Below are 55,352 nucleotides of genomic sequence, written 5' to 3'. Positions count from 1 at the left end.
CGGTTCGAAGTAGAGCCGGTCCGAGGTGTCGTAGTCGGTCGACACGGTTTCGGGGTTGCAGTTGACCATGATCGCCTCGTACCCCGCCTCGCGCAGGGCCATCGCGGCGTGAACGCAGGAGTAGTCGAACTCGATGCCCTGCCCGATGCGGTTCGGGCCGGAGCCGAGGATGAGGACGGCCTCCTTGGTGCGCGGGGCCACCTCGGTCTCGGCGTCGTAGGAGCTGTAGTGGTAGGGCGTCCGGGCGGCGAACTCGGCAGCGCACGTGTCGACGGTCTTGAAGACGGGCCGGATGCCGAGCGCCCACCGGACGCCCCGCACCACGTCGTCCGTCGTGTGGCGCAGGGACGCGATCTGGGCGTCCGAGAGTCCGGTCCGCTTGGCGCGGCGCAGCAGGTCGGGGGTGAGGGCGTCGGCGTCCCGCACCGCGGCAGCGACCTCCGCGATGAGCAGCAGCTGGTCGCAGAACCACGGGTCGATGCCGGTGGCCTCGTGCAGCTGTTCCACGCTGGCGCCCGCCCGGATCGCCTTCATCAGGGCGGCGAGCCGGCCGTCGTGGGGGCGGGCGGCGGCCTCCAGCAACGCGTTCAGCGGCTCGGCGACGGGGGTCGCGAAGTCGAACGGCGCTCGCGGGTCCTCCAGCGAGCGGAGCGCCTTGTTGAGCGCCTCGGTGAAGTTGCGGCCGATGGCCATCGCCTCGCCGACCGACTTCATGTGGGTGGTCAGCGTGTCCTCGGCGCCGGGGAACTTCTCGAACGCGAACCGCGGCACCTTGACGACGACGTAGTCGAGCGCCGGTTCGAAGGACGCCGGCGTCTCGGCCGTGATGTCGTTCGGGATCTCGTCGAGGGTGTAGCCGACCGCCACCTTCGCGGCGATCTTCGCGATGGGGAAGCCCGTCGCCTTGGACGCCAGCGCCGAACTCCGGCTGACCCGCGGGTTCATCTCGATGACGACCATGCGGCCGTCGTCGGGGTTGATCGCGAACTGGATGTTGCAGCCGCCCGTGTCGACGCCGACGGCGCGGATGACGGCGATGGCCACGTCGCGCATCGCCTGGTACTCGCGGTCGGTGAGGGTCATCGCCGGGGCGACGGTGATGGAGTCCCCCGTGTGGACGCCCATCGGGTCGAAGTTCTCGATGGAGCAGATGATGACGACGTTGTCGGCCTTGTCGCGCATCACCTCCAGCTCGTACTCCTTCCAGCCGAGGATCGACTCCTCGGCCAGCACCTCGGTCACCGGGGAGGCCGCCAGCCCGATGGCCGCCATCTCGCGGAGTTCGGCCTCGTCGTGGGCGAACCCGGAGCCGACGCCGCCCATGGTGAAACTCGGCCGCAGGACGAGCGGGTAGCCCAGCTCGGCCGCTGCCCCCAGCACGTCGTCGAGTGTGTGGCAGATGACCGACCGGGCCGACTCGGGCTTCGCTCCGGGGATGTCGAGGCCGTTGACGATCTCCTTGAACTTCTCCCGGTCCTCGCCGGACTGGATCGCCTCGAAGCTCGCCCCGATCATCTCGACGCCGTACTTCGCCAGCACGCCCGATTCGTGCAGCGCGACGGCCATGTTGAGGGCGGTCTGGCCGCCGAGGGTGGCGAGGATGGCGTCCGGCCGCTCGATCTCGATGACCTTGGTGACCATCTCCGGGGTGATCGGCTCGATGTAGGTGGCGTCGGCGAACTCCGGGTCGGTCATGATCGTCGCCGGGTTGGAGTTCACGAGGACGACCCGGAACCCCTCCTCGCGCAGCACCCGGCACGCCTGAGTGCCCGAGTAGTCGAACTCGCACGCCTGCCCGATGACGATGGGGCCGGAACCGATGACGAGGATCGAGTGGATGTCGGTCCGAGCGGGCATCAGGCGTTCTCCTCGGTGCGGTGCGCTTCCATCACGTCCACGAAGCGATCGAACAGGTAGTTGGCATCGTGCGGCCCGGCGGCTGCCTCCGGGTGGTACTGGACGCTGAAGCCGAGGACACGACCGTCGGCGTCGGTGAGCTCCAGGCCCTCCACCACGTTGTCGTTGAGGCACACGTGGCTCACCCGGGCCTCGCCCCACCGGGTCGGCGTGGGCCGGTGGAGGGGGGCGTCCACCGCGAACCCGTGGTTCTGGGCGGTGATCTCGACCTTGCGGGTGCGCAGGTCCATGACGGGCTGGTTGATGCCGCGGTGCCCGTACTTGAGCTTGTAGGTTCCGAAACCCAGCGCGCGCCCGAACAGCTGGTTGCCGAAGCAGATGCCGAAGAACGGCAGGCCGGCGTCCAGCACGTCGGTGAGGAGGGCCACGGCGGCGTGCGCGGCGGCGGGATCGCCCGGGCCGTTGGAGAAGAACACCCCGTCGGCCCCGAGCGCGGCGATGTCGGCCAGGGTCGTGTCGGCGGGCAGCACGTGCACCTCGATGCCCCGGCGGCTCATCTGTTCGGGCGTCATCCCCTTGATGCCGAGGTCCAGGGCCGCCACGGTGAACCTCTTGGTGCCCTGCGCGGGCACGACCACGGGTTCCGCGGTGGTCACGTCGGCCACGAGGTTGGCGCCCGCCATGGGCGGCTGTTCGAGGACGCGCGCGAGCAGGCGGTTGGCGTCCAGCTCGGTCGTGGAGATGCCGACGCGCATCGCCCCGCGCTCGCGCAGATGCCGCGTGAGGGCGCGGGTGTCCAGTTCGGCGATGCCGACGACACCCTGCTCGGCGAGGACTTCGTCGAGGCTGCGGTTGCTGCGCCAGTTCGACCGGACGCGCGACACGTCGCGCACCACGTACCCCGCCACCCACACCTGGCGCGACTCGTCGTCCTCGTCGTTCCAGCCGGTGTTGCCGATGTGGGGCGCGGTGGCCACGACGACCTGGCGGCGGTAGCTCGGGTCCGTGAGGGTCTCCTGGTAGCCGGACATGCCGGTCGAGAACACGGCCTCGCCGAACGTCTCGCCGGTCGCGCCGAAGGAAACCCCCCGGAACGCCCTGCCGTCCTCAAGCACGAGGAGGGCCGGGATGTCGGTGCGCGTCGCCATGGGGCTGATCCTTCCGTATGCGGTCAGTCGGGGACGGACTCTTCCGCGGGCTGGTCGCCCGCTTGGGTCCGGACGCCGCCGGCGTGGGCCGCCCGGTCGAGCAGTGCGTTGAGGAAGCCGGGCGACTTCTCGGTGGAGAGTTCGCCGGCAAGATCGACGGCCACACTCACGGTCACCGGCACGGGCACGTCGCCGGCGCGCAGTTCATGGATCGCCAGCCGGGCGATGGCCCGGTCCACGGCCGGCATGCGCTCGAGCGACCACCGCTCGCCGAGGGCGTCCCGGAGGGCGGCGTCCACGGCATCGATGTCTTCGGCGACCGCAGTGACGAGCGCGATCGTGAAGGGCCGCACGGGCGGTTCGCCGAGCGCGATGCGGTCGGCGAGGATGTCACGCGGATCGACGCCGCGCGCCTCGGCCTCGTAGAGGATGTCGATCGCGCGGCGCCGGGCTTTCGTGCGGGTGGAGTTGGCGCGCGAGTCGGTCACCCGTTGACCCGGCCGAGGTAGCTGCCGTCGCGGGTGTCGACCTTCACGCGGGTCCCCTGCTCGATGAACAGCGGCACCTGGATCTGCTTGCCGGTCTCGAGGGTCGCCGGCTTGGTGCCCGCCGAGCTGCGGTCGCCCTGGAGCCCCGGTTCGGTGTAGGTGATCTCGAGTTCGACGGACGCCGGCAGGTCGATGTAGAGCGGGTTGCCCTCGTGGAGCGCGACCGTCGCCATCTGGTTCTCGAGCATGTAGTCCTTGGCGTCGCCGACGGTCTCGTCCGAGATCTGGACCTGGTCGTACGTGTCGGTGTCCATGAACACGAACGCGTGGCCATCGTGGTACAGGTACTGCATCTCGCGACGGTCGACGCTGGCGCTCTCGACCTTCGTGTCGGAGTTGAACGTGCGGTCGACGACCTTGCCGGACAGCACGTGCTTCAGCTTGCTCCGCACCACCGTGTTCCCCTTTCCGGGCTTGTGGTGCTGGAACCAGATGACCTGCCACAGTTGCCCGTCCAGGTCGAGGACGGTGCCGTTCTTCAGGTCGTTGGTGGAGATCGTGGCCATGCGGCGTCCCTTTCGCATTTCTCGCCGGTTTCGACCGACCATGCTACCGGCGCCCTCACCGGTCGCACGAATCGCCCGGTTCGCCCGCCGGGAGACCCCCTACACCGACGCGGTGACCGGGGGTTCCGCGCTCCAGGGGAAGGCGATCCACAGATCGGTGCTCTTCCACACGTAGTCCGGCTCCATGATCGTCGTCGGCTTGGCGTAGAGCACCGCGCTGCGCGCCTCCGCGCCCACCTCGCGCAGCAGGTCGAGCACCAGTTCGAGCGTACGCCCCGAATCGACCACGTCGTCCACGACGAGCAGGCGGCGGCCCCGGATGTTCTCGGTGTCGAGCATCGGCGCCAGCAGGACCGGATCCGGCAGGGTCTCGTGCACGTCGGTGTAGAACTCGACGTTGATCGCGTCGGACAACTTGACGCCCAGGGCGTACGAGAGCGCCCCGCCGGGCAGCAGCCCGCCGCGCGCGACGGCGATGATGACCTCGGGGCAGAAGCCCGAATCGGCGACCTGCTGCGCGAGCTCACGGCAGGCGCTGCCGAACCGCTCCCATGTCAGCACCTCCTTCTCGGGCAGGTCCGTGGAATCCGCGTGGTAGGCCGTCGTCATGGCCGAAGGGTAGCCGACTACTCCAGCACGGTTCGGGGCGGAACCTCACCCAGATGGCGGCCACGGACGTCGGCGATCAGCGCCGCCCGCGCCGCCGCGTGCGGCACGCTGATCGCGTCCATCGCGTCCGCGAGGTCGTCCTGGCCGACCGACCGCAGGCCGCGGATGGCGCCCGCGATGTCGGCCGGCGTCCGGTTCTGGTTGAGCTTCGCCTTCGCCTCGAGCCGGGTGATCGGCAACTCGAGCCCGACGATGGCCCGCAGCATCCGCTCGGTCGTCACCTCGTCGACCTGCCGGGAGTCGTAGCCGAAGCGGTCCGACATCTCCCAGACCGCCTCGCGCAGCCACCCGGGGTCCTCGTGGACCACCAGGCGGCCGTAGGCGTGCACGGTGACGTAGTTCCACGTGGGGACGCCGGGGGACTCCGCGTTCGAGGCGTACCAGTCGGCGTGGATGTAGCCGTCCGGGCCGGACAGGATGGCCAGCGCCTCGCCCAGGCCCACGTCGCGCCAGACGGGGTTCACGCGGGTCACGTGAAAGATGAGCGACCCATGCTCCCCGCCGGCGTCGGGGCGGTAGGTCAGAGGCAGCAGGGTCGCGACCGGTCCGGCGGCGTGAGCGGTGACGAGTTGCGCGGTCTCCGCGGTTGCCAGCAGCGCGCGCACGTGCGCGTCGTCCAGCTCGAAATGCTTCGGGGTGTACATCAGCCCGCCAACTCCGCATAGGTCGCCTCGAGGACGCCCTCGTCGGGCCCGACCTCGACGAAGGGCGCAGCGACGGCGTCCAGCAGGACGAAGCGGAGCGCGGAGCCGCGCGTCTTCTTGTCCAGGTTCATGGACGCCCGCAGCTCGCCGAACGCGCCCGGCTCGTAGGTGAGCGGCAGGCCGACCGAGCCGAGGATCGCCGTGTGCCGCTCGACGAACGCGGCGTCGGCGTGCCCCAGATTGCGGCTGAGCAGCGCCGCGTACCGGACGCCGACGCTCACGGCATAGCCGTGGCGCCACGTGTACTTCTCGCGGCGTTCGATGGCGTGGGCGAGGGTGTGGCCGTAGTTGAGCAGTTCGCGGCCGACGCGGCTGCCGACGCTCGTCGCCTCGCGCAGGTCTCCGCTGACGACCCCGGCCTTCACGACGATGGATCGTTCGACGGCCTCGGCGAGGGCGTCGCTCGCCGGGTCGAGCAGGGCGGCGGGGTCCGCCTCGAACAGCTCGAGAGTGCGTTCGTCGGCGATGAAACCGTGCTTGATCATCTCGGCGAGACCGCCGCGCAGGTCGTCGAGAGGCAGCGTGGTCAGGAAGTCGAGGTCGCAGTAGACGGCAGCGGGCTCCCAGAAGGCGCCCACGAGGTTCTTGCCCTGGGGCAGGTTGATGCCGGTCTTGCCGCCGACGGCGGCGTCGACCATGGCCAGCAGGGTCGTCGGCACCGACACGTAGGTGACGCCGCGCAGCCACGTGCCCGCCACGAAGCCGGCGAGGTCCGTCGTGGCACCGCCACCGAGGCCGACCACCGCGTCGCTCCGCGTGAAGCCCTCCTCAGCGAGCGTGCGCCAGGCAGCGTCCAGCACCTTGGTGCGCTTGGCCTTCTCGCCGCCCGGCACCTCCAGGAGGGTGACGTCGGCGTCCAGGCTGGCGCCCAGCGCCGCGGCCTGCTTGCGCAACACGCGCGGGTGCACGATCGCGACCCGCGCGCAACCGTCGACCGCACTGGCCAGGCCGAACGCGACACCGCGCCCGATGGTGACCTCGTAGGGACGCTCGGCGGTCACTCCGACGACGCTCATGCGGCCACCTCCAGCGCGGCGACGATGGCGTCCACGATCGCATCCGGTTCGCGCCCCGAGGTGTCCACCACGTGCGTGGCGAGGCGACGGTAGACCGGGGTGCGCTCGTTCAGGAGCTTGATCAGCCGGCCACGGAAACCGGTGCCGGCGAGCAGCGGCCGCGCCTCGTCGACACCGATGCGCTGCAGCGCATGGCGGGCGTCCACCTGGAGCCAGACGACCGTCACCGGCTCGAGCGCCGCCGCGATCTCCGGGGTGAGGGGGGCTCCCCCACCCAGGCTGACCACGCCCGGGACGGCGAGCGCCTCGAGCGTCACCTCCTTCTCGATGGCCCGGAAGGCGGGCTCGCCGTCGGTCGCGAAGATCTCGCGGATGAGCCGCCGCTCGCGTGCCTCGATGGCCGCATCCACATCGACCAGATCGAGTCCGAGTCGCAGGGCCAACAGGGCCCCGACCGTGCTCTTGCCCGACCCCGGCGCCCCGATCACCGCGATCGTTGCGGGCAGCGACGTCACGCGAGACCCCGCTCGGCCAGGCGGTCGAGATAGGCCGCATGGTTGCGCTTGGTCTCGGCCAGCGAGTCGCCACCGAACTTCTCCAGGCACAGCTCGGCCAGCACGAGCGCCACCATCGCCTCGGCGACCACCCCAGCCGCCGGCACCGCGCACACGTCGGAGCGCTGGTGGTGCGCCTGCGCGGCTGCACCGGTCGCCACGTCGACGGTGCGCAGGGCACGCGGCACCGTCGCGATGGGCTTCATCGCCGCCCGGACGCGCAGCACCTCGCCCGTGCTCATGCCGCCCTCGGTGCCGCCGGAGCGATGCGAGAGCCGGCGGATGTGGCCGTCGGTGGCGGCCATCTCGTCGTGGGCCGAGCTGCCCCGCGTGCGCGCCAGCGCGAAGCCGTCGCCCACCTCGACACCCTTGATGGCCTGGATGCCCATGAGCGCGCCGGCGAGGCGGGCGTCCAGACGCCGGTCGCCCTGCGCATGCGATCCGATCCCTGCAGGGACGCCGTGAGCGACCACCTCCACGACGCCGCCGATGGTGTCGCCCTCGGCTTTGGCGGCCTCGATCTCGGCCAGCATGCGGGCCGAACTGGCGGCGTCGAAGCAGCGCACGGGATCGGCGTCGATGACGTCGCGGTCGGCGAACGTGGGCAGGTGCTCCCCCGTCGAGGCGACCGGCCCGATCTCCACCACGTGGCTCACGATCGTGATGCCATAGGCCTGCTCCAGGAACTCCGACGCCACCCGGCCCAGCGCCACGCGGGCGGCGGTTTCGCGGGCCGACGCCCGCTCGAGGATCGGCCGCGCCTCGTCCCAGTCGTACTTCTGCATGCCTGCCAGATCGGCGTGGCCCGGCCGCGGCCGGGTGAGGGCGGCGTTGCGCGCCTGTGCGGCCAACAGGTCGGCGTCCACCGGATCGGACGCCATGACCGTCTCCCACTTGGGCCACTCGGTGTTGCCGATCATGATCGCGACCGGCGACCCGAGCGTCTCCCCGTGCCGGACGCCGGCCAGCAGCGTCACCTCATCCGCCTCGAACTTCATGCGCGCGCCACGGCCGACGCCCAGCCGGCGACGCGCGAGCGCCCCGGCTATGTCGTCGGTGGTCACGCGAACGTGGGCCGGGATGCCCTCGATGGTCGCGACGAGCGCGCGGCCGTGGGACTCGCCGGCAGTGAGGTAACGCAGCATGTGGCCCAGTTTCGCACTGATTCAGGAACAGCCAGGACGCCGCCGGTGCCGGCGGACGCCCCTCAGCACTTGTTCTCGGTGTCCTGGGAGGAGTCGGCGCACCAGGCGAGCAACTTGTTCAGCGAGGCCTGGTGCTCCTCGTAGGTCACGTTGAACTCGGTCTCGCCCGTGTTGAGGTTGACGGGCACGAAGTACATCCACGGCCCCTCGGCCGGGTTCAGGGCGGCCTCCATCGCCGCCCTCGAGGGCGACGTGATCGGCCCGGGCGGGAGGCCCTCGTGCTTGTAGGTGTTGTACGGGTTGTCGATCTCCCGCTCCTGGTCGTTCGTCCACACCCGGCCGGTGATGCCGTTGGCGTAGGCGACCGTGGCGTCCGACTGCAGTTTGCGCATCGTCGGATCGGTCGAGGCGAGGCGGTTGTAGAACACCCGGGCCACCTTGTAACGGTCGTCCTGGATGCTCGACTCGCGTTCGACGATGCTCGCCATGATGAGCGCGGCGTAGGCGTCGCCCGCCGGGGACGCCTCCGCCTTCGTCACGAAATCGAGGTCGGTCGCGACGGTCGAGAAGTGCGTCGTCGCGAGACGAATGACGGCCAGGGCGTCCGGCTCGTCGGGCAGCTCATAGGTGTCGGGGAATAGGAAGCCCTCGGGCCGGCCCTGCGCCCAGTCGGGCAGGCCCAGTTCGCCGGCGCGGTTGGTGAGCACGTCGTTGAACTGGTCGGCCGGGATGCCGGTGATCTCGCTCATGAGGGCCACCTGCTCGCTGAGGCGCTGCCCCTCCCGGAACTGGATCATGTTGCGCACCAGGTAGCTCGCGTCGATCAGGCGGGCGAACGCATCCTGCGCCGAGATCTGGGTGCGCATCTTGTACGTGCCGGCCTGGACCTGCGCGGCGTCGTCCGGGCGGGCCTGTGCCACGCCGACGAACGTGTCGGTGCTCTTGATCACGTCCGCCTGCACGAGGAGGTCGCCGATCCCGCGCATGGTGGAACCGCGCGGGATCTTGACCTCGACGTCCTCCAGTCCGGGACCCACGTAGTCGTCCTGGGTGCGGAAGGCCTGCCAGGCATCCCACGCCTTGCTGCCGCCGTACCACACGCCTCCGAAGATGACGGCGAGCGCCACGGCGACCGCCGCCCAGCCGCGGGCGTAGTGGAGGACCTCCTTGCGGTTCCACTCCCCGGTCTCGGGGTCGCGCAGCTTCCCCGGCTCGGTGTAGCGGCGTCCCTGCGTCATGCGTCGGTCCTTCCGTCGATCGACTCGCCAGCCCGTCGTCCCGACGCCCGTTCGGCGTCCAGGGCTGTGTTCAAGATTGCCACGGCGGCCGCTTGATCGATGACAGCGCGCTGCTGGCGCGCCGTCCGGCCCGCGGCCCGCAGGTCCCGGGCCGCCGACACGGTGCTGAGCCGCTCGTCGATCAGGCGCACGTCGAGCTCTGGGAACTGCTCGGCCAGCCAGCGTGCCCGGTCACGGGCGAGCGCGGCGTTCTGACCCTCCGTACCCTTCAGGTGCCGTGGCAGCCCGAGGACGAACCCGGTCGGCTGGTACTCGGCCACCAGCGCACGCAGCCGGGCCAGCACGGCGGGCTCGTCGCGCGCGTTCAACGTCTCGACCGGGTAGGCCAGCGTGCCGCCGGCGTCGCACGCGGCGACCCCGATGCGCGCGGCGCCCCAGTCGAGGGCCAACCGGACGCCGAAGGCGTCCGTCATGTGCCCGCCAGGGTGGCGCGCACGGCCGCCAGCGCACGGGCCGCACCGGCGGCGTCCGTGCCACCGCCGGAGGCGATGTCGTCCTTGCCGCCGCCACGACCGCCGAGCTCAGCCGCCGCGACCCCCACGAGGGCTCCCGCCTTCGCGCCGAGGGCGCGCGCGGCCGGCGTCGTGACGACCGTGACGACCGGCTTGGCGTCGCCGCCGACGAGGGCGATGACGGCCGGCTGGGCCCCCAGCCGGTCGCGCAGTTCCAGCCCGAGCGTGCGCAGGTCGCCGCCCGCCACGCCGCGCAGCTCCTCGGCGACCAGCTTGTACGGCCCGGCGTCCGAGGCGGACGCCGCCAGCTCGGCGACACCGGACAGCAGTTCCTTGGCGCGCAGGTCGGCGATCGTCTTCTCCGCCGCCTTGAGCTGCGCCAGCAGCTTGTCCACGCGTTCGGCCAGCTGATCGGGCTGGGTCTTCAGCGTGTCGGACAGGGTGGCGACCAGAGCGCGTTCGGCCGCGAAGGCCGCGAAGGCGTCCTCGCTGACCAGGGCCTCGACGCGCCGGATGCCCGAACCCACCGAACCCTCGCCGACGAGGTTGACGAGACCGATCTGGGCCGTGCGCCCCACGTGGGTGCCGCCGCACAGTTCGCGCGACCACGCACCCGCCAGCTCGACCATGCGGACGACCTCGCCATACTTCTCGCCGAACATCGCCTGCGCGCCGAGCGCCTTGGCCTCCGCCAGCGGCAACTCACGGTCGGTCACCTCGAAGTCGTCCCTGATCGCCGTGTTGACGATGCCCTCCAGCTCGCTGCGCGCACCGGCAGACAACCCCTTGGCCGCGTTGAAGTCGAAGCGCAGGTAGCCGGGCTTGTTGTACGAGCCTGCCTGGTGCGTGCCCTGGCCGAGCAGCTGCCGGAGGGCGGCGTTGACGATGTGCGTCGCCGTGTGCGCCTGACAGGCCGCGAAGCGGGCCGCCCCGTCCACCGCGGCGAACACCTCGTGACCGGCCGCCAACTCGCCCTCGGTGACCAGCGCCGTGTGCACGACGAGCCCGGGCACCGGGCGTTGCACGTCCACCACATCGAGCGCGACCCCGGGCGCCGTCAGGGTGCCCGTGTCCGCGTCCTGGCCGCCCGCCTCCGCGTAGAACGGTGTCTCGGCGAGGACGACCTCGACCGTGTCGCCGGGGCGGGCCACCTGGACGAGCGCGCCGTCCTTCACCAAGCCGCGCACCACCGAAGACACGCTCAGCTCGGTGTAGCCGAGGAACGGGGTCTCCCCCGCCGCCCGCAGTGCGCGGTAGGCCTCGGTGTTCGCCGCGCCACCCTTCTTGGCCCGCGCGTCGGCCTTGGCCCGAGCCTTCTGCTCGCCCATGAGGCGGCGGAACTCGTCCGCGTCCACCGCGAGCCCGGCCTCGGCCGCCATCTCCAGGGTGAGGTCGATCGGGAAGCCGTACGTGTCGTGGAGCTGGAAGGCCTTCTCGCCGGCCAAGGTCGTGCGGCTCGCCGCCTTCGCGTCCGCGACGGCAGCGTCGAAGATCTGCGTGCCCGCGGCCAGCGTGCGCCGGAAGGTGTCCTCCTCCGCGTAGGCCGACGCCGAGGTGCGCTCCCACTGCGTGGTGACCTCGGGGTAGCTCTCCGCCATGAGCTCCTTGCTCACCGGCAGCAGGGCCGGCAGGACGCGGTCGTGCACCCCCAGGAGCCGCATGGCCCGGATGCTGCGGCGCAGCAGGCGCCGCAGCACGTAGCCGCGCGCCTCGTTGCCGGGCGTCACACCGTCGGTCATGAGCATCAGCGCGCTGCGCACGTGATCCCCGACGACGCGGAGGCGCACGTCGGCGTCCGGATCGTCGCCGTAACGCAGGCCGGCCAGCTCGGCAGCTTTCTCGATGACCGGGTAGATCTCGTCGATCTCGTACATGTTCGCCTTGCCCTGCAGCAGGTAGGCGATGCGCTCCAGGCCGGCACCGGTGTCGATGTTCTGGCTGGGCAGCGGGTTGGCGATGTCGAAGTCGTCTTTGGCGCGCACGGCCGAGAGATCCTCGGTCTGGAACACGAGGTTCCAGATCTCGAGGAAGCGGTCCTCGTCGGCCACCGGACCGCCGTCCACGCCGAACTCGGGGCCCCGGTCGATGTAGATCTCCGAGCAGGGGCCGCCCGGGCCGGGGACGCCCATGTTCCAGTAGTTGTCCTTCAGGCTGCGGCCCTGGATCCGTTCGTCAGGGATGCCGACGGCCCGCCACAGGCGGCGCGCCTCGACGTCTCCTTCGGGGTAGTCAGGATGGAAACCGGGGCCGAGCACGGTGACCCAGACCTTGTCGGGGTCGAAGCCGAAGCACCCCTCGTCCTGCGAACCCGTCACCAGTTCCCAGGCGAACCGGATCGCGCCCTCCTTGAAATAGTCGCCGAAGGAGAAGTTGCCGAGCATCTGGAAGAAGGTGCCGTGACGCGTGGTCTTGCCGACGTCCTCGATGTCGAGGGTTCGGACGCACTTCTGGCAGGACACCGCACGCGGCGCCGGGGCCGGCTCGTCGCCCACGAAGTAGGGCTTGAACGGCACCATGCCGGCGTTCACGAACAGCAGCGTCGGGTCGTGGTGCACGAGCGATGCCGACGGGATGAGCAGGTGCTCCTGGCGGACGAAGTAGTCCAGGAAGCGGCGCCGGATCTCCGCGGTCTTCATTCGAGCTGTCCTCTTTCGGTGTTGGTCAACAGACCCATCAGTTCGCTGTGTTTGGCTGCCCGGGCACGGGAGTAGGTGTCGGCGAAGTCGGCGATCCAGACCTTGGTCCTGGTGGTCGTCTCGTCGACGCGGCGTTCGATCTGCTCGGCCATGCCCTCGGGAGTCAACCGGCGATAATACTCGCGGCCCTTGACCATGACGAACGTGGACGCCGCCGCCCCGGCCAGGAACCAGAACCCGCGGCCGATCATCCTCACTTGTCGCGCTCCCTCTTCGCGGAGATCGCCGTGCGCAGCGCATGGGCCGACGAGGCGACGCCGACGAGGGGGCGTCCGACCGCGGCAGTGACGACCTTGCTGAGCGTCGCGGTGTTCTCGACGACCGTCGAGGCGTGCGCGCTCACCTTGGCCACGTCGGCGGTGACCTTCTCGACCTCGGCCGTCACGTCGCCGATCTTCGCGATCTCGGCGTTGGTGACGCTCACCGTGTCCTTGAGTTCGGTCAGGATCGGGGTCGTGTTCGCCCCCACGTCACGGACGGCCGTCGACAGCTCGTCGAGCACCTTGCCGAGCTTGAACAGCGGGATCGCGCACATGCCCACGAGGAACACGAACGCGATCGCGGCGATCAGGCCCGCGATCTCTCCGACAGTCATGCCCGGCAGCCTAGTCCACCTGACTCAGGAGTCGTCGCGGCCGAGCAACCCGCGGATCGTGGCCAGCCGATCGGCGATGAGCGCCTCGTTGCCGTGGTCGGTGGGCTCGTAGTAGCGGGCGTCGGCCAGATCGTCGGGCAGGTAGGCCTGCTCGGCGACCCCGTGCGGGTAGGAGTGCGCATAACGGTAGCCCTCACCGTGGCCGTGCTGGGTGGCCCCTGAGTAGTGGGCGTCGCGCAGGTGGAGCGGCACCGGCCCGCCCTTGCCGGACACCACGTCGGCCTGCGCGGCGTCGATGGCCCTGATCACCGCGTTCGACTTCGGCGCCGTCGCGCAGGCGATGACCGCTTGGGCGAGGTTGAGCCGCCCCTCCGGCATGCCGATGAGCTGCACGGCCTGCGCGGCCGCCACGCACGTCTGCAGTACCGACGGCGCTGCCATGCCGATGTCCTCGCTGGCCAAGATGATGAGCCGGCGCGCGATGAACCGCGGGTCCTCGCCGCCGGCGAGCATCCGGGCGAGGTAGTGCAGGCCGGCGTCCACATCGGAGCCCCGGATCGACTTGATGAACGCGCTGATCACGTCGTAGTGCTGGTCTCCGTCGCGGTCGTAGCGCAGCGCGGCCCTGTCGACGGCCGACTCCACCGCCGCGGCGTCGACGGTGTCCTTTCCCAGGGCGGACGCCGCCGCTGCGGCCTCCTCGAGGTAGGTCAGGCTGCGGCGCGCGTCCCCTCCGGCCAGCCGGACGAGCGTGGTGCGCGCGTCGGGGTCCAGCGTGTAGGGCCGCCCGTCCGGGGTGCGGAGGCCGCGCTCGTCGGTGAGCGCCCGGTCGAGCAGACCGGAGATGTCGGCGTCCGTCAGGGGCTGCAACGTGAGGAGGAGCGAGCGGCTGAGCAGCGGGCTGATGACGGAGAACGACGGGTTCTCGGTGGTGGCGGCGATGAGGGTGACGAGGCGGTTCTCGACGGCCGGCAGCCGGACGTCCTGCTGGGCCTTGTTGAAGCGGTGCACCTCGTCGACGAACAGCACGGTGCCGCGGCCGCGCGCGAGCTCGCGGCGTGCGACCTCGAGTTCGGCGCGCACCTCCTTGACGCCCGCGGTGACGCCGGACAGTTCGACGAAGCGCCGGTTGGTGGCGCGCGAGACGACCGACGCGATGGTCGTCTTGCCGACGCCCGGCGGACCCCACAGGAAGACGCTCATGGGCTGGCCGTCGGCGAGCCGCCGCAGCGGCGACCCCGGCGCGAGGAGATGCTGCTGCCCCACGATCTCGTCGAGGGTGCGCGGGCGCAACCGGACCGCGAGCGGCAGGTGGTCGTGCGCGGCGCCGGACAAGGACCCGCCGGTCCGGTGGGGCGCCTCGGGCGCCACCGGATCGGGGTTGCCGAACAGATCCGTCACCCGCACGACGCTACACCGGACCCCCGGTCAGACCTCGGTGAGCAGCTGAGGGGTGTCGAACGTGAACTGGACGACGCGGACCGCGTCGTTGGAAACGAGCACCCGGGAGGTGGTGGATTGCGTCACGACCGGCAGCGCCTGGGCCAGGCCGCGGTGGGCGAACGACTCGGTGACAGCACTGAGCTGGACCATGCGGCAGCGCCAGGCGGTCAGTTCCGGGGGTCGATGACGAGCACCCCGTCGGACGCCGCCTCCCCCATACCCGCCAAGGCTGCGCCCGCCTCGTCCAGCGACAGGGACGCGCGCGGCGCCAGCAGGGCGCCGAGGTCGAGCCGGCCGTGCCCCACCCAGCCGAGCAGTTCGGCGTAGTCGGACGCCGCCATGCCGTGGCTGCCGAGCACATCGAGCTCGTGGCTGATGACGACCCCCAGGGGGACGGGCGGGGCGGGGTCGGCCAGGAGACCGATCTGGACGTGCCGGCCGCGGGGCCGCAGGGAGGCCAGGGCCGCGGCGACGGCGTCCGGAGTGCCGACCGCGTCGACGCTGACGTGGACACCGCCGTCGGTGAGGGCCTGGATCCGGCCGGCGTCCTCGAGCAGGCGGACCTGCTCGGCGCCCAACGCCCGCGCGCGGGACAGAGAGGCTCGAGAGACGTCCACGGCGATGACGCGGGCACCGGCGGCGACCCCGATCATGACGGCGGCCAACCCGACGCCGCCGCAGCCGAACACCGCCAGCCACTCGTCCTTGCGGATCCGGCCGCGGTGGACGACCCCGCGGAACGCGGTCGCGACGCGGCACCCCAGCGCGGCCGCCTCGCGCATGCCCACGGCGTCCGGCAGGCGCACCAGGTTGGTGGCAGCGGCGCGCACGACGACCTTCTCGGCGAACGAACCGCGATCGGTGAAGCCCGGCTGGCGCTGGTGCGGACAGACCTGGCCGTTACCCTCCGCACACGTCGGACACGCCCCGCAGGCCTGCACGAACGGGGCCGTCACCCGGTCGCCGACCGCGAAGCCGGTCACCCCGTCGCCCAGTTCGGCGATCCGCCCCGCGAACTCGTGCCCGGGGACGTGCGGGAAGCCGACGATGTCGGCGTCGTGGCCCATCCAACCGTGCCAGTCGCTCCGGCACAGCCCCGTCGCCTCGACGGCCACCACGACCCCACCCGGCGGCGCGCTCGGCTCGGGCACCTGGGAGACCACCATCGGCCCACGGAAGGAGTCGTACGTCAGCGCGCGCATACCTCCATTCTCCCCCGCCAGCCCGCCCCCGTGTTGCGGTCGGGGCTCACGAAGAGGGCGCTGGAGCGCTCCATCCGTGAGCCCCAACCGCAACACGGGGCGTCCGGGGTGGGGTCAGTCGCCTCGTGCCGCGAGCACGACGGTGTCGGAGCCCTCCACGAGGTAGGCGTCCACCCACCAGGTGTCGGTCGAGAACCGGGCGTCGATCTGCTCGGAGGTGCGCAGCGTCCCCGGCGGCACGAGCTCCGCCACGCCCGCGACGAGGTCGGGCGTGCCGGTCTCGGACGCCAGCGGCGCGAGTTCGGCGGCAACCTCCGGGGTCACGACGACGATCGCGTCGATCCAGTACGTGCTCGGCCCCGGGAGTCGGCTGTCGCCGAGCGTCCCCGACATCCACTGGGCCGACACCGGCTGCCCCAGCACGGGGAACCGCGAGGTCAGCGGCTCGAGGTCGGTGCGTAGGGCGCCGTCGCCCTGCTTCTGTGCGTTGCTGCTCGCGGTGCTCGTGGGGTCGACGGCCAACGGTCCGAGGCAGGCGCTCAGGCTGGTGAGCGCCGCGGCGGCGGTCAAGGCCGCAAGGACGCGGCGGGTGCGGTTCATGGGGGCTGCTCCACGGTCTCGGTGACGACCTGGCCGCGCAGCGGCTGCCCGACAGGCCAGGTGATGGTCCTGGTCATCGTTTCATGGCGCCCCAGGGAGGCCCCTCCCCTTGTTGCGGTTGGGGCTCACGAAAAGGGCGCTGGAGCGCTCCATCCGTGAGCCCCAACCGGAACACGGGCGGATCGGACTTGCTTACCGACTATCTTCGATATATCGTTATCGCAACTCCTACAGAAAGGACTTCCCCATGGAGTACGCAATGAACCGGCCCTGGTGGGTCGCTATGAACGAAGAGTCGGGCCGCGACGAGGCCCGCGACAACCGCCGCGGCGAGCGGCGAGGCCGGGGCGAGCGCCCCCGGCGCATGGGCCCCGGCCCCGAGGCCCCCTTCCCCGGTTTCGGACCCGGCCCGATCGGTCCCGGTGGCCCGTTGGGTCCTGAGGGACCGCACGGCTTCGGGCACCACGGTCCCGGACCGCACGGTCCCGGTGGACGCCGCGGGCGCGGCCGGGGCGGGCGTGCCCGCCGCGGCGACGTGCGCCAGGCGATCCTGGCACTGCTCGCCGAGGAGCCGATGAACGGCTACCAGATCATCACGACCCTCGCCGACCGGACCCAGGGCCTGTGGAAGCCGAGCCCGGGCGCGGTGTATCCCGCACTCGCCCAACTCGTCGACGAGGGCCTCATCTCCGAGACACAACTCGACGGACAGCGCGCCTTCCACTTGACCGAGGCCGGGCGCGAACCCGCCGCCCGCGCCGAGAAGCCGTGGGAGGCGGTCAACGCCGAGGCGGAGGCCGCCAACGAAGGCATCGACGAGCGTGCCTGGCAGGCCTACCGCGGACTCGCCACGGCCGTCCAGGCCGTCACCCAATCCGGTACCCCCGACCAGGTCGCCGCTGCGGCGTCCGCCCTCGCCGAGACGGAGAAGGCCATCTACCGCCTGCTGGCCGGCCCGGCCGCCTGACCCCCCGACCGATTCAGGACGCCGTCTGCGCCACAGGCGCGGCGGCGTCCTTCTTCTTCTCGGCCGGCTTGGCGTCGACGCCCGCCTCGCGGCGCTGGGCGGGCGAGATCGGCGCAGGCGCCTGGGTGAGCGGGTCGAAGCCGCCGCCGGTCTTCGGGAAGGCGATGACGTCCCGGATCGACTCGGTGCCCGCGAGGAGGGCGACGATGCGGTCCCAGCCAAAGGCGATGCCGCCGTGCGGCGGGGCGCCGAACTTGAACGCGTCGAGCAGGAAGCCGAACTTCTCCTGCGCCTCCTCGGCGCCGAGACCCATCACCTTGAACACGCGCTCCTGGACGTCGCGACGATGGATACGTATGGAGCCGCCGCCGATCTCGTTGCCGTTGCAGACCATGTCGTAGGCCCACGCGAGCGCGTTGCCGGGGTCGGCGTCGAAGCCGTCGACGTCCTGCGGCGCCGTGAAGGCGTGGTGAACGGCCGTCCAGGCGCCCTCACCCACCGCCACGTCGCCCTCGGCGGTGGCCTCGTTGGTGGGTTTGAACAGGGGCGCATCGACGACCCACAGGAAGCTCCAGCTGCCCGGCTCGATGAGGCCGCACCGCTCGGCGATCTCGTTGCGTGCCGCGCCCAGCAGGTTCTGGGACGCCGTACGGCCCCCCGCCGCGAAGAAGATGCAGTCGCCAGGACGGGCGCCGGTGGCGGCGGCGAGACCGTCGCGTTCGGCGTCCGTTATGTTCTTCGCCACCGGCCCGCCGAGGGTGCCGTCCTCCCCGACCGTCACGTAGGCGAGGCCGCGGGCGCCCCGCTGCTTGGCCCACTCCTGCCACGCGTCGAACGTGCGCCGCGGCTGCGAGCCGCCACCCGGCATGACCACCGCACCCACGTAGGGCGCCTGGAAGACGCGGAACGGAGTGTCGGCGAAGTAGTCGGTCAGTTCGGTGAGTTCGAGGTCGAACCGCAGATCGGGCTTGTCGGAGCCGTAGCGGTTCATCGCGTCGCCGAACGTCAGCCGGTCGAACGGCGTGTCGAGGTCGACGCCGATCAGCGACCAGATCTCCTTGACGATGGCCTCCCCGAGCTCGATGACGTCTTCCTGCTCGACGAAGCTCATCTCGATGTCGAGCTGGGTGAACTCGGGCTGCCGGTCGGCGCGGAAGTCCTCGTCGCGGTAGCAGCGGGCGATCTGGTAGTAGCGCTCCATGCCGGCCACCATGAGCAGCTGCTTGAACAGCTGAGGGCTCTGCGGCAGCGCGTACCAACTGCCGGGGGCGAGGCGCGCGGGCACGATGAAGTCGCGGGCGCCTTCGGGCGTGGAGCGGGTCATCGTGGGCGTCTCGATCTCGACGAAGTCGCGCTCCCCGAGCACTTTGCGGGCCGCAGCGTTGACCTTGCTGCGCAACCGCAGGGCCGCGCCGGGGGCCGGACGCCGCAGGTCCAGGTAGCGGTACTTCAGCCGGGCCTCCTCGCCGACCGTGACGCGCTCGTCGATCTGGAACGGCAGCGCGGCGGACGGGTTGAGCACCTCAAGGTCGGTGATGGCCACCTCGATCTCGCCGGTGGGGAGGTCGGGGTTCGCGTTGCCCTCCGGCCGCTCCTCGACGACGCCGGTGACCCGGATGCAGAACTCGTTGCGCAGATCGTGCGCGCCCGAGGCGTCGAGGATCTCGTCGCGGACGACGACCTGGGCGATCCCCGAAGCGTCCCGCAGATCGATGAAGGCGACCCCGCCGTGATCGCGGCGCCGGCCCACCCAGCCGGCGAGGGTGACGGTGGTTCCGACGTGTCCGGCGCGCAGGGTGCCCGCCTCATGGGTCCGCAACATGACGTGATCTTCCTTTCTCAGCCCCGCATAGACGGTGCGGGCGCAACGGCGAGCAGTCTAGCGGGCGCCGAGGCAACGATCCTGTTTCGAGCGCCCACCGGCCGCTGACAAGGTCTCGGCCGGCCCGCTACGTTGCCGGCAGGAGAACGCCCCCGAGACACAGCGAGGTGCCCCATGGCAGGACGCATTCCCGAGCAGTACGACGAGGACGCCCGGAAGGCCGGCCACGTCGATCGCGTGGACGACGACGGCGGGCGCGACGCCCGCTGGAAGCTCATCGGGCCGGGTCTCGTCGTGGCCGCCACCGGTGTGGGAGCCCCCGACATGGTGGCGACCCTCGCCGCCGGCTCCCGCTACGGGTACCTGCTGTTCTGGGCGGTGATCGTGGGCGTCATCATGAAGATCGTGCTCGTCGAAGGCGCAGGCCGGTACACGCTCGCCACCGGCTACACGATCTTCGAGGGCTGGCGCCGGCTGGGCATCTGGACGACGATCTACTTCGCCCCCTACATCGTGATCTGGGGTTTCGTGTACGGTGCAGCCGCGATGTCGTCATCGGCGCTGCCGCTGGCTGCCCTCTTCCCGCAGCTGCCGCTCATCGCGTGGGCCGTCGTCATGGGTCTGCTCGGCTTCGTCCTGGTGTGGTTCAACAAGTACGCCATCTTCGAGAAGATCACAGCCGGGCTCGTCGGCATCATGTTCTTCACCGTGGTCGTCCTGGCCGCCATCGCCCTGCCGAACGTCCCCGCCCTGCTGGCCGGGTTGCTGCCCGTCATCCCCGAGGGCGGCATGTTCTATACCCTCGCCCTGGCCGGCGGTGTCGGCGGCACCATCACCCTGGCCGCCTACGGCTACTGGCTGCGCGAGAAGGGCTGGTACACGCCGAAGTGGATGCGGGTGATGCGCATCGACAACACGATGGCCTATGTCATGACGGGCATCTTCGTGATCTCGATGCTCATCGTCGGCGCCGAGGTCGTGGCGGCGGCCGGCGTGACGCTCAGTTCGGGCGACCGTGGGCTGCTCGACCTCGACACCGTCCTGCAGGACCGCTACGGCCCGTTCGTCGGCAAGGCGTTCCTCGTCGGCTTCTGGGCGGCGGCGTTCAGTTCGCTCATCGGGGTCTGGAACGGCGTCTCGCTGATGTTCGCCGACTTCGTGGGCAAGATGCGCGGCCTCGACAGCGACCACCCGGACACCCGCGTCGGCGGCAAGTACTTCAAGTGGTACGTCCTCTGGCTCACGTTCCCGCCGATGGTGCTCCTCTTCCTCGACCAGCCCATCTTCCTGATCCTGCTGTACGGCGTCCTCGGCGCCCTGTTCATGCCCTTCATGGCGCTGGCCAACCTGGGCCTGTTGAACGGCCGCAACATCCCGGCCGAGTGGCGCAACAACGTCGTTCAGAACATCCTGCTCGGCGTCACGACGCTGCTGTTCGTGATCCTCGGCGGCTACCAGGTGTGGCAGGCCGTCGCCAAGGTCCTCGGGGGCTGAACGCAACGACGAGGGCCCCCGACGCGCAGTCGGGGGCTCTCGTCGTTGCGAACGTCAGGCGTCGGCCGGGACCTCGAGGTCCTCGACGCCGCCCCACGACTTCGGCGGCCGGACCACAAGCACCTCGCACGCCGCGCGGCGCACCACGGCGGAGGCCACGGTGCCGAGGAGTCGGTCGGCGATGCTCACGTCCCGGATCGCCCCGATGACGACGAGATCGGCCGAGCGGGAGGCGGCGGCAGCGACCAGGGCCTCGGCCGGGTCGGATTCGACCAGCAGGGGCGCGGCAACAGTCGCCCCCAGCCCGGACGCCGTCGCCGCAGCCGCAGCCACGGCGTCCTCGGCCGCCGCACGGCCGAGCACCGTGCCGACGCGGGTGTCGCCCAGGCCGCCGACGCGGGCCTCGTCACGCTGGGTCACCCCGGAGTAGGCGCACACGATCACCAACTCGGCGCCCTCGGATGCCGCCAACACTGCAGCCCGCGCCACCGTGGGATCGGCCAGGGCCGAGCCGTCCGTGCCGACGACGATTCTGCGATAAGGGGTCATGACAGGCATCTCACACCTGCCCGGCAAGCGAATTGGGAACGGTCACCGCGACCTCGTCCATGTTCTTGACGATCGGAGGCTCCTTGATCCAGAGCATCGCGACCGCCGCGAGCCCGAGCAGGATCGCCGCGAAGGTGATCGCGTTGCCCGGGACGCCGCCCAGCAGGTTGTACACCGAGCCGAACGTGAGCGTCTGAATGAGCATCGGGATGACGATCATCATGTTGATGACGCCCATGTAGACGCCGTAGCGCGAGCTGGGCACCATGCGGACGGCCATGATGTACGGCACACCCATGATGGACGCCCACGCGATACCCAGGCCGATGATCGGCAGGAAGAGCAGGTACCGGTCTGTGATGTGCGGGATGATCAGCAGGCCGACCGTCGCGCACAGCAGCGCACCCATGTGCACGTACTTGGCGCCGTAGCGGCGGGCCATCGCCACGAGCGCGAACGCCACACACGCGGTCACGATGTTGTAGCCGCCGTTCACCAGGCCGGTCCAGCCGACGGCCTCCTTGTAGGCCTCCGAGTGGGTGTCCGTCGTCCCGAACACGGAATCGGCCACCGTGAGAGCGACGTACTGCCAGTAGCAGTTCATCGCATACCACTGGAACAGGTAGACCAACGCCAGTTTGCGCAGCTCGACCGGCATCTCGACGATCGCCTCGCCGATCTCCTTGAAGGTCTGGACCGCGGCATTGCCGGACTCGCGCTTGCGCTGGAGTTCGGCCAGCTCGGACGGCGTCGGCGGCAGTTCGGGCGTCGACAGCACCGACACGAGCACCGTGCCGATGGAGAACACCGCGCCCAGCATGAACGATCCGAAGACCCAGTACGGAATGCCGGCGGCTGTCCCGCCCGTGATGAGCGACTGGAACACGAACAGGGACACGTTCGCGAGCGTGATGCCGAGCCCGGTGAAGAACGACTGGGCGAGGAAGCCCTTGCCGACCTGGGAGGGGGGCAGCCGGTCGGCGATGAAGGCACGGTAGGGCTCCATGGCCGTGTTGTTGCTGATGTCGAGCAGCCACAGGAGCATCACGGCCATCCACACGGCCGTCACGAACGGGAACAGGAACAGACCGATGGCGCACCCGGCGGCACCGATCAGGAAGAACGCCTTGCGGCGTCCCCACTTCTCACTCCACACACGGTCGGACCAAGCCCCGATGATCGGCTGCACGAGCAGGCCTGTGATCGGGCCCGCCATGTTGAGGATCGGCAGGTCGTGCGGGTTGGCGCCAAGGAAGCTCTAGATCGGCGTGACCGCCGTCTGCTGCATGCCGAGGCTGTACTGGATGCCGAAGATGCCGAGATTCATGAGCAGGATTTGCTTCATGTCCATCAGAGGCTTGGTGCGCACCACCGTCGTCGAGGCGCTCATCGTCCGGCCTCCTTCCCGAGGAACTCCTCGAGGCGGCCGAGTTCCTTCTCCCAACCCTCGGCGTGGTATTGGGCGACCTCCGGGTCGTAGGGACCTTGGATGATCCGGACCAGCGTCGCATCGGGCCCCTGAGGGCTGAACTCGACGCGCAGTTCGAGCGGAACGTTCGGGTCGATCCCGTCGTCGCCGGTGATCCGCTGCTTCGCCACAAACACGTCCGGGTCGAAGAACTCCGTGAAGACGGCGTCGGTCGTCACGCGGACGTTCGGGTCGGCGCCCAGGACCTTGACGTGGTGGTGGCGCCCGCCGAGCTTCAGCTCGGAGGAGACCGTCCCCGTCTCCACGTGCCAGCCCGGGCTGCCGCGCCACTGCGCCATTTCCTCGGGGGCCGTCCACGCGCGGAAGACGCGCGGGCGAGGATAATTGAACTTCCGCTCGACCACCACGATCACATTCGCGGTCATCGGATCTCCTCTCCATCGAAGGTGGGCCACTGTTGGACGGTCACTCGGGCGTGCAGGTCCACCGCCGCGGACAGGATCTCGCATCTGTCAATCGATGGGCAGGGGCGCGCGAAATCGTGGACGCCCTGAGCGTAGGAATCCTCCGAGAGCCCTACTGGGCGGACCCGGCGATCACGCCCGGGCGCAGGTCCGCGGCCGGCGGCGTCCAGGTATCGGCGTCGGCGGGAACCTGCTCGCCGGAGCGGATGTCCTTGACCGTCGAGTCGCTGAACCAGACGTACGGGATGCCCCGGCGGTCGGCGTAGCGGATCTGACGACCGAACTTGTCCGCCTTGGGCGCGACCTCGGTCGGGATGCCCCGGGCACGCAGTCGGGCGGCCGTGGCCATGGCGTCGCCGCGGGTCTCCTCGGCGTCCACGGCCACGAGCACGCAGGTGGGCACCGACCGGGACGCCGCCAGCTCGCCCCGCGCGATGAGCGGCGCCAGCACACGCGTGACCCCCACCGAAATGCCGACGCCGGGGTAGGTCTTCTTGCCGTCGGAGGCCAACGCGTCGTAGCGCCCGCCCGAGCAGATCGAGCCGAGATGCTCGAACCCCTCCATCTGCGTCTCGTAGACGGTGCCGGTGTAGTAGTCGAGGCCGCGGGCGATGGCCAGGTCGGCGACGAGGCGTCCGGGTGCCGCGATCGCGGCGGCCTCGACGACCGCGGCGAGGGCGTCCAACCCCGCATCGAGCAGCGGGTGCTGGACGCCGAGGGCGCGCACCTGCTCGACGAAGGCGGTGTCCTCGCTCGTGATCGTGGCGAGCTGGAGACACGTGGCTGCGGCGTCGGCGTCCATGCCGAGTTCGTCGACGAGCAGGCGCTGGACGGCCGCGGGCCCGATCTTCGCGAGCTTGTCGACGCGCTGCAGCACGGCCATGTGGTCCTCGACGCCCAGGCCGCGGTAGAAGCCCTCGGCGAGCAGGCGGTTGTTGACGTGCATGACGATCGGCGGGATGCCGAGATCGTCGTGCAGCCGCCCGAGCGCCTCGATCATGACGAGCGCCACCTCGACGTCGTGGTGGGCGGCGAGGGTGTTCTCGCCGACGATGTCGATGTCGGCCTGCACGAACTCGCGGTAGCGCCCCTCCTGCGGCCGCTCGCCGCGCCACACCTTCTGGATCTGGTAGCGGCGGAACGGGAAGTGCAGGTGTCCGGAGTTCTCGAGCACGTAGCGGGCGAACGGCACGGTGAGATCGAAGTGGAGGCCGAGCTCGTCGGCGTCCGACCCGCTCGCGTGCAGGCGGCGGACGACGTAGACCTCCTTGTCGATCTCGCCCTTGCGGGTGAGCGAATCCATCGTCTCGACCGCGCGCGTCTCGACGGAGGCGAACCCGTGCAGTTCGAACGACTCCCGCAGGGAGTCGAGCACGGCCTGCTCGACCATCCGCCCGGACGGCAGGAACTCGGGGAAGCCGGAGAGCGGCTTGGGTCGCATGGTCACCTCAGGTAGTCGGCTTGAAGGTACGGGTTCGTGGCGCGCTCGCGGGCCATCGTGGTCTCGGGGCCGTGGCCGGGCAGGAGCACCGCGCTGTCGGGCAACGCGAGCACGACCCGGGCCAGCGTAGCGAGCATGGTGGCGTGGTCGCCGCCGGGCAGGTCGGTGCGCCCGATGGCGCCGGCGAACACCACGTCGCCGGTGAACACGAGCTCGGTCAACTCCGGCGCCTGGGCGAACGGCTGCGGCAGGGGCGTCCGCCACAACAGGCAGCCCTGCGTGTGGCCGGGCGCGTGCTCGGTCGTGAACGTGACGCCGCCGGCCTCGACCGTCTCTCCACCAGCGAGCAGGCGGAGGTCGGCCGGCTCGGTGTGGTTGACGCCGAACCGCTCGATGATCTCGACCGCCCAGGGCATGAGGGTGGCCGGGTCGAACATGGACCGGTCGGCGGCGTGCAGGTACGCCGGGACGCCGTAGTGGTCGGCCACGTCGGCGGCTGCCCCCACGTGGTCGGGGTGGCCGTGGGTGAGCAGGACGGCGTCGACTGTCAGACCCCGGTCGGCCACGATCTGCCGGACGCCCTCCGCCGCGTTGACGCCCGGGTCGACGACCACCGCGTGGGTGTCGTCGCCGGAGAACACGTAGCAGTTGGCCTGCAGCGGTCCGGCCGGGAACGACGTGAGCAGCATGGATCCCAGCCTATCCGCGCGGACCTGCGCCGATCCGGAGCCGGTTATGGGGCAAGATAAGGCGCATGACTGACGCGCAGGGCCCGGCCAGCTTCGGACGGGTCGACCCCGATGGCACCGTGTACGTGACGACCGCGGACGGCGAGCGCGCCGTCGGCCAGGTACCGGGTGTCTCTGCCGACGAGGCGATGGCCTTCTACGTGCGCCGCTTCGAGGCGCTCGATCTGGAGGTCACGCTCCTCGAACAGCGTCTGGGTTCCGGCGTCGTGTCGCCCGAGGACGCCCGCAAGGCGATCTCGTCGTTGTCGAAGTCGGTCGCCGACGCGAACGCGGTGGGTGACCTGGCGTCGCTCTCCGCACGCCTGGAGGCCCTGACGCCGAAGCTCGCGGAGGCGTCCGAGGCGCGCAAGGCCGAACGCGCGAAGCAGAACGGGGCCACGATCGCCGCCAAGGAGGCGATGGTCGCCGAGGCCGAGACGCTCGCGCAGGGCAACGACTGGCGCGGCGGCGTCAATCGGTTCCGGTCGCTGCTCGATGAGTGGAAGGCGCTCCCCCGCATCGACAGGGCCACCGACGACGCCCTGTGGCACCGGTTCTCCTTGGCGCGCACGACGTACACGCGGCGCCGCAAGGCCCAGTTCGCCGAGCAGTCGGGGCGCTGGGACCAGGCGAAGGCGGCCAAGGAGGCCATCATCGCGGAGGCGCGGGAGTTGGCGGGCTCGACCGACTGGGGCCCGACGGCGGGCGCCTTCCGCGAGCTGATGACCCGCTGGAAGGCAGCCGGGTCCGCGGCACGGAGCGACGACGAGAAGTTGTGGTCGGAGTTCCGCGGCTTGCAGGACCAGTTCTTCGACGCCCGGACGGCCGCCCAGTCGGCGCAGGACGAGGAGTTCTCCGGCAACCTGACGGCCAAGCAAGCCCTGTTGGACGCCGCCGAAGCCGCCATCCTGCCCATCACCGATCCGGAGCAGGGCCGTGCCGCCTACCGCAAGTTCCTGGCCGAGTACAACGACCTCGGGAAGGTTCCCCGCGACGCCATGCGCGGCCTGGACGCCCGCGTCCGGAAGCTCGAGGGAGCGGTCAAGGAGGCCGAGGAGGCCGAGTGGAAGCGCACTGATCCCGAGGCGCGGCAACGCGCCGAGGAGACGGTGGCCATGCTGAGCGCCGAGATCGAGAAGCTGACCGAGAAGGTGACCAAGGCCACGGCGCGCGGCGACAAGGCGGCCGCCAAGAAGGCGGAGGACTCCATCGCCGCCTACACGACGTGGCTCGAGCAGGCGAAGACGACGCTGGCCGACTTCACCCGCTGAAGATCAGCGAGACGGTGGCCCCGTCAGGCGCGACCGGCGGGGCCCCACGACTCAGCCCGGCTTGACCCGGCTGACCTCGTAGACGCCAGGGATGCGGCGCAGGCTGTTCACCACCGCGTCCAGATGACGCGGATCGGGCGTCTGGAAGGTCAGCCGCATGGTGAACACGTGGTCGCGACTCGTGTTCGCCGAGACGGTGACGATGCTCATGTGCATCTCCGACAGCACCCGCGACACATCCGCCAACATGCCCGAGCGATCCAGGCCCTCGAGTTGAACGGCGACCAGGAACGCCGCATCCGTCGTCGGCGCCCACGAGACGCGCACCATCCGGTCCGGGATCTGCCGCAGCGAAGCCACGTTCGAGCAGTCCTCACGATGCACGCTGACACCCTCGCCGCGCGTCACGAATCCCACGATCGCGTCGCCCGGCACCGGCATGCAGCATCGCGCCAGCTTCGTGTAGACGCCGGTGTCGCCCTCCACGACGATGCCGGTGTGGTCCCGGGGCAGTTTGCGCCCGGGCTCCACCAGGAGCGCCTTGTCCACGAGGGACGCCTCGGCCGCGGCGACGCCGCCCCCCATCGACTCGACCAGCGCCGTCACCACCGCCTGCGCGCCGATGGTGTTCTCACCGACGGCAGCGAGGAGCGACGGCGTGTCGGACACGTGGAAGTGCTGCGCCAACGACGCCAGCGTCTCGGGAGTCAGCAGGCGGCCCGCCAGGTGCTGGCGGCGCATCTGCTTGCCGATGGCATCCTGCCCGGCCTCGATCATCTCGTCGCGACGCTCCCGGCTGAAGTACTGACGGATCTTCGACCGCGCCCGCGGCGTCTTCACGAAGCTCAGCCAGTCGCGGCTCGGTCCCGCCGACTCGGACTTCGACGTGATGATGTCGACGCTCATGCCCATGTCGAGCGTCGAATCGAGGGGGACGAGGCGTCCGTTCACGCGCGCGCCGATGCAGCGGTGGCCCACCTCGGTGTGGATCGCGTACGCGAAGTCCACCGGCGTCGAGCCGGCCGGAAGCGAGATGACGTCTCCCTTCGGGCTGAACACGAACACCTCGTTCTTGACGATCTCCTCGGTGAACGTGTCCAGGAACTCGCCCGAGTCCTCCGTCTCCTTCTGCCATTCGGCGAGCGACTGCACCCAGTTGATCTCGTCGCCGGCGCCCTTCCCCTCCTTGTAGCGCCAGTGCGCCGCGACCCCGTACTCGGCCTGCCGGTGCATCTCGTGGGTGCGGATCTGCAGTTCCACCGGCTTGCCGCCAGGGCCGAGCACGGTCGTGTGCAGGGACTGGTACAGGTTGAACTTGGGCATGGCGATGTAGTCCTTGAACCGGCCGGGCAAGGGCTTCCACCGGTTGTGCAGGACGCCGAGAACGTCGTAGCAGTCCCGCTTCGTGTCGACCAGGATGCGCAGCCCCACGAGGTCGTAGATGTCGTAGAAGTCGCGGCCGCGCACCATCATCTTCTGGTAGATCGAGTAGTAGTGCTTCGGCCGCCCATACACCGACGCCTTGATGCGGGCGGCGTCCAGATCGCCTTTCACCTGCTCGACGACTGTCCGGAGGTACTGGTCGCGCAGCGGCGCACGGTCTGCCACCAGCTTGACGATCTCCGAGTACACCTTCGGCTCGATCACCGAGAACGCCAGGTCCTCGAGTTCCCACTTGATCGCGCTCATGCCCAGCCGGTGCGCCAGAGGCGCGTAGATCTCGAGCGTGTCCTTCGCGATCCGGATCTGCTTGTCCTGCCGCAGCGAGCCGATCGTACGCATGTTGTGCAGCCGGTCGGCCAGCTTGATCACGAGGACGCGGATGTCGCGGCTCATCGCCACGACCATCTTGCGGATCGTCTCCGCCTTCGCCGTCTCCCCGTACTTGACCTTGTCCAGCTTCGTCACGCCGTCGACCATGCGCGCGATCTCGGGACCGAAGTCGGCCGTCAACTGCGTGATGGAGTAGGCGGTGTCCTCCACGGTGTCGTGCAGGAGTGCGGCGCAGATCGTGGGCTCGTTCATGCCCAAGCCGGCGAGGATGGACGCCACGGCGAGCGGGTGCGTGATGTACGGGTCGCCGCTCTTGCGCGTCTGCCCCTCGTGGAACCGCTCCGCCGTGCGGTAGGCCCGCTCGATGAGCGCCACGTCCGCCTTCGGGTGGTGCTCGCGCATCGCTGCGAGCAAGGGTTCCAGCTGGACGGCGCCCGGCGAGCGGCCAGAACCCAGCCGGGCCAGCATCTTGCGCATGCTGAGCCGCTCAGGTGCGCGGGCGGCGTCCGGGACGGGGCGCGCGGCGGCGTCCGAGCCTGCAGTCAGCTCGTCGCTGGGCTTCGTGTCGCTCACCTGCGTCACCTCCCGTCAGGGTCCCTACTCTAGGGGGCCGGCCGCGGTGGATCGAGGAATGGTCGCGACGAGCCCGATCCGTAGGGGCGTCAGCAGGTGATGAGGGCGGACACCGAATCGATGCCCTCCGCGGCCAGCCGATCGCGACCGCCCAGGAACTCCAGCTCGATCAGCACGACGACGTGCACCAGTTCGGCGCCCATCCGCTTGATGAGGGACGCCGTCGCCCCCACGGTGCCACCGGTGGCGAGGATGTCGTCCACGACGAGGACCCGTGCACCGGGCCACAGGGCGTCCGTGTGCATGGCGAGCGTCGCCTGACCGTACTCGAGCGCGAAGCTCTGGTCGATCGTCGTGTAGGGCAGCTTGCCCGGCTTGCGGACGGGCACGAAACCCGCGCCCAGGTTGAGCGCCACCGGCGCAGCGAAGATGAACCCGCGCGCCTCCATGCCGACGACGATGTCGATCGGCTGCGGAGCCAGTTTGGTCAGCTCGTCCACGGCCATCGTGAAGCCCTCGGCGTCGGAGAGCAGCGGCGTGATGTCCTTGAAGACGACGCCCGGCTTGGGCCAGTCCGGAACCTCACGGATGAGAGCGTTGATGCGCTCGGCTTCGGCCGACATCAGTGGTCCTTCCTGCGTTGGGAGCGGGTGGTGCTGCGCGGCTGGTGCCGCGCCACCTGGTCGGGGCGGACCGCCCCGAGTGTGCGGGGATCGACCACGCTGGCCCCGCTGACCGGCACAGCTGTCCCGACCGGAGCGACGGTGACGGCCTCACCGGCGTCCTCGCCGTCGGCGTCGGCAGCACGCGTGGCCGGGGCCCGGCCGGTCTTCCGGCTGGTGCGCCGCTTGAGGTGGGCCTCGTGCTCGACCATGTCGGCGTCCCGGCTGCGCAGGTCGACGAACAAGGGTGCTGCGAGGAAGATCGAGCTGTAGGCGCCCGCGACCATACCGACGAACAGGGCGAGGCCGAGGTCCATGAGAGGGCCGGTGCCGAGGATGAACGTGCCGGCGAAGAGCAGCGCGGCAACGGGGAGCACGCCGATGATCGTCGTGTTGAGCGACCTGATCAGCACCTGGTTGACCGCTTGGTTCACCAGTTGACCCAGGGTCTTGTTGCCTTGGGTCATGGCGCGGGTGTTGTCCCGGACGCGGTCGAACACGACCACCGTGTCGTACAGCGAGTACCCGAGGATCGTCAGCGTGCCGATGAGGCTGGCGGGGCTGAACGTGAACTGCAACAGGGCATACACCCCGATCACGACGATCAGGTCGTGCGCCAGCGCGACGAGCGCCGCCACGGACATCTTCCAGTTCCGGAAGTACGCCCAGATCATGATCGCGACGAGCACGAGGAACACGACGAGCGCGATCAAGCCCTGCCGGGTGATCTGCTCACCCCAAGACGAGCCGATGAGGTTGTTGGTGACCTCGGCGGTGTCGAGGCCCGCGCGCTGGGCGAGCGCCGCCGTCATCTGGTTGATCTCCTCGGCGTTCAGCGCGCGTGTCTGGATGCGCACCTGGCCGTCGCCGATCGTGTTGACGCGCACCTCGCCGAGATCCGGCAGCCCCGTGTCCTGGGCGACCTTGCGGTAGTCGTCGACCGTCGTCGCGGTCACCTGGGTGGGGACCGTGAACTCGGAGCCGCCCGTGAAGTCGATCGACAGGTTGAGCCCCCGGATCAGCGTCACCGCGAGGCACAGCACCAGCAACACGCCCGAGAACTTGTACCAGAACGTCCGCTTCCCGACGAAGTCGTAGCTCAGCTCGCCGGTGTACAGCCGGTGCGCGAGGCTGGCGCGGGACGCCATCATGCCTCCTTCGGGGTCAGGGTCGGACGCCGCCGCGCGGCCTTGCGTTGGGTTGCGCCGAGGTGGTCCGGCTCGAAGCCGGAGAAGCGGCGTCCCTCCCCGAAGTAGCGGGTGCGGCCGAGGAGGGTCATCAGCGGCTTGGTGAACCAGAACACGACAGCGATGTCGATCAGCGTCGTGAGGCCGAGCGTGAAGGCGAAGCCCTTCACCGAGCCGATGGCGAGGATGAAGAGGACCAGCGCCGAGAGGAGGGAGACGGCGTCGGCGATGAGGATGGTGCGACGGGAACCGTGCCAGCCGGTCTCGATGGCGGACCGGAGGCTGCGGCCCTCGCGCACCTCGTCACGAATCCGCTCGAAGAAGATGATGAACGAGTCCGCTGTCATGCCGATGGCGACGATGACGCCGGCGATGCCGGGCAGGTTGAGCGCGAAGCCCATGCCCTCCCCCAGCAGCACCATGAATTGATAGGTGAGCACGGCGGCCACCGCCAGCGAGCCGATCACGACGACCGCGAGAGCGCGGTAGTAGACGATCGCGTAGAGGATGACCAGCGCCAAACCGATGGCGCCGGCGATGAGGCCCGCGGTCAGTTGCTCGCCACCGAGGGTGGGCGACACGTTCGACACCTCGGAGAGGTCGAACGCGAGCGGCAGGGCACCGTACTTGAGGACGTTCGCGAGATCAGTCGCGGTGGCCTGGGTGAAGTCGCCCGAGATCATCGCCTGGCCGTTGGGGATCACCTCGTTGATCCGGGGCGCGGAGATGACCTCGGAGTCGAGAACGATGGCGAACTGATTCTGCGGCGCATCCTTCTGGGTGAGCGCGGTCGAGACCGTGTTGAAGATCGTCGTGCCCGTGCCGTCGAGCTGCAGGTTCACGACCCAGCTCACTTGACCCTGCGGAATGCCCGCGCTGGCGCTCACCAGCATGTCACCCGGGATGACGACGGGAGCCAGCAGGTACTTGGCCGTGTTGTCACGATCGCAGGTGATGAGCGGCTGGTCGGTGACGTCGGGGAAGTCGTCGCCGCAGGTGAAGGCGGCGAAGTCGGCCTGGTCCTGCGCCGAGGGCGTCCAGGCCAGCACCTCCTCCGTCGTCGGCTGGACTTCGGCCGGGGCCGTCGGGCGCGGCGTCGGGGGCGCTGTCGGCAGCGACGGGGCCGGGCGGCCGTCGACCGTGGGCGACGGCGTGGGCTCGCCCGTCGCCCCCTCGGTGGGCGCCGCCGTGGCGTCGGTGGTGGGCTCGGCCGAGGCGTCCGTGGTGGGCTCGGCCGTGACCGTCGGATCGGTCGGGGCGGCGGTGGTCTCCGGGGCGGGGGCCGTGACGGCCTCCGCGGCATAGACGGGCCGGAAGTACAGCTGGGCCGTCTGGCCGACCATCTCCTGCAACTGCGCCGGAGCCACGTTCGGCACCGACACCTGGATCTGGTCGTTGCCGACCGTCGCCACCTCGGACTCGCCGACGCCGATCGAATCGACACGCTGCTGGATGATCGTGCGCGCCTGCTCGAGGCTGGCGCTGTCGACCGCCCCGGTGCCCGACACGTTGCGGGCCGTCAGCGTGATCGTCGTGCCGCCGCGCAGGTCGAGGCCGAGCTTCGGCGACCACGAGCCGGCGAGGGCCATGATGCCGAAGAGGACGGCGATGAAGGAGAAGAAGATGATCAGGGTCCGCAGCGGGTGCGTGCGGTTCCTGAGGGACTCGGTGGCCACGGGCAGTGTCCTCGGATCGTGGTGGAGAAGGCGTTACCGGGCGTCGTCCGGGCGCTGGAACGGGGTGTCGGGGGAGGCATCGGGGGCCGGAGGGACGTCCACGGACGGCTGGGCGCCCTCGTCGGCTGGGTCCGTCTCGGCGGCCGACGCGTCGTCCTCGTACTCGAACTCCTCCTCCGCGGGCGAGACCGAACGCATGATGGCCTGCTTGAGGACCGTCATCTCGATGCCTGGGGCGATCTCGAGGACCGCCTGCCGTTCGCCCAGGTGCACGATCGTGCCGAACACACCCGACGTCGTCATGACGCGTGAGCCGGCCGCGAGCGCGCTCACCATCTGCTGCTGGTCCTTCTGCTTCTTCTGAGCAGGGCGAATCAGCAGGAAGTAGAAGACGGCGACCATCAGCGCGAGCATCAGGAGCGTCTGCAACATCTCAGGTGGCATGGTGCGGCTCTCGTTTCGGCGGCGTGACCCCGGACGGGGCCCCAACTCCGGAAGAGACTACCCGCTAGTCGTCCCCACCAGAGAACAAGTCCGCGTGCGTGGCGGGAACCGAGAGTCCGAGGTGCCGCCACGCCCGGTTCGTGGCGACCCGGCCCCGCGGCGTCCGCATGAGGAATCCCTGCCGGATGAGGAAGGGTTCGGCGACCTCCTCGACGGTCTCCGTCTCCTCCCCCACGCTCATCGCGAGGGTCGACAGGCCCACGGGACCACCGCTGAACCGCACACAGACGGCTTCCAGCACCGCGCGGTCGAGCCGGTCGAGGCCGAGCTCGTCCACCTCGTACAGCTCCAGCGCGGACGCCGCCACCGCCGGGTCGATCGTCCCGGCCGCCTTCACCAGGGCGTAGTCGCGGACGCGGCGCAACAGGCGGTTCGCGATCCGGGGCGTGCCGCGGCTGCGCGAGGCGATGACCTCGGCGGACTGCGGGTCGAGCGCGATCCCCAGCAGGCGGGCGCTCCGCGCGACGATGCCGACGAGGGAGGCATCGTCGTAGTACTCGAGTTGCCCCGTGAAGCCGAAGCGGTCGCGCAGCGGCCCGGGGAGCAGTCCGGCGCGCGTCGTGGCGCCGACGAGGGTGAACCGCGGGATCTCGAGCGGGATCTCGGTGGCGCCCGGGCCCTTGCCGACGATCACGTCGACCCGGAAGTCCTCCATGGCCAGGTAGAGCATCTCCTCGGCCGGGCGGCTCATACGGTGGATCTCGTCGAGGAAGAACACCTCACCCTCGCTGAGCCCCGACAAGATGGCCGCGAGATCACCGGCGTGCTGGATGGCCGGGCCCGAGCTGATCCGCAGCGGCTGGCCGAGCTCGTTGGCGATGATCATCGCGAGGGTGGTCTTGCCCAGCCCGGGCGGCCCGGACAAGAGCACGTGGTCGGGCACCTGACCGCGCGCCTGCGCCGCGGCGAGGACGAGCCCGAGCTGCTCGGAGACGCGCGGCTGGCCGCGGAACTCCGCCAACGACGGCGGCCGCAGCGCGCCCTCGGCGGCGGAATCGTCCGTGTGCGCGTGCGGGTCCAGTGGATCGTCGCTCAGCTTCGCCATCGGATCACCGGGCCAGGCTCTTCAGCGCCGCGCGCATGAGTTCGCCGATGCCGAGGTCGGGGTTCTCGTCGCGCAGGCCGCCCACGCGCTCGACCGCCGCGGCCGCGTCCTTGGCGGACCAGCCAAGCGACTCCAGACCGGAGGCGACCTGCTCGCGCCAGGCGTCGTCGGACGCGACGACCGGGGCGGCCTCCGCCCCGGAGCCGTGGCCGCCAAGGGCGGCGACCTTGTCCTTCAGTTCGAGCACCATGCGCTGGGCGCCCTTGCGGCCGATCCCGGGCACTTTGGTGAGGGCGGTGAGGTTCTCAGTCGCGATGGCCTGGCGAAGGGCGTCCGGCGGCAGGACGGAGACGACCGCCTGGGCGATCTTGGGGCCGATGCCGGACGTGGACTGGACGAGTTCGAATGCGTCCCGCTCGTCGGCGTCCGAGAAGCCGTAGAGGGTGAGCGAGTCCTCCCGGACGACGAGCGACGTGTGCAGGGTCGCCGACTCGCCGACGCGGACGGCCGACGCCGTCGCCGGCGTGCACAGCGCGCGCAGCCCGAACCCGGACAGGTCCAGGACCACCCACGTGCCCCCCACGGCCACGACGGTGCCGCTCAGCCGGTCAATCATGCGAACCTCCTCCGTTCGGCGGCACGGGCGCGCGCCTGCGCGCGCGAGACCGCCAGGTCCCGGCGCTGTTGCGCCTGCTCGATGCGGGCGATCGCCGGGGCACGCCACAGGTGGCACATGGCCAGGGCGACGGCGTCCGCGGCGTCGGCGGGCTTCGGGGGCGCCGCCAGGTCGAGAATGCGCATCACCATCTGTCCCACCTGCGCCTTGTCGGCGCGGCCGTTGCCGGTGATGGACGCCTTCACCTCCGTCGGCGTGTGCTGGGCCACCTGCAGCCCGGCCCGGGTGCCCACCAGCAGGACGACCCCCGAGGCCTGCGCGGTGCCGATGATCGAGCTCACGTCGCGGCGGGCGAAGACCCGCTCGACGGCAAGGGCGTCCGGGCGATACTCGGCGACGTACTGCACCAACGCCCGCTCCACGGCCGCCAGTCGCTGGCCCGTCTCCAGATCCGACGGCGTCCGCACCACATCGGCGAGCAGCAGGGTCGGCTTGCGCCCGGGCAGCCCCTCGATCACGCCGATGCCACACCGGGTCAGACCGGGGTCGATCCCCAGAACACGCATAGACGCCTCCGAACGTTTGTTCGGATCGATCCTAGGCTCAGGCGTCGAGGGATTCGAGGATTTCGTCCGGCACGTCCTCGTTGGAGTACACGGCCTCGACGTCGTCGACGTCCTCGATGGCGTCCAGCAGCTTGAACAGCTTCTCGGCCGCATCCTTCGCGTCGATCGGCTGCTCGAACTGCGGCAGGAAGACGAGGTCGGCCGATTCGTAATCGATCCCGGCGGCCTGGACGGCCTGGCGCACGGCGACGAGATTCGCGGGGTCGGCGACGATCTTGAACACGTCCCCCTCGTCCACGATGTCGTCGGGCTCGGCGTCCAGGGTCGCCTCCATGAGGTCGTCCTCGGTGATCGTGCGCGGCGCCGCCTTCTTGTCCTCCGGCTGCTGCGTCTTCTTCACCTCGACCACGCCCATGCGGTCGAACACGCGGGCCACCGAACCCATGTCGGCCACGGTGCCGCCGTTGCGGGTGATCGCGACCTTCACATCGGACGCCGACCGGTTGCGGTTGTCCGTGAGGCACTGGATGAGGATCGCAACGCCCGCCGGGCCGTACGCCTCGTAGGTGATCTCGTCGTAGGAGACGGCGTCCGAGCCCTCACCGGAGCCACGCTTGACGGCGCGGTCGATGTTGTCGTTGGGCACCGAGTTCTTCTTCGCCTTCTGGATGGCGTCGTACAGCGTCGGGTTGCCCGACGGATCGCCGCCGCCCACGCGGGCCGCGACCTCGATCTTCTTGATGAGATTCGCGAACAGCTTGCCGCGCTTGGCGTCGATCGCCGCCTTCTTGTGCTTCGTGGTGGCCCACTTGGAGTGACCGCTCATGGGGCTCCTTCTACGTCTGTGGTCTCGTCAGGTCCGTCGGCCATCTTATCCGGACGCCGCCCCCACCGATCGCACCCGGGGGCAAGGAGGGGGGGCGGAGTGTACTCATTCTCGGATCTGGGTGTGAACTCAAGCCCGGATCCGAGAATGAGCGGTCTCACCGGCACGCATCGACGGCGAACCCTGCGCGACGCCGCTGGTTCGCGCGAGAATGGGAGGCCGACACGGAGGTTCACCATGGTACGCACGCGCACGGCGTTGGCCGCTCTTCTGCTGGGGGTCTGCCCACTGGCGGGCTGCGCAGGGCTGGAGGTGACCATGCCGTCGTCCACGCCCAGCGAGACGACGACCGTGCCCGCCACCCCGACCGGGGAGCCCACGGCGTCGCCGACCGGGTCACCGACCGCGGAGCCCACGGCGAGCGGCACGGCCTCGCCCACGGCGGCGCCGCCCTCCGCGACGGGCAGCCCGCGCAACACCGCGTCGCCGAGCGCGTCACCAGGGGCGCTGGAGGTCGGGCTCGCAGCGGTCGAACTGCGCCAGGGCGGTGACTTCACCTACAAGGCAAACGGCGCAGCGCCCGCCGACGACTACGTGGTGCAGGCGACCTGCACGGGCGGCAGCACGGCGAGGATCACGTTCACGGTGACCGTGGCCGGGGGCGAAGCCATGTTCGGCGGCCTCAGTTGCGACGGCGCCTGGGACGAGTTCACCGGGTACGACGCACTCGAAGGCCTGCGGGGGACGTCGCCGGACATCGCGATCGACGTCCAGCGCGAGGGCACGATCTCGGGCGGCCTCGTCCGCGTCGTGCCGGCCGGGACGCCGTGGCGCTAGGCGGTGCCGGACGCGACGGCGAGGGCGTCGGTGAGGGTGAAGTTGCCCACGTAGAGGGCTGTGCCGATGATCGCACCCGTGATGCCGAGGGGCACGAGCTGTCGGAGGGCCTCGAGGTCCTCCAGCCGGGCGATGCCACCTGAGGCGATCACCTCGGCGTCCGTGCGCTGGGCGACCTCCTGGAGGAGGTGCAGGTTCGGGCCGGTGAGCATGCCGTCGGAGGCCACATCGGTGACGACGAACGTGCGGCACCCGGCGGCGGAAAGGCGGTCGACGGCCTCGGCCCAGTCGCCACCCTCGCGCACCCAGCCGCGAGCAGCCAGCTGTGTGCCCTTCACGTCGATGGCGATGCCGATGCGGTCACCGTGCTCGCCGATGATCCGCTCGCACCAGGCGGGGTTCTCCAGCGCTGCGGTGCCGATGTTGACGCGGCGGCAGCCGGTGGCCAGCGCGCGCTCCAGCGAGGCGTCGTCGCGGATCCCACCCGACAACTCCACGTTCAGACGCATGGCGGCCGTGATCTCGGCGATCACCTCCGCGTTGGAACCCCGCCCGAAGGCGGCGTCCAGGTCGACGAGGTGCAGCCACTCGGCGCCGGCATCCTGCCAGCGCCGCGCGGCGGCTAGCGGATCGCCGAAGGTCTTCTCGGAGCCCGCGACCCCCTGGGTCAGCTGGACGGCCTGGCCGCCCTGGACGTCGACGGCGGGCAGCAGGGTCAGCGTGTCGGTCACGTGCGCGAGGCTACCGGCTGTGGCGGCGGCGTGCTTCGATGAGTCATGGTGCGCGGCCTCCGGGGGGTGATCGGTGGGGTGCTCGCGCTTGCGATGCAGGGAGGCTGCGCCGTCGCGCCGCCCGCGTGGACGACGCGCCCCCTCGGCGCCGGCCAGCCGCGGGTGCTCACCACGGCGGGGGTTGACTTGCTCTACGGCTGGTCGGACGCCGCCGGCCCCCATCTCGCGCTGGTCACCGAGAGCCCGGACGGACAGGTGGCGGCGCGGGAGGTGCCACTCCAACCCGGCACCCCGTACGGCCGGGTGACCGACTGGGTCTCGATCGTCACCGACGGGACGCGCGTGACAGCCGTCGGCGGCGCGGCGGGCGGCGCCCACGGCAACACCCGCTGGACCGTGTGGTCTGGCACGGGCGCTGGCCTTGTGGAGCAACCCCAGGAGTTCGAGGCATTCGGCGGCTGGGACGCCGGCGGGGTGCGCGGGTTGGGGCTGCTTGACGGGGAGCCGGTCCTCGTTGGTTCCTGGCGTGGCGCGGCGGGGCTGGACGTGACGACCTGGCACCCCGTGGGCGTGGCGTGGCTGCGGGACGACTCAGCCGGCACTCCCTTGGCCGCGACGGCCACCGAACTGCCGGAGGCAACCGGGGTCAGCGGGGTTCCCGGGGCTCTGGTCGTGTCGGGCACGGTGACGCGGCTCCAGGGTGGCGTCCGGGTGCGCCCGGCCGTGTGGGTGGGCCGGCCGGAGGGCGACGCACTCGTCTGGGAGCGGACCGACCCGGCAGCCCTCGACGGCACGCGCGCCGAGACCGTGGGCTGCGCGGGTGCGGGCTGCCTGGTGGTGGGCCGGTCGGCCGGGAACATGGTCGCGTGGGCATGGGCGTCCGGCAGCGCCCTGCCGGTCGGACTGCCACCGGTGGACCTCGCCGAGAACGACGTCGTGCTCCCGCCGGTGGCCACTCCTGACGGCAGCTGGGTCGTCGCCGTGCACCGGCCGCAGGGGCCGTCTCCGGTGCTCGCCAGGTCCGGCGACGCCTGGCGGGCACTGCCCGCCCCGCCGGTTCCACCCCTCGCCATGACGACCCACGTCGACCACGTCGACCTGGTCGGGATCCTCGAGGGCGCCCCCGTCCTGGTCTCGCTTGACCCGGCTCCCCGGGGGCCGTGAGCCCGGAGTTGAGGCAGGTGCGCCCGTCAGAGCGTCGCGAGCCAGCTGCGCAGCAGGCGCGCGCCCGCCGGACCCGACTTCTCCGGGTGGAACTGCGTCGTGCTCAACGCACCCGCCTCGATCGCCGCCACGAACCGGTCGCCGTCGTGGGTGGTCCAGGTCTCGACGGGCACGATCTGCCCTGGCTCGCCGGGTACGGCCGGCCCGGTCCTCACCCCATAGCTGTGCACGAAGTAGAAGCGTTCGCGCTCGACCCCGGCGAAGAGCACCGAGGAGGCCGGCGGCTCGACCGTGTTCCACCCCATGTGCGGGAGCCGGGCCGACGCGAGCCGCTCCACCACGCCGGGCAGGACGCCGACGCCGGCGGCATCCACCCCGTGCTCGACCCCACGGTCGAACATCACCTGGTGCCCGACGCAGATGCCGAGGACGGGGCGTCCGGCGGCCAGGCGCTCGGTGATGATGCGCGGACCGTCCACGGCGGCGAGCCCCGCCATGCAGGCCGCGAATGCGCCCACGCCGGGCACGACGAGGCCGTCGGCGGCGAGGCAGGCGGCGGCGTCCGAGGTGAGGGCGACCTCGGCCCCGGCCGCAGCGAGCGCGCGCGTGGCCGAGTGGAGGTTGCCCGAACCGTAGTCGAGCACCGCCACGACAGGTCCGGTCACAGGGCGCCCTTCGTGGAGGGGACGATGCCCTCGATGCGCGGGTCCGGCTCGACGGCCAGGCGCAACGCACGGGCGAGCGCCTTGAACTGCGCCTCAACGATGTGGTGCGGGTCGCGGCCGCGGATGAGGTCGAGGTGCACGCACAGGCCCGCGTTGAGGGCCAGCGACTCCACCACGTGGTAGGTCATCGAACCGGCATACGGCACGCCCGAGCCACCGATCCGCGCGTAGACCTGCGCCTCGGGTTCCCCGGTGCAGACGGCATACGGACGCCCGGCGACGTCCACCACGCAGCGGGCGAGCGCCTCGTCGAGCGGCACGAGGGCATCGCCGAAGCGGCGGATGCCCGCCTTGTCGCCCAGCGCGGAGCGCAGTGCCTGGCCGATCACGATCGCGGTGTCCTCCACGACGTGGTGACCGTCGATGTGGACGTCACCGACGGCGTCCACGTTCAGGTCGATGAGGGAGTGCTTGGCGAGCGCGGTGAGCATGTGGTCGTAGAAGCCGACGCCGGTGCTGATCGTCGACGCGCCCGTGCCGTCGAGGTCCAGCTCGACCGTGATCGTGCTCTCGCTCGTGGCCCGCTCGATGCGCGCGGTGCGCCCCATCACTCCTCCATTCTCGCCGCGTCGACGCTTGCCAGCGCGGCATAGAAGGCCGTCATCTCCTCTGGCGTGCCCGCGCTCACGCGCAGGAACCCCGCCGGCCCAGTCTCCCGCACGAGGACGCCCCGGTCGAGCAACTGCTGCCACGCGAGATGCCGGTCGACCCACCGGCCCACGAGCACGAAGTTGGCGTCGGAATCCACGACCTCGAAACCGAGCGCGGGCAGGCGGACGAGCAGGTCGTCCCGCGCGGCACGCAGGTCGGCCACCCGCGCCAGCATCTCGTCGGCGTGCGCCAGCGCCACGGACGCCACCGCCTGCGTCTGCGCGCTCAGGTGATACGGCAGCCGGACGATCCGGCAGGCGTCCACCACGGCCGCGTGGGCCGCGAGGTAGCCGAGACGCCCCCCGGCGAACGCGAACGCCTTGCTCATCGTTCGGCTCACGATGAGGTTCCCGAACTCCGCGAGCAGCGTGAGGGCCGTCGCGTCCGGCGTCCGGCTGAACTCCTGGTAGGCCTCGTCAACGACGACCATCGCGTCCGTACCCGCCAACACCGCCCGGATGACCTCCAGGGGTGTCGATGTGCCGGTGGGGTTGTTGGGCGTCGTGATGAGGACGACCGCGGGGTCGTGTTCGGCGACGGCACCGAGCACCAGGTCGGCGTCCAGGGTGTGATCGGCGTGCCGCGGCACGGTCACGTACTCGGTGTGCGTGTTGCGGGCGTACTCAGGGTACATCGAGTAGGTGGGCGTGAAGGTGAGGACGCGGCGCCCGGGGCCGGCGAACGCGCCGAGCACGTGCGTCATCACCTCGTTGGAGCCGTTGGCGGCCCACACGTGGTCGGCCGTCAGCCCGTGCCCGAGGTAGGCGGCCAGCTGGGTGCGCAGCCTCCGGAACTCGCGGTCGGGGTAGCGGTTGAAGGACGCGGCGACGACGGCCTCGGCCATCTCCCGGGCGACCGCGGGCGAGGGCGGGTACGGGTTCTCGTTGACGTTGAGGCAGACCGGCACGTCGAGCTGCGGTGCGCCGTAGGGCTCCTCGCCGACCAGCTCCGGACGCAGCGGCAGCTCGGCGAGCGTGATGTCGGGCCTCACCAGCGGTCTCCCTCGGTACGATCCGTGCGGATCGTGATCGCCGCCGCGTGCCCCGGCAGGTGCTCGGCGGCGGCGAACGCGGCCACGCGCGGACCGATCGCCCGCAGGGCGTGCTCGTCGTAGCGGATGTGGTGCACGGTCCGGGTGAAGCTGCGCACCGTCAGCCCCGACTGGAACCGGGCCGCGCCGGCGGTCGGGAGCACGTGCGTCGAGCCGGCGGCGTAGTCGCCGAGCGGCACGGGCGACCACGGACCCACGAAGACCGCCCCCGCGTTCCGGACGCGGCGGGCGACGGCCTCGGCGTCCGCCGTGTGGATCTCGAGGTGCTCGGCGGCGTACGCGTCGACGACCGCGAGCCCCTGGTCGAGGTCGTCGACGAGGACGATCGCCGACTGCTTTCCCGTCAGGGCGGTCTCGATGCGCTCGGTGTTGGCCAGACGCGCGACCTGCCCGGCGAGCAGGTCGTTCACGGACGCCGCCAGCTCGGCCGAGTCGGTGACCAGCACCGAGCCGGCCATGGGGTCGTGCTCGGCCTGGCTGATGAGGTCGGCGGCCACGAAGGCCGGGTCGGCGGCCGCGTCGGCGAGGATGGCGATCTCGGTGGGGCCAGCCTCGGAGTCGATGCCCACGATGCCGCGCAGGTAGCGCTTGGCGGCAACCACGTAGATGTTGCCGGGGCCCGTGACGAGGTCGACGCGGTCGCACACTCCCGCCACGCCGTGGGCGAACAGGGCGATCGCCTGGGCGCCGCCGACGGCGTACACCTCGTCGACGCCGAGCAGGTGGCACATGCCGAGGATCGTCGGGTGCGGCCAGCCGCCATGCGCGGCGCTCGGCGGTGAGGCGACGGCGAGGCTCTGCACCCCGGCCGCCTGGGCCGGCACCACGTTCATGAGCACGCTGGACGCCAGCGGCGCGAGCCCGCCGGGGACGTACAGACCGACCCGGCCCACCGGGACCGTGTGGGTCTCCACCACAGCGCCATCACCGAGATCAGCCGTGACGACGGCGTCCGTGCCCTCCGTCGCAGCGACGGCGCGGCGCCGGCTGATCGCCTCGGCGAACGCGGCCCGAACGTCGGGGTCCAACTCCTCGGCGCACCGGGCGAGCAGCTCGGTGGGGACGCGGAACGACGGCGGCACCACATGGTCGAACCGCTCGGAGAACTCGGCCAGGGCAGCCGCGCCGCGCTGGGCGACGGCGTCGCAGATCGGCCGAACGGCGTCCACGGCCTGCTCGACGTCGAAGCTGCCGCGCGGGACGACCGCCCGATAGTCGGGCGTCATGCCTCGGACATCGATGATGCGTAGTTCCACGGTCGTGATTGTATGGGCCGCATGTTCATCGGCTTCGGGACCGTCGCGAACATGGTCACCGTGGCGGTTGGGGCGCTCCTGGGGCTCTTCCTCGGCAACCGGATGCCCGAGCGGACGCGCTCGACGGTCACCGACGTGCTCGGGTTGGTCACGATCGTGCTCGGCGTCCAGTCGGCGCTGACGGTCGCCTCGGCGGCCCTGACGGCGGAGGTCGGGTCGGGGGGCGTCCTGATCATGCTGGGCGCCCTGCTGCTGGGCGCGCTGACCGGCTCGGCGTTGCGGATCGAGGACCGTCTCGAATCGGGGGCCGAGTGGCTGCGCCGCCGCTTCGCGGGGACCGGCGAGGCAGGCACCTTCGTGGACGCGGTGGTCACGCCGACGCTGCTGTTCTGCGTCGGGCCGCTGACCATTCTGGGCTCACTGTCGGACGGGCTCGGCCGCGGGGCCGACCAGTTGCTCGTCAAGTCCGTGCTGGACGGGTTCGCGGCCATGGCGTTCGCGTCGACGCTCGGGTGGGGCGTGCTGTTCTCGGCGGGCGCGGTGGGCCTCGTGCAGGGTTCGCTGACGCTCGCCGGCTACCTCTTCGGCAACCTGTTCACCGCCGGCCAGATCGACGCGCTGAGCGCGACCGGCGGCGTCATCCTGATCGCGTTGGGGCTCCGGCTGCTGCGGGTGCGGCAGATCCCCGTGGGGGACCTGCTGCCGGCGCTCGTGTTCGCGCCGCTGATCGTGTCGGCCGTTTCGGCGTTCCGCTAGGAGGTTCGGTGGCGAGGAAGGACCGGGCGGCCGGCGGGACACCCGCCACCGACGCCCTCGTGGCGGCTGGCGTGCCGTTCACGGCGCTGGAGTACACCCACCACGACGACGCGACCGACTACGGCGCGGAGGTCGTCCGCGAGACGGGGCGGGACGCCGAGCAGGTGTTCAAGACGCTCGTGGTGTCGACCGGGAGGCGCGACCTGGCGGTCGGTGTCGTGCCTGTGGCCGGCATGCTCGACCTGAAGGCCATGGCCGCGGCGCTGGGCGTCAAGAAGGTGGAGATGGCGGCGCCGGCGGTGGCGGAACGCAGTTCGGGCTACGTGGTGGGCGGTGTTTCGCCGGTCGGTCAGCGGACCCCGCTGCCGACGGTCATCGACGATACCGCCCAACTGTTCGACACGATCGTGGTGTCGGGCGGCAAACGCGGCCTCCAGATCGAGCTCTCCCCCGACGACCTCGCAGATGTGACCGGAGCGTCGTTCGCGCCGATCGGGCGGTGAGCCGCGACTACTCCAGCGCAGCCGCCAGGGCCGCCCGGCCTGCGGTGAGCGACGCGGTGTGGCGGTCGGACTGAATGGCCCACAGGACGCCCCACGTCGCGCTCGGCGGGCCCCCCTGCTCTAGGTCAGCGAGGAGTTCGTCGGCCACCGCGGCGTCCTGCAGAGCGCCCAGCGTCTCGCCGACCTCCTCCCACGCCGCGGCCCGCTCGGCCAGCTCGGGGTGGACCGGCGCCACCGCCTCCGCGCAGTACCGCACCGCCTTGCCCGCCTTGCGCACCTCGTGCCAGCGCGCCAGCTTCCCCGGCTTCCGCTCCGCCCGCGCCACCAGCTTCTCCGCGCGGCGCTCGGCCCGGTCGACCGCCTCGAGCAGGGACGCCGCCGGCTCGTCCGCCCGCTCCGCCAGTGGCGGCTCCACGAGCAGCCGCACGAGTTCGCCCCGCAGCGCGACGCCGCGCGGCCCGTCGAGCGCCGCCACGAGCTCGGCGTGGCTGGTCGCGTGGGCGTCCGCCAGGTGCGCCAGCACCCGCTGCCGGACGCCGGAGTCCGCCACGGAGCCCAACTCGGCGAACAGGTCCCCGAACTCCTCCGCCAGCACCTCGGCATCCCGTGGAGCCCCCAGCAGCCCCGCCAGCCAGCCGAGTTCGGCCCGCAGCGGCTCGGTGCGTGCGGTCTCCCAGAAGCCGGTGAACGTCTTCAGCAGGCTCCGCAACCGCCGCGTGGCGACGCGCGCCTTGTGCACGGCGTCCGGCGCATCGATCCGGACGCCCCCCGCCTGCGCCTGCAGCATGCCCACCTGGCGGCCGGCGTAGTCGAGCAGCACGTCGCCCGCCGATGAACCCGGACCCAGCGCTGCGCGCGGCGTCCCCAGCCGGTCCAGCGCCCGCGCCACCTTCGACCCGTGCGGAGCCAGCTGGGCCCCCTCGGCGAGCAGCGCGCCGGTCAGCGCGTCGAGCAGACCCTCGTCGGTGCCTGGCTCCAACTCGACCTCCGCCTCGCTCCAGGCCTCGCCCGCAGCACCCACCCGCACCGTGACCTCGTCGCACGCCAGGTGCGCGGCCACCCGCCCCGCCCGCAGCAGAGCGGACTCGCGCCGATGGGTCGTGATCTCCGCCACGGGAACGAGGGGCGCGGTGCCGATCACGGTGCCCGCCTCCTCGCGCAGGGCAGCGGGCAGTTCCGCGGCCAGCGGCGCGGCCACCTCGATGCGCCCCGCCCCCGCGGTTCGCGGACGCTTGAGGTGCCATCCGTCGTCGTGTCCGCCCTCCCGGCGGCGCAGCGACCAGCCAGCCGCAGCCAGCGCGTGCCCCGGCGTGTCCCAGTACGTGGCGACCATCGTGAAGGCCGTCGCTTGGCCGACGTCGACCAGCCCGCCGAAGGCGGGTTCCGGCGCGACCCCGACGAACTTGCGTTCGACCTCGGCCGCGCGGTCGCTCATGGCGCGTCCGTCCCGACGGGCTGGCGGTCGCCCGCCTGCTCTCGCCGGCGCCGCTCACGGCGCGCGCGCCGCTCCCCCTCGACCTCAGGGCCGAGCGCGGACGCGAACAGCGGCACGCCGACGGCCGCGAGCGGCCACACCGCCAGCGCCGACACCGCGTGCAACTCCAGGGCGACCGGAACGACCTCCCCGGCGGTCGCCTCCGCGATCCGGGCCGCGAACGGGCCGGGGCCGAGCGCCTCACCGAGCAGCCAGCACGTCACCCCCGATGCCAGCGACACGATCACCGCGACCAGCGCCACCGGCCAACCGATCCGCCGGAGCGTCAGCCAGGCTCCCAGCCCGAGGATCAGCCCTCCGACGAGCCCGAGCACGGAAAACCACCAGTCCGCCGACGCGACCGACGCCATGCCCCGCTCGGTGATGGTCGCCTGCCCCTCGGCCCCGACGACGAAGCTCGGTAGCACGGTGACGCGCGCCCAGACGAGCGCGGCGAGCGCCCCGAGCAGCAACGCCGCGGCCACCAGCACGCCGAGGCGGTTCGTCACCTCGCGGACCCCCATGGGCGGAATGTTAGGCGCTGACACTGGACGGCCCCAAGAGCGCCTTGATGTCGGCCATCAGCGACGTGGACGGCCGCACGCGCAGCTTGTCGTCGAGCCGCCACACCGTGTTTCGTTGCGGGCTGACCAGCCGGACGCGCACCTCCGACGTCCCCGGGTGCTGCCGCAAGGTGAAGCCGAGTTGCTCGACGACCTCCGGCGTGCACCGCGCCGTCGGCAAGGAGATCGTCACCGGCCCCGATTCGCGGCGCGTCACGTCGGGGAACGCCACCTCCTGGGCCGTCAGCTCGACCGACTCGTCCTTCTCGCGCACCCGCCCCTTGATGCGCACCACCACGTCGGTCGCCAGCGAGAACGCCACCGGTCCGTACGCCTTGTTGAACACGAGCACCTCGATCGACGACTCGAGGTCCTCCACCGTCAGGATCGCCCACGCCTGCCCGGCCTTGTTGGCCTTGCGCTGAATGCCCGTGATCATGCCGCAGATCGTCACCGCGCCCTCGCGGGGCTTCTCCTCGCCGGTGAGCTGGGCGATGCTCGTGTCGCGGTTGGCAGCGAGCACGTGTTCGAGCCCCTGCAGCGGATGGTCGCTCACGTACAACCCGAGCATCTCCCGCTCGAAGGCGAGGCGGGTCATCTTCTCCCACTCGTCGACCTCCGCCACCGGGGATGCGACCAGACCGCCGCCGGCGGCGTCCGGCCCACCCCCGAAGAAGTCGGCGAACAGGTCGTCCTGGCCATTGGCCTGATTGCGCTTGAGGTCGACCACCTCGTCGATCTTCGTCTCGAAGCACTCCATGAGCCCGCGGCGGGTGTGCCCCATCGAGTCGAACGCGCCCGCCTTGATGAGCGACTCCACGACGCGCTTGTTGCAGACGACGGCCGGCACCTGGTCGAGGAAGGCGTTGAAGTCGGACGCCGCCCCGTGCTCTTCGCGGGCGGCGAGGATGCCGGCGACGACGTTGTCCCCCACGTTCCTGATGGCGCCGAGGCCGAACCGGATGTGGTCCCCGACCGGAGTGAACCGGCCCTGGGAGGTGTTGACGTCGGGGGGAAGCACCTGGATGCCCATGCGGCGGCACTCGGCAAGATAGACGGCCATCTTGTCCTTGTCGTCGCGGACCGACTCGAGCAGCGCTGCCATGTACTCGGCCGGGTAGTTCGCCTTGAGGTAGGCGGTCCAGTAGGACACCAGCCCGTACGCCGCCGCGTGGGACTTGTTGAAGCCGTACGCCGAGAACGGAACCATCGTCTCCCACAGCGCCGAGATGGCGTCGTCGGAGTAGCCGCGTGCCTTCATGCCGGCCTCGAAATTGACGAACTCGGCGTCCAGCACCTCCTTCTTCTTCTTGCCCATCGCGCGCCGCAGCAGATCGGCGGCGCCGAGGGTGTACCCCGCGAGTTGCTGCGCGATCTGCATGACCTGCTCCTGATACACGAGCAGGCCGTACGTCTCGCCGAGGATGTCGCCCAGCGCGTCGGCCAGTTCGGCGTGGATGTGCGTGACCGGCTGCTGGCCGTTCTTGCGCATCGCGTAGTTGACGTGGGTGTTCGTGCCCATCGGGCCGGGACGGTAGAGGGCGCCGAGCGCCGTGATGTCGGCGAACTGGTCGGGCCGCATGAGCCGGCAGAGCGCCCGATAGCCGGAACCGTCGAACTGGAAGACCCCCAGGGTGTCGCCCCGGGAGAGCAGGTCGTAGGTCGCCTGATCGGTCGTGTCGGCGGCCAGCGCGTCGAGATCCAGGTCGAGATCACGGTTGATCTTCACGTTCTGCACGGCGTCGTCGAGGATCGTGAGGTTGCGCAGGCCGAGGAAGTCCATCTTGACCAGGCCGAGACTCTCGCAGCTCGGGTAGTCGAACTGGGTGATGATCTGGCCGTCCTGCTCCCGTTTCATGATCGGGATGACGTCCAGCAGCGGCTCGCTCGACATGATGACGCCGGCCGCGTGGACGCCCCACTGCCGCTTCAGCCCTTCGATGCCACGCGCCGTGTCGACCACTTCGGCGACCTCGGGATCGGTGGCGTACAGCTCGCGGAACTCGGTGCCCTCGCCGTACCGCGGATGGCCGGGGTCGAACACCTGCTTCAACGTGACGCCCTTGCCCTGGACGTCGGGCGTGTAGGCCTTCGTCAGCTTCTCACCGAGGCCGAACGGCTTGCCGAGGACGCGGCCGGCGTCCTTGATCGCCTGCTTGGCCTTGATGGTGCCGTAGGTGATGATCTGGCAGACCCGGTCGTCGCCGTACTTCTCGGTGACGTACTTGATCACCTCGCCCCGCCGGCGCTCGTCGAAGTCGACGTCGAAGTCGGGCATCGAGGGGCGCTCGGGGTTCAGGAACCGCTCGAAGAACAGCCCGTGGGGGACGGGATCCAGGTCGGTGATCCGCATCGCATAGGCACACATCGAACCGGCACCCGAGCCGCGGCCGGGGCCGACCCGGATGCCATTGCGTTTGCTCCAGTTGATGAAGTCGGCCACCACCAGGAAGTACCCGGGGTAGCCCTTCTGGATGATGATCTCGGCCTCGTAGTCGGCCTGCTTGGTCGCGTACTCGGGCACGTTGCCCTTGAAGCGTTCCGCCAGGCCGCGGCGCACCTCCTCCACGAACCACGACTCCTCGGTGTGCCCCGCGGGCACCGGGAAGCGCGGCATGTAGGTGCCCGTGCCCTCGGTGAAGTGGACGTCGCACCGCTCGGCGATGGCGAGGGTGTTGTCGCACGCCTCGGGCAGGTTCGAGAACAACTGGCGCATCTCCGCCGCCGACTTCAGGTAATAGCCGTCACCGTCGAACTTGAACCGATTCGGGGTGTCCTTGTTCGACCCCGACGAGACGCACAACAGCGTGTCGTGGGCCGTGGCGTCCTCGGGGCGCACGTAGTGCAGGTCGTTGCTCGCCACCAGCGGCAGACCGAGCTTCTTCGCGAGGGCCAGCAGGTCGGCCCGCACGCGGTTCTCGATCGCCAGCCCGTGATCCATGAGTTCGACGTAGAAGTTGCCGGGCCCGAAGATGTCGCGGAACTCGGCAGCCGACTTCACCGCTTCCTCGAACTGGCCGAGGCGCAGGTAGGTCTGCACTTCTCCAGACGGACAGCCCGTGGTCGCGATGAGGCCCTGCGCATAGCGTTCAAGCAGCTCGCGGTCGGCGCGCGGCTTGTAGAAGAACCCCTCCAGCGAGCTGAGCGAACTCAGCCGGAACAGATTGTGCATCCCGGCCGTGTCGGCCGCCCACAGCGTCATGTGCGTGTACGCGCCCTTGGACGCCACGTCGTCGCCCGTGCCGTCGCCGAACTGGACCCGCTTGCGCTCGCTGCGATGCGTCTTCGGGGTGAGGTATGCCTCCAGACCGATGATCGGCTTCACCTGGCTGCCCTTGGCTGTCCGGTACCACTCGTACGCCCCGAAGACGTTGCCGTGGTCGGTGATCGCGAGCGCCCGCATGCCGTGGCCCTCCGCCGCGGTCACGAGGTCGCCCAGACGGGCAGCCCCGTCCAGCATGGAGAAGTCGGAGTGGCAGTGCAGGTGAACGAATTCGTCGGACATCGTCAGCAGGTTCCTCCCGAGTCCGTCACTGTAGTCGCTGCCACCGACGCTTTCCGGGGCCGACACCCGGCGTGGGCGCTGGGGCGGCGTCCGACGCCCGGATTGCGGACGCCGGAGCCGTCTTGCAGACTGGGGCAGCCACCCCGCGACGACGCCCGGCGAGCACGAGGAGCACCATGGAACTGTCCTTGATCGGCGCACCCACCGACGTCGGCGCGAGCGTCGCCGGCTGCCGGCTCGGGCCGGGCGCCCTGCGCGTGGCCGGCATCGGCCGCGGGCTCACCGCCCTCGGCCGCGACGTGACCGACACCGGCGACGTGGACGGCCCGCCCAACCCGATGCAGCCGCCGGTCGGCGGCTACCGGCACCTCGACGAGGTCGTCGCGTGGAACGTCGCCGTGCGCGACCGCGTGGCCGACGCCCTGGCCGCGGGCCGGTTGCCGGTGCTCATGGGCGGCGACCACAGCCTCGCCATCGGCTCGATCAGCGCCGTCGCCGCCCACTGCCGGGCCGTGGGCAAGAAGCTGCTCATCATCTGGGTGGACGCCCACGCCGACATCAACACGAACGCCATGACGCCCTCGGGCAACATCCACGGCATGCCGGTCGCCTGCCTGCTCGGCCACGGGCCGGACGAGCTCACCGGACTGTCGGACACCACCCCCGCCATCACGCACGACCAGATCCACCAGGTGGGGCTGCGCAGCGTCGACCCGGGCGAGAAGGTGTTCCTCGCCGACCTCGGCCTGGCCGTCTACGACATGCGCTACCTCGACGAGGCCGGCATGCGGAAGGCGATGCGGCGCGTCCTGGCCAGCGTGGACGCCGACACGCACCTCCACCTCTCCCTCGACCTCGACTTCGTCGACCCGAGCGTCGCCCCGGGCGTCGGAACGCCCGTCGTCGGCGGCCCGACCTACCGCGAGGCGCAACTCTGCATGGAGATGATCGCCGACACCGGACGCCTCGGCTCGCTCGATCTCGTCGAGATCAACCCCGCCCTCGACGTCAGGAACGCCACCGCCGAACTGGCGGTCGACCTGGTGGAGAGTCTGTTCGGCAAGTCGACGCTGCTGCGGGTCACAGACCTGGAGAACCCGCCCGTCGGCTGATCAGTCGTGCTGCAGGAGGCGGACCGCGGGGATCAGCGCGACTGCGCCGCCATCCAGTTCCAGATGTGGACGCCGTCGTGCACCGGATCGTTGTGGGCCACGTAGATCCACGACCAGTGACCGTTGAACTCGTAGCCGTCCCAGACGACGTTCGGGTACAGGGTCAGGATCGAACTCGGAACCAGTTCGTGGGCGTACACGGCGTTGGTCTCAGCCGGCACCACCGGGTCGTTCTCAGCCGCCACGAACCAGGTCGGCGTGTACTCCAGTCGCCGGATGTCCTCGGTGGTGAACGGGTAGATCGCCGGGCAGATGGGCACCGACGACGCGAAGAAGTCCGGGTAGGCCTGGGCCATCTCCATGCTCATGAAGCCCCCGTTGCTGCAGCCGACCACGTGGACGCGGCTCGGGTCGATCCGGAACTTCGCCACGACCTCGTCGATGCAGGCCTTGAGATCCGTGGTGTAGATATCGTCGAGCCACCACGTCTTGCACTGCGGGGCCAGCACGTAAGCGCCGCCGAAGATCTCCTGCGCTGCGGGCGTCGAGAAGCCGAGCGCACCACGGTTGCCGCGCAGCTGGGTCTCGTTGGTGTAGAACGTACCGTCACGCATACCGCCCTCGCCGGCGCCGTGCAGCCACACGATGAGGTCGTAGCGGTTGCCCGACTGCGCGTTGCCCTTCGACCCGCTCGCACCCGGGGAGGGGCTGTGCAGGCGGTAGTTCATGCCACCGGAGCTGACGCCGTAGGAGTAGGCGTCCACCTCGGGGTTCACCACGCCCTCGGCCTGCACGAACGTGACGTCACTCACCGAGCGGCCGTTGCGCAGCCGGATCGGGGTGGCGACGGTGATCGTGTACGTGAGGTCGAGTTGCACGTTGCGGCCTGCCTTGAGCAGGTACCCGAGCGTCGCGCCGCCGGCGACGCTCTCGCCGTGCTCGAGGGTGAGGACGATCTGGCGCTTCTGGTCGATCGATACCTCCGTGACGCGACGCTCGCCGTCGAACAGGTTGAAGATCATCTCGCCGTCGGGGATCACCAACGGCGACTCCGCGAGCGCATGCACGGTGAATGTGGCGGTGGTGATGCTCGACGCATCGATCGGCCCGAGCGCGTGGGCGTCCAGCGTGAGCGCGATGACCTGCTCACCGCCGTCCAGCACCTCGGCGTTGAGGACGAACGGGACGGTGGCGGTCCGCGGCGCCGCCTGCGCGAGCCCGGCGGGCAGGGTGGCCGCCGCGGCGAGGCCGGCGGCGGAGCCGAGCAGGATGCGCCGCGACAACGGCTGCTTCATCAGTGGGTGGTTCATAACACTCCTTCGTGTCTGGGGATAACCGGGGGAAACCATCCCCCTCCCCAGCGAACCACAGCGGCGGTGGGCACGTCACTGAAACGTCAGAACCGAGCCGGGGTGCTCCTGCTCAGGGGGCCGGGGCGTCCGGTTCGCGCTCCAGCGGCCCGCCGCCGCGGCCGTGCCGCACGAGGTCGGCCAGTTCGCTCCACGACGCCACCTTGACGCGCTGGCGGCCCGAACCGGCACCCCGGGCCTGCTCGGCGGCGTCGATGGCCTCCCAGTCGGCGAACGTCGAGGGCTGCAGGCCATGGGCGGCGAGCAGCGCGTCGACCTCCAGGCCGGAGGTGGGCGCGCCCGCACTGGCCTCGAGGTCGTCGAGCACGTGGGCGACGGTGGCGGCGGCGTCGGCCTTGTTCGTGCCGATGACGCCGATCGGGCCGCGCTTGATCCAGCCGACCACGTACTCCCCCGGGCTCGGCGTGCCGTCGGGCCGCATGACGCGGCCGTCGGCGTTCGGGATGACCCCGGCGGCCTTGTCGAACGGCACACCGAGCAGGGGACGCCCCCGGTAGCCGATCGCCCGCAGCACGAGCTGCGTCGGCACGACCTCGGTCTCCCCCGTGCCCACCACGGCGGTCCCCGCCGCGGGCGCGGTGCGTTCGAGGACGACCGCAGCGGCGGCGTCCGGGCCGACGATCTCGACGGGGCGCTGCCAGAACCGCAGGTGCAGCCGCACCCGCGCCTCGGGGACGACGCGCTCGGCCGCCGTCCGGAGCGCCTCAAGGTTGCCGCGGACCCGCCGGTCGAGGTCGGTGGCGTCGATGCCCGCCAGATCGGCTGGGTCGAGGAGCGGCTGCACGCCGTCCAGGGTCAGCAGCTCGCGCAGCTCGGTGGTGGTGAACGAGGCGTGCTGGGGCCCGCGGCGTCCGACGAGCCACACGTCGCGCACGGTGCTGGCGCGCAGTTCGTCGAGCACCGGCTGCGGCATGTCGGTCGGCGCGAGCCGGGCGGCGTCGGCAGCCAGCACGCGGCAGACGTCGACGGCCACGTTCCCCACGCCGAACGTGACGGCGCTTGTGACGCCGCTCAGGTCTTGCTCCTCGGCGTCGGGGTGGCCGCAGTACCAGGCGACGAACTCGCGCGCCGAGCGGCTGCCCGGCAGATCTTCGCCGGGGATGCCGAGCCGCCGGTCCTCCGATGCGCCGGCGGCGTAGATCACCGCGTCGTAGCCGGCGACGAGTTCGTCGCGCGTGAGCGTGCGGCCCAGTTCGACGAGCCCGAAGAACCGCACCCGCTCGTCAGCGAAGGGGGCGCGCAGCGCGCGCTGGATGCCCTGGATGGTGGCGTGGTCCGGGGCCACCCCGTAGCGGAGCAGCCCGAACGGTGTCGGCAGCCGGTCGAGGACGTCGACGCGGACGCCATCGTGCCCGTTGAGCAGCGCCTGGGCGGCGAACAGCCCCGACGGTCCGGCGCCCACGATGGCCACGCGGGGAGCTGCAGCGGTCATGGACCCATCGTGACAGAACCCCGTGTCGGGCCTCAGGTCGCTGGAACCACGCGGCCATCCTGGATCCTGACGTGCCGGGTGCTCAATGCCGCCACGTCGTCGGCGTTGTGGGACGCGAACATGATCGTGCGTCCTTCATTGAGGAAACGGCGCAGGATGTCGCGTGTGCGCACAACGCTCTTCTCGTCGAGGGCGTTGAACGGCTCATCGAGGAGCAGTACTTGTTGCCCCTCCATGAAGGCCTGAGCGAGCGCCAGCTTCTGCTTCATTCCCAAGGAGTACCGGCCCACCGCTTGGGGGGTCTCTGGGTCGAGACCAACCATGCCCATGGCTTCTCTCACTTCCTGCTCCCCCACGATCGACCTGATGGAGGCCAACTCCAACAGGTTGTCCAGGCCCGTTCTCGACGCCACGTACCCAGGCCGGTCGATGATGACCCCGAACGATTGAGGGAAGGTCCTCTTGGGGTGGAGATACTTCGGGGAGATCGCCACACGTCCGGCATCCGGAACGGCGAGTCGACAGGCGAGGCGGAACAGCACCGACTTCCCCGACCCGTTCGGCCCTGAGAGCGCCAAGCACTCCCCCTCCAGGAGTTCCAGATCGACCGAGGTCAGCAGAGGGACCCCTCGGAAAGACTTGGAAACGCCTTCCAAAGCAAGCACCCGGGTCATTCGATCACGTTCCTTTCGAGAAGGCGGGGGGCGAAGTGTGAGCACGGACAGGGCCAGGAGAGCCAGCACCCAGAAGGTCAAGGCCGCCACTGGCTCGCGGCCGAACGCGCTGTTCACGAGCCCGAGTGAATTGAGTCCGAACGGCAGGACGACGTGCACTCCCACGACGAAACCGCCAGCAATCGCGACGCCGAGCGCTGCCACCCCACCCCAAGGGGCCGCGGAAACCCATTGGCCAAGCATGGCGAGCAGGCACTAGCAGAGGGACTGCAACCACCCGAGCACGGCTATCCAGAGCACGGACTGTCCGAGCCCGGGAGTTGGCAGGGCATCTGGGTTCGCGCCGGGGCCGGCCAGAGAGGCCAGGAGGAATGTCACGGCCAGCAAGACGCCCCAGTACAGTGCCGTTCTCATGGAATGCTCCCGGACGAAGCCGACCCACCAGTTGCGCAGCGAGCCGTGGCGCATGAGGGTGGTCGAGGTCCGCCGAACCTCCTCCTCGAACGCCACCGCGCTGTAGTAGGAGGGGAGAACCCCGAGCAGGGCGATGAACACGTAGTCCACGAAGCTCACGCTCCCAGGGGACAGACCGTAGAAGGCCGTCCACGCGAGTTCGTCCGACCCGAGTCCCGGGAAGTTGAAATGGAGTGAATCAAGACGTAGGCCTACGAGTACGACGCCGACCAGGACGACCACGAGAAAAGGCCGTTCGAACAGAGGGGACTGCTTGGAGCGGCGGTCCGCCAGATGGGCAGCTCCCCAAGGGACGAGCGCGTAGGCGAAGGGCAGCAACTACCTGCGCGACACAGGATCGTTGCGTCTGTGGGTTGCGACCTGACGAGTGCCACGGTGAGGCTGATGGGCACAATGAAGTACACCATCAGGTAGGGGTTGAGCAGTGCCTGAAGGTACAGATCCATCGCGTTCGGGGTAACCGAGTACTCCCTCGCGCGTGCCAGGAGGTCCCCACGGCCAACGAGGCCCGCAGCACAGGAGACGCCTAGCACGCCCACATGCCACCACGAGGGCCTGGGGATGAGCGCTCCAGCAATCATTGGAACCGCAACAGTCGTGGCGCTGCTACGAGCAGCGCGAAGGTGGCGCACAGGCTGACGCCTCCCACCAAGATGAGAGGGGCTGCCAAATTCGTGATGGGCAACTGAGTCAGGTTCGATGGGGCGTACAGCGCGGGCGAGAACGCCTCCAGCCCGACAACGGCCAAGCCATAGATCGACAGCATCGTGACGATCCAGACGACTGACAGGCCCAAGGCGCGATTCTTCAAGACCGCCACCGCGCACATGGCCAAGGTTGTGTACAGCGCAGCGTTGAGGCCGAACCAGCACGCGTAAGCGAGCGGAAACGCCCATGGCCCGTAAACGGTGAGCGGGGAGAGGGTGGAGTGCTCCGCCTCTGCTCGAGCAAGAGCAATGATCAGAACCTGTGGATGGTCCTCGGCTTGGTGACGTGACGGAGCGCACCTTCTCGAGGATGATCTGAAGTCCAAGTAGCTCTGATCAGG

At 70.5% G+C, this 55,352-nt stretch carries 54 protein-coding genes and 1 pseudogene (1 of these 55 running past the window's edge); 8 read left to right on the top strand and 47 right to left on the bottom strand.

Annotated elements, in window-relative coordinates; translation table 11 throughout:
• The 18 genes from carB to Q1K57_RS06630 form a co-directional block, all read right to left on the bottom strand.
• Positions 1–1,857 carry the 5' portion of a carbamoyl-phosphate synthase large subunit gene (carB, locus tag Q1K57_RS06715; RefSeq protein ID WP_300080210.1) on the bottom strand. The gene continues 1,476 nt to the left of window position 1, outside the view, so the window shows 1,857 of its 3,333 coding nt (coding positions 1–1,857); the start codon lies at positions 1,855–1,857; the stop codon falls past the left edge of the window.
• Entirely contained in the window at positions 1,857–3,005 is a 1,149-nt protein-coding gene (gene carA, locus Q1K57_RS06710) for a glutamine-hydrolyzing carbamoyl-phosphate synthase small subunit (protein WP_300080208.1), read from the bottom strand. The genes carB and carA overlap by 1 nt, the downstream gene beginning before the upstream one ends.
• 23 nt (positions 3,006–3,028) lie before the next feature.
• Positions 3,029–3,493, bottom strand: coding sequence for a transcription antitermination factor NusB (nusB, locus tag Q1K57_RS06705; RefSeq protein ID WP_300080206.1), 465 nt, complete (start codon positions 3,491–3,493; stop codon positions 3,029–3,031).
• On the bottom strand, positions 3,490–4,059 hold the full coding sequence (efp, locus tag Q1K57_RS06700; RefSeq protein WP_300080204.1) for an elongation factor P: 570 nt from the start codon (positions 4,057–4,059) through the stop codon (positions 3,490–3,492). The genes nusB and efp overlap by 4 nt, the downstream gene beginning before the upstream one ends.
• A gap of 99 nt (positions 4,060–4,158) precedes the next feature.
• Positions 4,159–4,668 (bottom strand): phosphoribosyltransferase, encoded by a 510-nt coding sequence (locus Q1K57_RS06695; RefSeq protein WP_300080202.1) that lies wholly within the window; start codon positions 4,666–4,668, stop codon positions 4,159–4,161.
• Between the two features lie 17 nt (positions 4,669–4,685).
• On the bottom strand, positions 4,686–5,372 hold the full coding sequence (locus tag Q1K57_RS06690; RefSeq protein ID WP_300080200.1) for an FMN-binding negative transcriptional regulator: 687 nt from the start codon (positions 5,370–5,372) through the stop codon (positions 4,686–4,688).
• A complete protein-coding gene (gene aroB / locus Q1K57_RS06685; RefSeq protein ID WP_300080198.1) occupies positions 5,372–6,448 on the bottom strand; it encodes a 3-dehydroquinate synthase in 1,077 nt (358 codons plus the stop codon). Before aroB ends, Q1K57_RS06690 begins: the two co-directional genes overlap by 1 nt.
• Positions 6,445–6,963, bottom strand: coding sequence for a shikimate kinase (locus tag Q1K57_RS06680; protein WP_300080196.1), 519 nt, complete (start codon positions 6,961–6,963; stop codon positions 6,445–6,447). Before Q1K57_RS06680 ends, aroB begins: the two co-directional genes overlap by 4 nt.
• The gene (aroC, locus tag Q1K57_RS06675; RefSeq protein ID WP_300080194.1) at positions 6,960–8,147 is read right to left on the bottom strand and encodes a chorismate synthase; all 1,188 of its coding nucleotides are present in this window, start codon (positions 8,145–8,147) and stop codon (positions 6,960–6,962) included. The genes Q1K57_RS06680 and aroC overlap by 4 nt, the downstream gene beginning before the upstream one ends.
• A 62-nt stretch (positions 8,148–8,209) precedes the next feature.
• Positions 8,210–9,385 carry an endolytic transglycosylase MltG gene (gene mltG / locus Q1K57_RS06670; protein ID WP_300080192.1) on the bottom strand — a complete coding sequence of 392 codons (1,176 nt, stop codon included), beginning with the start codon at positions 9,383–9,385 and terminating at the stop codon, positions 8,210–8,212.
• Positions 9,382–9,858 carry a Holliday junction resolvase RuvX gene (gene ruvX, locus Q1K57_RS06665; protein ID WP_300080190.1) on the bottom strand — a complete coding sequence of 159 codons (477 nt, stop codon included), beginning with the start codon at positions 9,856–9,858 and terminating at the stop codon, positions 9,382–9,384. Before ruvX ends, mltG begins: the two co-directional genes overlap by 4 nt.
• Positions 9,855–12,533, bottom strand: coding sequence for an alanine--tRNA ligase (gene alaS / locus Q1K57_RS06660; RefSeq protein ID WP_300080188.1), 2,679 nt, complete (start codon positions 12,531–12,533; stop codon positions 9,855–9,857). The genes ruvX and alaS overlap by 4 nt, the downstream gene beginning before the upstream one ends.
• Positions 12,530–12,784: a DUF6167 family protein gene (locus Q1K57_RS06655; protein ID WP_300080186.1), complete on the bottom strand. Its 255-nt coding sequence runs from the start codon at positions 12,782–12,784 to the stop codon at positions 12,530–12,532. Before Q1K57_RS06655 ends, alaS begins: the two co-directional genes overlap by 4 nt.
• Positions 12,785–12,786: 2 nt before the next feature.
• Positions 12,787–13,188, bottom strand: a complete 402-nt coding sequence (locus tag Q1K57_RS06650) for a DUF948 domain-containing protein (RefSeq protein ID WP_300080184.1) — start codon at positions 13,186–13,188, stop codon at positions 12,787–12,789.
• Positions 13,189–13,212: 24 nt separating this feature from the next.
• The gene (locus tag Q1K57_RS06645; protein ID WP_300080255.1) at positions 13,213–14,523 is read right to left on the bottom strand and encodes a replication-associated recombination protein A; all 1,311 of its coding nucleotides are present in this window, start codon (positions 14,521–14,523) and stop codon (positions 13,213–13,215) included.
• 93 nt (positions 14,524–14,616) lie between these two features.
• Positions 14,617–14,781 (bottom strand): hypothetical protein, encoded by a 165-nt coding sequence (locus Q1K57_RS06640; RefSeq protein WP_300080182.1) that lies wholly within the window; start codon positions 14,779–14,781, stop codon positions 14,617–14,619.
• A 17-nt stretch (positions 14,782–14,798) separates the two neighbouring features.
• Positions 14,799–15,833: an alcohol dehydrogenase catalytic domain-containing protein gene (locus Q1K57_RS06635; RefSeq protein ID WP_300080180.1), complete on the bottom strand. Its 1,035-nt coding sequence runs from the start codon at positions 15,831–15,833 to the stop codon at positions 14,799–14,801.
• Between the two features lie 114 nt (positions 15,834–15,947).
• Positions 15,948–16,433, bottom strand: coding sequence for a hypothetical protein (locus tag Q1K57_RS06630; protein WP_300080178.1), 486 nt, complete (start codon positions 16,431–16,433; stop codon positions 15,948–15,950).
• A gap of 247 nt (positions 16,434–16,680) precedes the next feature.
• Here Q1K57_RS06630 and Q1K57_RS06625 point away from each other — a divergent pair, with 247 nt between their 5' ends.
• Complete coding sequence (locus Q1K57_RS06625) at positions 16,681–17,400, top strand: PadR family transcriptional regulator (protein WP_300080176.1); 720 nt, start codon at positions 16,681–16,683, stop codon at positions 17,398–17,400.
• A gap of 13 nt (positions 17,401–17,413) precedes the next feature.
• On the opposite strand, the gene aspS is transcribed toward Q1K57_RS06625, so the two are convergent.
• A complete protein-coding gene (gene aspS, locus Q1K57_RS06620; protein ID WP_300080174.1) occupies positions 17,414–19,222 on the bottom strand; it encodes an aspartate--tRNA ligase in 1,809 nt (602 codons plus the stop codon).
• A 174-nt stretch (positions 19,223–19,396) separates the two neighbouring features.
• On the opposite strand from aspS, the gene Q1K57_RS06615 reads away from it, so the two are divergent.
• Complete coding sequence (locus Q1K57_RS06615) at positions 19,397–20,716, top strand: Nramp family divalent metal transporter (RefSeq protein ID WP_300080172.1); 1,320 nt, start codon at positions 19,397–19,399, stop codon at positions 20,714–20,716.
• Positions 20,717–20,770: 54 nt separating this feature from the next.
• Here the strand turns inward: Q1K57_RS06615 and Q1K57_RS06610 are convergent, their stop codons facing one another.
• The 6 genes and pseudogenes from Q1K57_RS06610 to Q1K57_RS06585 all read right to left on the bottom strand — a co-directional run bounded on the left by Q1K57_RS06610 (position 20,771) and on the right by Q1K57_RS06585 (position 25,288).
• Positions 20,771–21,265 (bottom strand): universal stress protein, encoded by a 495-nt coding sequence (locus Q1K57_RS06610; RefSeq protein ID WP_300080170.1) that lies wholly within the window; start codon positions 21,263–21,265, stop codon positions 20,771–20,773.
• Positions 21,266–21,275: 10 nt separating this feature from the next.
• Positions 21,276–22,505, bottom strand: a pseudogene (locus tag Q1K57_RS06605) (MFS transporter); the annotation flags it as partial.
• Between the two features lie 18 nt (positions 22,506–22,523).
• Complete coding sequence (locus Q1K57_RS06600; protein ID WP_300080168.1) at positions 22,524–22,655, bottom strand: hypothetical protein; 132 nt, start codon at positions 22,653–22,655, stop codon at positions 22,524–22,526.
• The gene (locus tag Q1K57_RS06595; protein WP_300080166.1) at positions 22,652–23,119 is read right to left on the bottom strand and encodes an SRPBCC domain-containing protein; all 468 of its coding nucleotides are present in this window, start codon (positions 23,117–23,119) and stop codon (positions 22,652–22,654) included. The genes Q1K57_RS06600 and Q1K57_RS06595 overlap by 4 nt, the downstream gene beginning before the upstream one ends.
• 151 nt (positions 23,120–23,270) lie before the next feature.
• Positions 23,271–24,599 (bottom strand): histidine--tRNA ligase, encoded by a 1,329-nt coding sequence (gene hisS / locus Q1K57_RS06590; protein ID WP_300080253.1) that lies wholly within the window; start codon positions 24,597–24,599, stop codon positions 23,271–23,273.
• Between the two features lie 2 nt (positions 24,600–24,601).
• A complete protein-coding gene (locus tag Q1K57_RS06585) occupies positions 24,602–25,288 on the bottom strand; it encodes an MBL fold metallo-hydrolase (protein ID WP_300080164.1) in 687 nt (228 codons plus the stop codon).
• Between the two features lie 65 nt (positions 25,289–25,353).
• On the opposite strand from Q1K57_RS06585, the gene Q1K57_RS06580 reads away from it, so the two are divergent.
• Complete coding sequence (locus Q1K57_RS06580) at positions 25,354–26,598, top strand: DUF349 domain-containing protein (protein WP_300080162.1); 1,245 nt, start codon at positions 25,354–25,356, stop codon at positions 26,596–26,598.
• A 51-nt stretch (positions 26,599–26,649) separates the two neighbouring features.
• On the opposite strand, the gene Q1K57_RS06575 is transcribed toward Q1K57_RS06580, so the two are convergent.
• The 9 genes from Q1K57_RS06575 to Q1K57_RS06535 form a co-directional block, all read right to left on the bottom strand.
• Positions 26,650–28,848 carry a bifunctional (p)ppGpp synthetase/guanosine-3',5'-bis(diphosphate) 3'-pyrophosphohydrolase gene (locus Q1K57_RS06575; RefSeq protein WP_300080251.1) on the bottom strand — a complete coding sequence of 733 codons (2,199 nt, stop codon included), beginning with the start codon at positions 28,846–28,848 and terminating at the stop codon, positions 26,650–26,652.
• A gap of 185 nt (positions 28,849–29,033) precedes the next feature.
• Positions 29,034–29,567, bottom strand: coding sequence for an adenine phosphoribosyltransferase (locus Q1K57_RS06570; RefSeq protein WP_300080160.1), 534 nt, complete (start codon positions 29,565–29,567; stop codon positions 29,034–29,036).
• Positions 29,567–30,754, bottom strand: a complete 1,188-nt coding sequence (secF, locus tag Q1K57_RS06565; RefSeq protein WP_300080158.1) for a protein translocase subunit SecF — start codon at positions 30,752–30,754, stop codon at positions 29,567–29,569. Before secF ends, Q1K57_RS06570 begins: the two co-directional genes overlap by 1 nt.
• Positions 30,754–32,421 (bottom strand): protein translocase subunit SecD, encoded by a 1,668-nt coding sequence (gene secD / locus Q1K57_RS06560; RefSeq protein WP_300080249.1) that lies wholly within the window; start codon positions 32,419–32,421, stop codon positions 30,754–30,756. Before secD ends, secF begins: the two co-directional genes overlap by 1 nt.
• An 81-nt stretch (positions 32,422–32,502) precedes the next feature.
• Positions 32,503–32,901 (bottom strand): preprotein translocase subunit YajC, encoded by a 399-nt coding sequence (gene yajC, locus Q1K57_RS06555; RefSeq protein ID WP_300080156.1) that lies wholly within the window; start codon positions 32,899–32,901, stop codon positions 32,503–32,505.
• A 76-nt stretch (positions 32,902–32,977) separates the two neighbouring features.
• Complete coding sequence (gene ruvB, locus Q1K57_RS06550) at positions 32,978–34,018, bottom strand: Holliday junction branch migration DNA helicase RuvB (RefSeq protein WP_300080154.1); 1,041 nt, start codon at positions 34,016–34,018, stop codon at positions 32,978–32,980.
• 4 nt (positions 34,019–34,022) lie between these two features.
• Complete coding sequence (gene ruvA / locus Q1K57_RS06545; protein ID WP_300080152.1) at positions 34,023–34,634, bottom strand: Holliday junction branch migration protein RuvA; 612 nt, start codon at positions 34,632–34,634, stop codon at positions 34,023–34,025.
• Positions 34,631–35,200, bottom strand: a complete 570-nt coding sequence (gene ruvC / locus Q1K57_RS06540; protein WP_300080150.1) for a crossover junction endodeoxyribonuclease RuvC — start codon at positions 35,198–35,200, stop codon at positions 34,631–34,633. Before ruvC ends, ruvA begins: the two co-directional genes overlap by 4 nt.
• Positions 35,201–35,237: 37 nt before the next feature.
• Positions 35,238–36,026 (bottom strand): YebC/PmpR family DNA-binding transcriptional regulator, encoded by a 789-nt coding sequence (locus tag Q1K57_RS06535; RefSeq protein WP_300080148.1) that lies wholly within the window; start codon positions 36,024–36,026, stop codon positions 35,238–35,240.
• Between the two features lie 237 nt (positions 36,027–36,263).
• Between Q1K57_RS06535 and Q1K57_RS06530 the strand changes: the two genes are divergently transcribed.
• Complete coding sequence (locus Q1K57_RS06530; protein ID WP_300080146.1) at positions 36,264–36,863, top strand: hypothetical protein; 600 nt, start codon at positions 36,264–36,266, stop codon at positions 36,861–36,863.
• Here the strand turns inward: Q1K57_RS06530 and priA are convergent.
• Complete coding sequence (gene priA / locus Q1K57_RS06525; protein WP_300080144.1) at positions 36,860–37,594, bottom strand: bifunctional 1-(5-phosphoribosyl)-5-((5-phosphoribosylamino)methylideneamino)imidazole-4-carboxamide isomerase/phosphoribosylanthranilate isomerase PriA; 735 nt, start codon at positions 37,592–37,594, stop codon at positions 36,860–36,862. The two genes, Q1K57_RS06530 and priA, sit on opposite strands and share 4 nt — an antisense overlap.
• A gap of 45 nt (positions 37,595–37,639) precedes the next feature.
• Between priA and Q1K57_RS06520 the strand changes: the two genes are divergently transcribed.
• Positions 37,640–38,758, top strand: coding sequence for a hypothetical protein (locus tag Q1K57_RS06520; protein ID WP_300080142.1), 1,119 nt, complete (start codon positions 37,640–37,642; stop codon positions 38,756–38,758).
• Positions 38,759–38,784: 26 nt separating this feature from the next.
• Here Q1K57_RS06520 and hisH read toward each other — a convergent pair whose 3' ends face one another.
• The 4 genes from hisH to hisD are packed head-to-tail and all read right to left on the bottom strand — an operon-like array spanning position 38,785 to position 42,411.
• Positions 38,785–39,423, bottom strand: a complete 639-nt coding sequence (hisH, locus tag Q1K57_RS06515) for an imidazole glycerol phosphate synthase subunit HisH (protein WP_300080140.1) — start codon at positions 39,421–39,423, stop codon at positions 38,785–38,787.
• Complete coding sequence (hisB, locus tag Q1K57_RS06510; RefSeq protein WP_300080138.1) at positions 39,420–40,034, bottom strand: imidazoleglycerol-phosphate dehydratase HisB; 615 nt, start codon at positions 40,032–40,034, stop codon at positions 39,420–39,422. Before hisB ends, hisH begins: the two co-directional genes overlap by 4 nt.
• Positions 40,031–41,128, bottom strand: coding sequence for a histidinol-phosphate transaminase (locus tag Q1K57_RS06505; protein WP_300080247.1), 1,098 nt, complete (start codon positions 41,126–41,128; stop codon positions 40,031–40,033). The genes hisB and Q1K57_RS06505 overlap by 4 nt, the downstream gene beginning before the upstream one ends.
• Positions 41,122–42,411, bottom strand: a complete 1,290-nt coding sequence (hisD, locus tag Q1K57_RS06500; RefSeq protein WP_300080245.1) for a histidinol dehydrogenase — start codon at positions 42,409–42,411, stop codon at positions 41,122–41,124. The genes Q1K57_RS06505 and hisD overlap by 7 nt, the downstream gene beginning before the upstream one ends.
• Before the next feature lie 51 nt (positions 42,412–42,462).
• On the opposite strand from hisD, the gene Q1K57_RS06495 reads away from it, so the two are divergent.
• Both Q1K57_RS06495 and ybaK read left to right on the top strand, forming a co-directional pair.
• Positions 42,463–43,197: a DUF554 domain-containing protein gene (locus Q1K57_RS06495; RefSeq protein ID WP_300080136.1), complete on the top strand. Its 735-nt coding sequence runs from the start codon at positions 42,463–42,465 to the stop codon at positions 43,195–43,197.
• Positions 43,198–43,205: 8 nt separating this feature from the next.
• Positions 43,206–43,700 (top strand): Cys-tRNA(Pro) deacylase, encoded by a 495-nt coding sequence (ybaK, locus tag Q1K57_RS06490; protein ID WP_300080134.1) that lies wholly within the window; start codon positions 43,206–43,208, stop codon positions 43,698–43,700.
• 7 nt (positions 43,701–43,707) lie between these two features.
• Here ybaK and Q1K57_RS06485 read toward each other — a convergent pair whose 3' ends face one another.
• From Q1K57_RS06485 to dnaE, 3 genes are read right to left on the bottom strand one after another with little or no spacing between them, the layout of a single operon-like run.
• Complete coding sequence (locus Q1K57_RS06485; protein ID WP_300080132.1) at positions 43,708–45,135, bottom strand: CYTH and CHAD domain-containing protein; 1,428 nt, start codon at positions 45,133–45,135, stop codon at positions 43,708–43,710.
• Positions 45,132–45,698, bottom strand: coding sequence for a hypothetical protein (locus Q1K57_RS06480; RefSeq protein ID WP_300080130.1), 567 nt, complete (start codon positions 45,696–45,698; stop codon positions 45,132–45,134). The genes Q1K57_RS06485 and Q1K57_RS06480 overlap by 4 nt, the downstream gene beginning before the upstream one ends.
• 10 nt (positions 45,699–45,708) lie before the next feature.
• The gene (dnaE, locus tag Q1K57_RS06475; RefSeq protein ID WP_300080128.1) at positions 45,709–49,242 is read right to left on the bottom strand and encodes a DNA polymerase III subunit alpha; all 3,534 of its coding nucleotides are present in this window, start codon (positions 49,240–49,242) and stop codon (positions 45,709–45,711) included.
• 176 nt (positions 49,243–49,418) lie between these two features.
• Here dnaE and rocF point away from each other — a divergent pair, with 176 nt between their 5' ends.
• Positions 49,419–50,354 carry an arginase gene (rocF, locus tag Q1K57_RS06470; protein ID WP_300080126.1) on the top strand — a complete coding sequence of 312 codons (936 nt, stop codon included), beginning with the start codon at positions 49,419–49,421 and terminating at the stop codon, positions 50,352–50,354.
• A 32-nt stretch (positions 50,355–50,386) separates the two neighbouring features.
• Here rocF and Q1K57_RS06465 read toward each other — a convergent pair whose 3' ends face one another.
• The 5 genes from Q1K57_RS06465 to Q1K57_RS06445 form a co-directional block, all read right to left on the bottom strand.
• Positions 50,387–51,664: a prolyl oligopeptidase family serine peptidase gene (locus Q1K57_RS06465; protein WP_300080124.1), complete on the bottom strand. Its 1,278-nt coding sequence runs from the start codon at positions 51,662–51,664 to the stop codon at positions 50,387–50,389.
• 112 nt (positions 51,665–51,776) lie between these two features.
• Complete coding sequence (locus tag Q1K57_RS06460) at positions 51,777–53,156, bottom strand: NAD(P)-binding protein (protein ID WP_300080122.1); 1,380 nt, start codon at positions 53,154–53,156, stop codon at positions 51,777–51,779.
• 32 nt (positions 53,157–53,188) lie between these two features.
• Positions 53,189–54,034 carry an ABC transporter ATP-binding protein gene (locus tag Q1K57_RS06455; RefSeq protein ID WP_300080120.1) on the bottom strand — a complete coding sequence of 282 codons (846 nt, stop codon included), beginning with the start codon at positions 54,032–54,034 and terminating at the stop codon, positions 53,189–53,191.
• Between the two features lie 51 nt (positions 54,035–54,085).
• A complete protein-coding gene (locus Q1K57_RS06450) occupies positions 54,086–54,403 on the bottom strand; it encodes a hypothetical protein (protein WP_300080118.1) in 318 nt (105 codons plus the stop codon).
• Positions 54,404–54,881: 478 nt separating this feature from the next.
• Positions 54,882–55,352: hypothetical protein (locus Q1K57_RS06445; protein ID WP_300080116.1), on the bottom strand; the 471-nt coding region annotated here is incomplete at its 5' end.

Source organism: Propioniciclava sp., assembly GCF_029977985.1.
Lineage (GTDB): Bacteria > Actinomycetota > Actinomycetes > Propionibacteriales > Propionibacteriaceae > Propioniciclava.
The sequence above is the reverse complement of the archived record's forward strand: the minus strand, read 5'-3'. Positions and strand labels throughout refer to the sequence as shown.

What these genes read in the sequence shown, in the direction of transcription:
- Q1K57_RS06465 (WP_300080124.1), bottom strand. Translation starts at nt 51,664, where the DNA reads ATGAACCACCCACTGATGAAGCAGCCGTTGTCGCGGCGCATCCTGCTC.
- hisS (WP_300080253.1), bottom strand. Translation starts at nt 24,599, where the DNA reads ATGCGACCCAAGCCGCTCTCCGGCTTCCCCGAGTTCCTGCCGTCCGGG.
- yajC (WP_300080156.1), bottom strand. Translation starts at nt 32,901, where the DNA reads ATGTTGCAGACGCTCCTGATGCTCGCGCTGATGGTCGCCGTCTTCTAC.
- Q1K57_RS06615 (WP_300080172.1), top strand. Translation starts at nt 19,397, where the DNA reads ATGGCAGGACGCATTCCCGAGCAGTACGACGAGGACGCCCGGAAGGCC.
- Q1K57_RS06625 (WP_300080176.1), top strand. Translation starts at nt 16,681, where the DNA reads ATGGAGTACGCAATGAACCGGCCCTGGTGGGTCGCTATGAACGAAGAG.
- dnaE (WP_300080128.1), bottom strand. Translation starts at nt 49,242, where the DNA reads ATGTCCGACGAATTCGTTCACCTGCACTGCCACTCCGACTTCTCCATG.
- Q1K57_RS06535 (WP_300080148.1), bottom strand. Translation starts at nt 36,026, where the DNA reads ATGAGCGGTCACTCCAAGTGGGCCACCACGAAGCACAAGAAGGCGGCG.
- carA (WP_300080208.1), bottom strand. Translation starts at nt 3,005, where the DNA reads ATGGCGACGCGCACCGACATCCCGGCCCTCCTCGTGCTTGAGGACGGC.
- Q1K57_RS06520 (WP_300080142.1), top strand. Translation starts at nt 37,640, where the DNA reads ATGGTGCGCGGCCTCCGGGGGGTGATCGGTGGGGTGCTCGCGCTTGCG.
- Q1K57_RS06485 (WP_300080132.1), bottom strand. Translation starts at nt 45,135, where the DNA reads ATGAGCGACCGCGCGGCCGAGGTCGAACGCAAGTTCGTCGGGGTCGCG.
- Q1K57_RS06655 (WP_300080186.1), bottom strand. Translation starts at nt 12,784, where the DNA reads ATGATCGGCCGCGGGTTCTGGTTCCTGGCCGGGGCGGCGGCGTCCACG.
- Q1K57_RS06690 (WP_300080200.1), bottom strand. Translation starts at nt 5,372, where the DNA reads ATGTACACCCCGAAGCATTTCGAGCTGGACGACGCGCACGTGCGCGCG.
- Q1K57_RS06635 (WP_300080180.1), bottom strand. Translation starts at nt 15,833, where the DNA reads ATGCGCGCGCTGACGTACGACTCCTTCCGTGGGCCGATGGTGGTCTCC.
- Q1K57_RS06600 (WP_300080168.1), bottom strand. Translation starts at nt 22,655, where the DNA reads ATGAGCGCCTCGACGACGGTGGTGCGCACCAAGCCTCTGATGGACATG.
- efp (WP_300080204.1), bottom strand. Translation starts at nt 4,059, where the DNA reads ATGGCCACGATCTCCACCAACGACCTGAAGAACGGCACCGTCCTCGAC.
- Q1K57_RS06695 (WP_300080202.1), bottom strand. Translation starts at nt 4,668, where the DNA reads ATGACGACGGCCTACCACGCGGATTCCACGGACCTGCCCGAGAAGGAG.
- Q1K57_RS06630 (WP_300080178.1), bottom strand. Translation starts at nt 16,433, where the DNA reads ATGAACCGCACCCGCCGCGTCCTTGCGGCCTTGACCGCCGCCGCGGCG.
- ruvA (WP_300080152.1), bottom strand. Translation starts at nt 34,634, where the DNA reads ATGATTGACCGGCTGAGCGGCACCGTCGTGGCCGTGGGGGGCACGTGG.
- secF (WP_300080158.1), bottom strand. Translation starts at nt 30,754, where the DNA reads ATGGCGTCCCGCGCCAGCCTCGCGCACCGGCTGTACACCGGCGAGCTG.
- Q1K57_RS06495 (WP_300080136.1), top strand. Translation starts at nt 42,463, where the DNA reads ATGTTCATCGGCTTCGGGACCGTCGCGAACATGGTCACCGTGGCGGTT.
- aspS (WP_300080174.1), bottom strand. Translation starts at nt 19,222, where the DNA reads ATGTTGCGGACCCATGAGGCGGGCACCCTGCGCGCCGGACACGTCGGA.
- Q1K57_RS06570 (WP_300080160.1), bottom strand. Translation starts at nt 29,567, where the DNA reads ATGTCGGCCGAAGCCGAGCGCATCAACGCTCTCATCCGTGAGGTTCCG.
- Q1K57_RS06585 (WP_300080164.1), bottom strand. Translation starts at nt 25,288, where the DNA reads ATGCTGCTCACGTCGTTCCCGGCCGGACCGCTGCAGGCCAACTGCTAC.
- Q1K57_RS06480 (WP_300080130.1), bottom strand. Translation starts at nt 45,698, where the DNA reads ATGGGGGTCCGCGAGGTGACGAACCGCCTCGGCGTGCTGGTGGCCGCG.
- ruvX (WP_300080190.1), bottom strand. Translation starts at nt 9,858, where the DNA reads ATGACGGACGCCTTCGGCGTCCGGTTGGCCCTCGACTGGGGCGCCGCG.
- Q1K57_RS06575 (WP_300080251.1), bottom strand. Translation starts at nt 28,848, where the DNA reads ATGCGCAAGATGCTGGCCCGGCTGGGTTCTGGCCGCTCGCCGGGCGCC.
- Q1K57_RS06595 (WP_300080166.1), bottom strand. Translation starts at nt 23,119, where the DNA reads ATGACCGCGAATGTGATCGTGGTGGTCGAGCGGAAGTTCAATTATCCT.
- hisD (WP_300080245.1), bottom strand. Translation starts at nt 42,411, where the DNA reads ATGACGCCCGACTATCGGGCGGTCGTCCCGCGCGGCAGCTTCGACGTC.
- Q1K57_RS06640 (WP_300080182.1), bottom strand. Translation starts at nt 14,781, where the DNA reads ATGGTCCAGCTCAGTGCTGTCACCGAGTCGTTCGCCCACCGCGGCCTG.
- ruvC (WP_300080150.1), bottom strand. Translation starts at nt 35,200, where the DNA reads ATGCGTGTTCTGGGGATCGACCCCGGTCTGACCCGGTGTGGCATCGGC.
- Q1K57_RS06650 (WP_300080184.1), bottom strand. Translation starts at nt 13,188, where the DNA reads ATGACTGTCGGAGAGATCGCGGGCCTGATCGCCGCGATCGCGTTCGTG.
- Q1K57_RS06580 (WP_300080162.1), top strand. Translation starts at nt 25,354, where the DNA reads ATGACTGACGCGCAGGGCCCGGCCAGCTTCGGACGGGTCGACCCCGAT.
- Q1K57_RS06530 (WP_300080146.1), top strand. Translation starts at nt 36,264, where the DNA reads ATGGTACGCACGCGCACGGCGTTGGCCGCTCTTCTGCTGGGGGTCTGC.
- aroC (WP_300080194.1), bottom strand. Translation starts at nt 8,147, where the DNA reads ATGCTGCGTTACCTCACTGCCGGCGAGTCCCACGGCCGCGCGCTCGTC.
- ruvB (WP_300080154.1), bottom strand. Translation starts at nt 34,018, where the DNA reads ATGGCGAAGCTGAGCGACGATCCACTGGACCCGCACGCGCACACGGAC.
- Q1K57_RS06610 (WP_300080170.1), bottom strand. Translation starts at nt 21,265, where the DNA reads ATGACCCCTTATCGCAGAATCGTCGTCGGCACGGACGGCTCGGCCCTG.
- mltG (WP_300080192.1), bottom strand. Translation starts at nt 9,385, where the DNA reads ATGACGCAGGGACGCCGCTACACCGAGCCGGGGAAGCTGCGCGACCCC.
- alaS (WP_300080188.1), bottom strand. Translation starts at nt 12,533, where the DNA reads ATGAAGACCGCGGAGATCCGGCGCCGCTTCCTGGACTACTTCGTCCGC.
- Q1K57_RS06460 (WP_300080122.1), bottom strand. Translation starts at nt 53,156, where the DNA reads ATGACCGCTGCAGCTCCCCGCGTGGCCATCGTGGGCGCCGGACCGTCG.
- rocF (WP_300080126.1), top strand. Translation starts at nt 49,419, where the DNA reads ATGGAACTGTCCTTGATCGGCGCACCCACCGACGTCGGCGCGAGCGTC.
- aroB (WP_300080198.1), bottom strand. Translation starts at nt 6,448, where the DNA reads ATGAGCGTCGTCGGAGTGACCGCCGAGCGTCCCTACGAGGTCACCATC.